Source organism: Flavobacterium sp. 21.1 (genome assembly GCF_057801535.1).
In genome coordinates this window covers 519,043-576,713 of record NZ_JBYNXA010000004.1, presented here as the reverse complement: position 1 = coordinate 576,713, position 57,671 = coordinate 519,043, and the positions used below count along the sequence as shown (strand labels likewise).

Below are 57,671 nucleotides of genomic sequence, written 5' to 3'. Positions count from 1 at the left end.
TTTGTAAAAGAGAGTCAAGGCGGTTTTGAGAACGCTCTAGGCATTTTCTCGACCGGACAATGGTTGAGTATACCTTTTATCATCGTTGGCTTCTATTTGATCTACAGAGCAAAGCAACAACATCAGAATTAAACCCTAATCATAACAAAAAAATCCCAAAGACAACTTCGGGATTTTTTTTGTTTTAAAAAAAAGCAATCCATTTCCACCAGGCGGAGGTTGTCGTTCTCAACTATTATACCAGGCTATAAGAAGCCTTTAAAATAGCTTTAAACGTAATAAAATACGTTACCCTACGTATTAATTGAGGTTAGGAATTCATCTTTTGATATCAGACGTAATTAATTAGAACTCAGGACCTATTTTATCAGTCTTTAAAGGGTTTTAAAACGTATTTAGGATCCGAAAGCTTATGTTCCCCTATAAACCAAAAGACGCGAAAGAAACACGTTTCTTACAGGGATAACTTCACCCCGCCCCAACATCTTAAATCGCTCAAAGACCCTAATATAGTCAAATCAGGTTATAAAAAAAGCCCCACATGGTGTGAGGCTTTTTATAATGTGTCAGCACTAGATTATGCTTCTACTTTAACATCTGCATTTGCTTCAGCGTGAAGTCTTTCAACTTCTTTTTTATCAGCTTTCGGCATAGTATCAACTAATACCGGAGTCGCGATAAATAATGAAGAGTAAGTTCCCACTACGATACCAACCAACATTGCGAAAATAAATCCACGGATAGACTCCCCTCCGAATACAAACATGATACCTAATACGATGATCATCGTTAACGAAGTATTGATCGTTCTTGACAATGTTGTATTAATCGAATCGTTTACGATCTGGTTGAAATCACCTTTTCTGTTACCTAAGATAAACTCACGGATACGGTCAAATACGATTACCGTATCATTCATCGAGTATCCGATAACTGTAAGGATTGCCGCGATGAAATGCTGATCCATTTCCATGTGGAATGGCATGAATTTATATAACAATGAATATAATCCCAATACGAAGATAACGTCGTGAGCAACTGCTGCAAGAGCTCCTAATGAATATTGGTATTTACGGAAAGATACTACTAAGTATAATGCAACAACTAACATTGCTCCTAATACTGCCCAGTAAGAGTTTGTTTTGATATCATCAGAAACAGAAGCACTTACTTTTGTCGCCTGAACAACTCCTAATGTTTTACCTTCAGCAGTATTGATGAACTGATCGTAAGAGATGTTGTTTGAATAATATGGTTTTAAGCCATTGTATAACTTCTCGTTTACTTCTTTATCAACGCCAACACCTTCTTCCTGAACTTTATACTTAGTGATAATTCTCATTTGGCTAGAATTACCAAATTCTTTTACCTCTACGTTCACTCCAAATTCTTTTCCAAGTTTCTCAGAAACTTCAGTTGGGTTCACCGGTTTTTCAAATTTCACCTGGAACGTTCTACCTCCTACGAAATCAACACCCTGGTCTAATCCGTTAATATAGAATGACACACAGCTTATGATTACTACTGTTGTAGAAATCATGTATGACCATTTTTTTGCTCCGATGAAGTCAAAATGGAAGTTAGTGAACCAGTTTTTAGATAATGATGTTGTAAAGTTTAATTTTCTTCCGGCAGCGATATCTTTATCGATAAACATTCTTGCAATGAAGATCGCCGTGAACAATGATGTAAAGATACCAATCAACAACGTAGTCGCAAAACCTTTGATAGGTCCTGTACCGAAGATGAAAAGGATCAAACCTGTTAAGATGTGAGTAACGTTCGCATCGATGATTGAACGCATAGCACCATGCCAGCTGTATGATTCGATTACCGACTCACCTAATGATTTTCCAGAACGTAATTCTTCTTTTGCTCTTTCGTAGATAATGATGTTCGCATCTACTGCAGTACCCATTGTTAACACGATACCCGCAATACCAGGCAATGTCAAGACAGCACCTAAACTAGCTAGGATACCAAATAAGAATAATAAGTTTACTAATAATGCAACGTTAGCATACCAACCTGCTTTACCATAGTAAACAACCATCCATAAACATACTAACAACAATCCTACGATTGAAGATGTGATACCGTTATCGATAGCTTGCTGACCTAATGACGGACCAACAACCTCAGACTGAACGATCTCAGCAGAAGCCGGTAATTTACCTGCTCTTAAGATGTTTGCTAAGTCTTTTGTCTCAGTTACATCAAATACACCTGAAATCTCAGAACGTCCTCCTGCAATCGGACCTGAAGAAACTCCAGGAGCAGAATAAACGATATTATCCAATACAATTGCAATATTGCTTTGTTGTGTAAATGCTTTTCCTGTTAACTCTTCCCAAGCTTTTGCTCCAGAAGCGTTCATCTGCATAGTTACAGACGGTCTTCCCATTTGGTCAAAAGACTCAGAAGCATCTGTAATTACTCCACCACTTAGAGGCGGTACACCATCTCTGTTAGTTTTAAGAGCATATAATTCAACTACATCCGGAGTTTTAGTATTTACTTTACCCCAAGCGAAACGTGCGAAACGTTGTTCTGCCGGTAATAAAGCACGGATGTCAGCTCTTTTTAAATAGCTGTTAACTTTTGCAGTATCTTTTGGATTGAAATAAGCTAAAACCGGGCTTCCTTGTTGTCCGCCGCCTTTAACTAAATCCAATAATGGGTTCTCACCTTTTTTAGCTCCAAGTGAATCTGCAGCTTTGTTTTTAAGCAAAGATTCAACATCAGTACCTTTCTTAGCAGTTGTATCTACAACAGCAACATTTTTCTCAGTTTTCTTTAAAGCTTCGTTTGCAGCCATTAAGAAATTAGAGATCTCATCTGTTTTATAAGTTTCCCAGAACTCTAACTGAGCTGTACTCTGTAATAACTTTTGGATACGGTCGATATCTTTAGCACCCGGAAGTTCTACCAAGATTCTTCCTGACTCTCCTAATTTCTGAATGTTAGGCTGAGTTACACCAAATTTGTCGATACGTTCTCTCAATACTCGGAATGCACTTTCTACAGACTCAGATACTTTTTTTCTGATGATGGTTTTAACCTGCGCATCTGACATTGTAAAATTAATATCACTTAAATTTCTGTTAGCGAAAATTTCAGGTGATGATAATTTTGTTGTTCCGTTTGAAACCTGCTCAAAAGCAATAAAGAAAGCGTCAAGATAATCCTGATTTCCTTCTCTGTTTTTTGTTGCTTCTGCAAGCGCCTTGTTAAACACCGGATTTTTTGAATTGTTTGCCAATCCTTTCAATACGTCTTTAACCGAAATCTGAAGGATTACGTTGATTCCACCCTCAAGGTCAAGACCTTTATTGATTTGTTTTGCTCTTACATCATTGAAAGTATGACCTAAAAACACTTTTTCTTTACCAATAGAGTCTAAGTAAAACAACTCTCTCTTAGAATCGCCATTCGCAAATGCCTTTGCTTTACTCTCAATATTATTGGTAACAACGGTGAAGGAAAGCTGGTAAATACTTACCAATGCAAATAAAATTGCAAAAAATTTAATGAGTCCTTTATTCTGCATTACTACTAAAAATTAATTATTCTTTTTTCAAAAACGAGCAAATATATACTTTACGAAAATATTAACCAATTTATTTCTTAATTATATCCAAAAAAAAAGACTGCCGTAAGCAGTCTTCATTTTTTTCTTTCAAAATATTAAGCCAAAACCGATTTCAAATCCGCATTCATAGCGCGAACTGCATCGGCACTTTTGGCAAATAATGCTTTTTCTGCATCGTTCAGTTTAATGTCGATGATGGATTCTATTCCGTTTTTACCAATAATACAAGGAACACCCATACAAATATCTTCCTGACCGTACTCTCCTTCAAGGAAAACAGAACAAGGAATCATTTTTCGCTGATCGTTTAAGATACTGTCAACCAGATAAGCAACGGAAGCTCCCGGCGCATACCATGCCGAAGTCCCTAACAAACCTGTTAATGTCGCTCCTCCAACCATCGTATCAGCAGCTACTTTATCCATTTCTTCCTGAGACATGAATGTAGAAATCGGAACTCCGCAATAAGAAGCTAAACGCGTTAAAGGAATCATCGTTGTATCTCCATGACCACCAATAACCATTCCGTCAATATCATTAGCTGGTTTGTTCAACGCTTTTGATAAATAATATTTAAATCTGGAACTGTCTAAAGCACCTCCCATTCCGATAATTCTGTTTTTTGGTAATCCTGTTGCTTTCAAGGTAAGATATGTCATTGTATCCATAGGATTTGAAACCACAACAATGATAGCATTTGGAGAAAATTTCAGCACATTATCCGCTACACCTTTCACGATCCCGGCATTAATACCGATAAGTTCTTCACGTGTCATTCCAGGTTTTCTGGGAATACCTGAAGTAATTACCACCACATCACTTCCTGCAGTTTTAGAATAATCATTAGTGCTTCCTGAAACACGTGTATTAAAACCGGTTGTTGGTGCGCATTGAGAGATATCCATTGCTTTACCTTCAGCAAAACCTTCTTTGATATCTAACAAAACTACTTCACTGGCTATTCCTCTGTAAGAAATCACATCTGCACAAGTGGCACCTACATTTCCGGCACCGACTATTGTTACTTTCATAATTTTAATATGTTTTTTGGGTTGTTTAATTTATAATAGATGCTAAATATATTAAATTAACCAATAACAAAAACATTAAAATTCATATTGAACCGAAAAATTTGTGTTAATAAACTTTCCAAAACCGATTACGGGCTGCAAAAACACTTTATTAATTCGGTAGCGACCTGAAACCTCCCCCATCACATTGGTTTTGGTTTTAGCCAATTGCTCCAGTTTCTTATTCAAAATATCCTGAAGCGGGATTATCTGCTCAATTTCTCCTTTTTCACCACCAACAACATATTCAAATTTACTGCTATTGACAATCACCCCCCCCATCAATTCGAAATTCCCAAACTCTTTCGAACCGTTTAACTGGAACTGCCACGTATCCACCAATCCGTTAAGTCGGTTAATCCCCAAACTCCCATATTGTGTCGGAATTGAAACAAAGTCGAAACTAATATCTTCTTTGGAATAAGCCGCTAAAGCAGAAAAATGAATTTTTTGAGCTTCCAGATTTTTGAAATACTGACTCAGATTATGCTTTAACCCAAAGCCATACACCTGATAATCCCCTTTTTTAAGCTTGGTTTTAGGGGAATATTTCACCACCACTTCCGTCCCGTACCATAAGCCGACAGATCCCTGCAGATAAGGATAAAATATCGTTTCCTGATTAACCCCTTCCGGTGTTTTCAGTCGGATCTGTTCACCATCGAGATCGCCAACCAAATACACCTGAGAACTACTACCTAATGCGGTTGGCACAGTAGCCGAAGAAGCCCCTTCAATCTGAAAAAAGGAAAAATCACTGTTTTTTATCTCAAAACTTCTGTCGCGTTTAGGCACAAAAAAAATATTGGAATGCAACCCCAGGGTCACATCCCACAATTTTCTTTTCTTAGGAGAAGTAATCCAACCCGATGCGGCCTGATAAACGGCCGCATCCGTAGCTGGAGTTATATATTGATCGGAATAAAACAACGCGTCATTAAGCAGGTTTTCAACATCCTGAAACGTTTCTGAAGTTTGCGCTTTTACTTTAAGAGCAAAACACAAACAAACCAAAAAATACCCTGCAGCAACGATTGATTTACGCATCGATCTTTGCGTAAGCTGCATTTTTTTCGATGAACTCTCTACGTGGCGGAACTTCATCCCCCATCAGCATCGAGAACACACGGTCAGCCTCAGCCAAACTGTCAATTCCTACCTGACGTAAAGTCCTGAATTCCGGATTCATGGTAGTTTCCCACAATTGTTCCGCGTTCATCTCTCCAAGACCTTTATAACGCTGAATACCGGTTCCTCCACCCATTCTCTCGGAAATCTCATCACGTTGCGCATCCGTCCATGCGTATTCTTTTTTATTACCTTTCTTCACCATATATAAAGGCGGAGTGGCAATATAAACGTAGCCATTCTCAATCAGCTCCTTCATATAACGGAAGAAGAACGTTAAAATCAGCGTAGAAATGTGACTACCGTCCACGTCGGCATCACACATGATCACTACTTTATGGTAACGTAATTTCTCAAGATTTAATGCTTTACTGTCTTCTTCAGTACCGATGGTCACCCCTAAAGCAGTAAAAATATTGCGGATCTCTTCATTCTCAAACACTTTGTGGTGCATCGCTTTTTCCACATTCAGGATCTTACCCCTTAATGGCATAATAGCTTGAAACGCACGGTCACGACCTTGTTTGGCCGTTCCACCCGCCGAGTCCCCCTCAACAAGGAACACCTCACATTTTGCCGGATCCTGCTCTGAACAATCGGATAGTTTACCCGGCAATCCACCGCCACCCATTACGGTTTTGCGCTGTACCATTTCACGGGCTTTTTTCGCCGCATGACGTGCCTGAGCCGCCAAAATTACTTTCTGAACAATGATTTTAGCATCATTTGGATTCTCTTCCAAATAATTCTCCAACATTTCAGCAACCGCCTGAGACACAGGAGAAACAACCTCCCTGTTACCCAATTTGGTTTTAGTCTGTCCTTCAAACTGAGGCTCAGACACTTTTACCGAAATAATAGCTGTCAAACCTTCACGGAAATCATCTCCTGAAATTTCGAATTTCAATTTATCCAACAACCCGGAAGCATCAGCATATTTCTTCAATGTACGGGTCAATCCCATACGGAAACCTTGCAAATGCGTACCTCCTTCGTGTGTATTGATGTTATTTACGTAAGAGAAAATGTTTTCGGAGTAACTGTCATTGTAAATCAAAGCCACTTCCACCGGAACTTCCCCTTTATCATTTTCCATGCTGATCACGTGACCAATAATTGGCACACGGTTACCATCAAGGAACTTAACGAATTCTTTCAAACCTTCTTTTGAGTGGAACGTTTCCCCTACAAAATTTCCATCTTTATCCGTATCTCTTTTATCCGTCAACGTAATCGTGATTCCCTTGTTAAGGTACGCCAACTCACGCATACGCGCCGCTAACGTATCATAAGAAAACTCTAAGGTTTGCTGAAAAATAGTCCCGTCAGGCTTGAACCAAACCGTTGTTCCGCGCTTGTCGGTTTCACCAACCTGCTTAACCGGGTACATCGCCTTACCTCTCTCGTATTCCTGCTCGTACACTTTTCCTTCTCTGAAAACCGTAGCTTTCAAATGATCAGACAACGCATTAACACACGACACACCAACCCCGTGTAAACCTCCGGAAACCTTATAAGAATCTTTATCGAATTTACCTCCAGCCCCAATTTTGGTCATTACAACCTCAAGAGCAGAAACACCTTCTTTTTTATGAATATCTACCGGAATTCCTCGACCATTATCTTCAACAGAAATCGAGTTATCCTCGTTAATTGCTACATGAATAGTATCGCAATGTCCGGCTAACGCTTCGTCAATCGAGTTATCCACTACCTCATAAACCAAGTGGTGAAGTCCTCGAACCCCTGTGTCACCAATGTACATCGAAGGACGCATCCTTACGTGTTCCATTCCCTCAAGCGCCTGAATACTGTCTGCCGAATAATTGTTTTTCTTTACTTCTTCGCTCATAATCTATATTGTGAATGTCTATTTTTTTGTATAACGAGCAAATATATGAAATTGAAGATTATTTTACGTTAAAAATAACCCAACCAAATGCTAAGTTATTAACAAAAAAGGCTGTTTTATCGACAATACTCCGAACAGTATTTAAACCGCAAATCCATATCGTTTTGACTCTTCAATTCCTATTAAGGCCAATCCAATTATCACACCTCAAATTGGCCCTTTTTCAATCGTTCACCGATTTCAAATTTTCGATACAACGCGGAAAAACCACCTTCAAACCCCAATTAGAATTAATTCGTTTAAAAAAATACTTTTATCTTTACATGTAACATTTTAACAAAAAAAATATGAAAAATTTAATAGTATTATTGGTTTTTGCATTATTCTTTAGTTGTGCAAATGTTTTTGGACAAGCCAGAAGCGAATTGAACTTTGGTCTTGTAGGTGCTAATATTGAAATCCCTGTACATAAGGACATTACAATTGCTCCCGGAATCGGAACCAATCTGGAACTTGATTGGTTAAATATAGGCGTAAAAGGGAACTATTATTTTGATCATGTCTTTGGTCTTTCCGATCCTGCGTGGGATGTCTATGGCGGAGCCAATTTAGGATATGCCGTCCCGTTGGAAGACAATGATGATGATGGTGACCTTGATCTGGGTCTTCAGGTCGGCGGACGCTGGTTCTGGAATGAAAAATGGGGCTTATATCTGGAATTGGCAGGAGGAAACACTTCAGGTTTTTCCCCCTTCATTGGATTAACCGTGAAATTGTAACGGAACAATTCTGCGCAGCACAAGTCCTGAGAGAAATCTCAGGGCTTTTTTATAGCTAATGCGGCAATATCCTCAATGGTTTAGCAAAATAAAAAACGCCGGTTAAAATCCGACGTCTTTCAAATAAACAAACCAAATTTAAATTATACTGCTATTACTTTTAAATCACTTTTAACGTGCGCCGCATTTGCCCTGCCGCTCGGATCCTGGTTCGTCTGCCATTTCGGGATCCATTTTCGAACCGTTTTAGCCGCGTCTTCCTGAGGGAAATGCTTATGAAATATAGTTCTGTAAAAAAAGGCTTCTTTTGTTGCAGGTGTGTTGTGAGGAAACAATTCGGCGGCCTTAGCAAATTCAACATCCGAGACCTGAGCCGAACAATGCTCAATTAATGTATCGATCCAACTATATCCTACTCCATCCGAAAACTGCTCTTTCTGGCGCCATAAAACACTTTCCGGCAAATAAGGCAGCTCGGGTGTATCAAAGGCTTCACGAAGGATGTATTTCTCGATCCCATCATACGTTGACGGCATTTTTTCTTCGGGTTGGATTTTGATGGCCAATTCCAAAAATGCTTTATCCAAAAACGGTACCCTTGCTTCCAAGCCGTGCGCCATAGTTGATTTATCGGCGCGAAGCAAATCTGCAGTCGACAAAAGCTGTACACGCTCTATGGTTTCCTTTTGAAAATCCGCAACAGTCGGGGCATTTCTGAAATACAGATACCCTCCAAAAATCTCATCGGAACCTTCTCCGGAAAGCACAACCTTGATCCCTCTATCCGTAATCGCCTTTGACAGAAAATACATTGGCGTACTGGCGCGAATCGAAGTCACATCATAAGTTTCCAAATGCCAGATTAGTTTATCTAAAATCGCTATTCCTTCTTCAACCGTAAAATGGATCTCATGGTGTTCCGTCTCCAAAAAACGGGCTACATCTCTTGCCGCAACAGCATCCGGAGCAGTCGCATCTAAACCTACCGAAAACGAATGCAGTTTTTCACCATTTTGTGCTTTCAGCAAACGTGACGCGATGGAAGATATCAAAGAAGAATCCAATCCGCCTGAAAGCAGCACCCCAATAGGTACATCGCTCATCAAACGCTTTCTCACGGATTCAGTTAAAGTATCTCGGATTGCTTTTAAATCCAATTTTTCATCGGCAAGCCATTCGTCTTCCCATTTTGGCTGATAATATTTTACCAAACCTGTTTTAGGTGTATAATAATGCCCGGGCGGAAAGGCCTCAAAAGCTTCACACTGATCCGCAATCGCTTTCATTTCAGAAGCAAAATACATGCGGCCTTCACTGTCTTTTCCATAATACAATGGTTTTACGCCCAGCGGATCACGACCTGCAATGAAATCGTCGCCGTCTATAACCACAAAGGCAAAAATCCCATCGAGTTTATCGCAAAAATCGTATCCGAATTCTTCATAAAGGTGAACAATTACTTCCGAATCAGAAGTGGTTCTGAAGGTATGGTGGCTCAATACGGTTTCTCGCAGCTTCTGATGATTGTAGATCTCACCGTTGTGCACCATCCAGGCTGAAAAGGTTCCCTGAATCGGTTGTTTTCCCGTATGCAAGTCTACAATCGACAAACGTTCATGACTTAAAAAATGTCCATTTTCAGTGATGTGTAAATCGCTTTCGTCCGGTCCGCGATGTGACATTCTTTTTGACAATTCCTTCACTAAAACTTCGTCTGTCTGTTTTCCGATAACTGCTAATATTCCGCACATAATAATTTCGTTTTATGTTTTATTATGAAACAAAATTGCGTTTTAAAGTTTTAATTATAAACTATAAATACATATTTAATTACAATTTTAAATTTTAAAACATAATTTACAACTAAAATGCAGTTTGGATTACAAAAAACAGCCGTTCTGACTTACAGATTGTAATTTTTGGATTTTTAACCGCAATGTGCGCAAGGCTTTACTCAGGGGATGCAAGCTGCGTAGACCAGCCCGTCCCTATAGCTATGGGCAGATTCGCTAAAAAAAAATCCCTACTTACGCCGGGACTTTAAATTATTTAACCTGTTTTCCTTTGATGAAAGTATGTGCGGCTTTAATATTCGGAACATTATCGATGGGAACTGTCATGAAATCAGCGTCAAAAACAGTAAAATCTGCCCATTTTCCGGCTTCAAGACTACCTTTTTCGTTTTCTTCAAAATCGGAGTAGGCTGCCCAGATTGTCATTCCTTTTAAGGTTTCTTCACGGGTTAAAGCATTTTCAGGCAAGAAACCGCCTTTCGGGAAATTTTTCAGATCCTTACGGGCAACCGCCGCGTAAAACGTATACATCGGATTTACCTCTTCGATTGGGAAATCGGTTCCCAGTGCAATTATACCTGCTTTTTCAAGCAATTTTTTATACGCGTAAGCATTTATAATTCGCTTCGGCCCTAATCGATCGGTTGACCAATACATATCAGAGGTAGCATGTGTGGGCTGTACAGAAGGAATTATCCCCAGTTTGAAATAATCGAAATCCTTTTCGCGCATCACCTGAGCGTGTTCTATTTTCCAGCGTCTGTCTTTTTTTCCTGTCAGTACTTCTTTGTAAATCTTCAACAGAACCGTGTTTGTGGAATCTCCGATCGCATGGGTATTCATCTGAAAATCGGAAGCCGCAATTTTTTTCGCTGTTCTGCGTATTTCTTCTATTGGTGACAACAATGCACCAAATTGCTTTGGTTTATCGGAATAAGGCTTGTGCAAACACGCGCCGCGAGACCCCAAGGCTCCGTCTCCTATGAATTTAAAAGAACGGACATTCAGTTTGTCAGTTTTATAAATACCTTTCTTGATGTATGCATCCACATTTTCTTTGGTCGCTTTAACCATTGCATAAATATTGATATCCAAACGGTTTTCCCTTTGTAAACTATCAATCAGATTGATGGTTTCCGGCTCCAATCCCGCTTCGTTTATCGTCGTCAAACCATAATCAAACATTACCTTTTGCGCCGCCATAAGTGCGTGAATCTGCTCTGCTCTTGATGGTTTGGGCAAACTATTATAAACCAACTCCATTGGATTGTCAATCAAGATTCCGGTCAGCGCCCCGTTTTTGATCTCGATCTGACCTCCTTCAACTTTTGTTTTTGGGGTAATTTTGGCCAATTCCAGTGCTTTTGAATTTGCAATCAAAGCATGACCGTCTATACGAGTAAGAACCACAGGAATATCCGGAAAGATCATATCGAGCACCTGATTGTTAGGAAACTCTCTATCAGCCCAGTCATTCTGATCCCAGCCCCTTCCTTGTATATAAGCTATTTTTTTTTTGCCGCGGAAAAGACTAACTCTTTGTATTACCTCATCAAAACTTTTTGTTCCGCGAAGATCTACCGTCTGCAGATTCAGCCCGTAATTGTAAAAATGGGCATGTGCATCATAAAACCCCGGATAAATGAATTTATTTTTCGCATCTAAAACATTATCAGAAGAAAATCGTTCATTAATCTCTGCTGCCGTCCCGATAGCCAAAATTTTCCCTTGGGAAACCGCAAAAGCTTCCGCCTTGTCAAAGTTTTTATTTACAGTGTAGATTGTTGCATTGGTCACGATTAAATCTACGGATTGTTTTTGGGCACTTGCCAAACAAGTAACTAGGATGGAAAGTAGTGTCAGTTTGAGCTTCATTTTCAAGTGTTTTTTAGAACCGCTGCAATTTTTTGAGCGGGAATATCTGTTTTCCAAAAGTAATCAATTAAAAATTAAGTAAAAAACTACTTATTCAGGTTGAAATAAGCTTTTCAAAATTGCTGATGCTGTAGTTTATATCCGATCGAGTTCTCTTTTGATAAAAGCTTCATTTTCGTCATCAAAACATACAAAAATCACTTTTTCAATTTCGTTGTGTTTTGCCAGAAATTCAGAAACAGTCGCCACTGCGATTTGGGCGGCCGCTTCTTTCGGAAATCGGTAAACTCCAGTGCTGATACTAGGAAATGCAACCGTTTTGCAATTATTTTCGACAGCAATGCGCAGGGAGTTTTTATAACAATCTGCCAGCTTTTCAGCTTCATCTTTATTCCCTCCGTTCCAGATCGGACCAACGGTATGTATCACAAATTTAGAAGGAAGATTTCCTGCCGTGGTAATTACTGCCTGACCTGTTTTACAGTTTCCTTGTCTGGCGACTATTTTTCGGCAATCTTCCAATATGGCGCTTCCTCCGGCTCTGTGAATCGCGCCGTCAACGCCGCCACCGCCCATAAGCGAGGAATTGGCCGCATTAACTATTGCATCAACCGTGATTTTCGTAATATCACCTTTAACAACTTCAATCATACTGTTCGTTTTTGAATTGTGTTACAGTCAATCACTAAATTTAAGGAATTAAGTAACGTCCTCAATTAGAAATTTAGAAGTGTTTACCTCAACCACATCCCCTATTTGTTTTCCCATAAGCTGCGATCCCAAAGGAGATTGAGGTGAAAGGGCCAAAACGGTGATTCCATCAATTGCTATTTTGGGTAAGGCTGCGCTGATAAACAGCTGAAGTCCGTTGGCTTTTACCAAACTTCCGATACTGATGGTTTTATTGGTGGATGAAGCATCAATTTTCCCCAAAATACTTTTAAAACTTATCGCCTCCTGAAGTTTAGCGCTGAGTTTTTCCTGCTCGAGATGCATCATCGACAATGCCGTTTCGTGCTTGTCCCCTGCCGAACTTTTCGCATCGTTTTGCGCATCATCGGCCAAACCGGAAATCATATCGCGATAAACATCGATCTTGTCCTGAAGCAAGGTCAAATGATGATTGAGTATTTTTTGCTTGAAAGTCATATTGAAAGGCGCTAAGGTTCTAAGGTACTTAGGCACTAAGGTCATCAGTTCCGTTTAAAACCTTAGTTACTTAGCACCTTTACTTCTTTTGCCACTTTTTAAAAGTCAAATTTGTAGTTGGCTCCCAATAAAAACTGGAACCCCTGAACCGGATAATTCATCCAGCGTTGGTACTGTTGGTTTGCTATATTATTAAGTTTTAGAAAACCTGTTAAACGCTCGCTATGCTTGTAACCTAAATGTGCATTCAGATCGAAATAGCTGTCTAAGGTAACTACTTTGGAAACAGGGACATCTGCCGGATCAAAACTGTTAAACTGAGTCATAAGATCCTTACGCTCGCTCACAAAGAAAACGGTTGCTCCTGCATACCATTTTTTGGTAATATCTACATCCAAATCCGCACCAATCTTCAAGTCCGGTAAGTTCCATGCTTCTTCCTGATCTGTTGAATAGCTGTTAAAGGTTCCGTTGATTCCGAAAGCCAGATTCTTGGAGAAATCCATTTTCAATTCCCCGAAGAAACTCACTGTTTTCATCTTATCATACACCACCCCGAAAGAGTTGCCATAAGCATATCCTTCTGTATTGGAATTGGATATATCGTAAGGATTGGCCACAAAGAATGCTTTATCCTCTTCTGCCATATATGAACCTCTCACATTGAACGCTACCGTATTGGCTAATTTTCCTTTCAGCCCAACATAAATATCGTATTGTTGATTGGTCGGTGCAACGGCAAGAGTTGGCGAAACAAATTTATTTTCTTCAACAAAGTCGGCAAAAGAATTTTGTTTCAGATTTCCTTCCGCGCCTGCATAAGCGATCATAATATCACCTACTAGCTTATAAGATGCTTTTATCTGAGGAAAAATGTAAAATTTACCATCCGATTCATCATTCACAATTCCTCTGCTGTAGAAAAAACCGGCTCCCGCCTGAACAGACAAATCATCTTGTTGGAATAAAATCGACGGAATTGCCCCAAAATTCAGAAAACTGTAACTTTTATCAGGAGTTCCGAAATAATCTTTTTCGAAACTTCCGCCTACATAATCCGCAACGATATCAGCTTTGAATTTATAATTTTCCACTTCAAAATCGAATCCGGGTTTGATGAAAAATCTGTTTTCTTCTGAACCATGCGAATCCCAAAAACGTTTGAATAGCATCGGACTTTGGTTCAGCAATCCTTCTTTCACATCAACTGCCGCGCCTAGAGTCAGCGTATGATAAGTTTGTTGTTCTTCAATCGAATTAATTAGATCATCGGTAAACGTCGTAAATTCCGTTGGAAGTCCGTACCAATTGTACATTTGGTGTTTGTAACCTAAATCGGCATTCCAGTCGACATCTCTGGTTCTGCTGCCATAGGTGATATCTAAAGCTGTATTGTAATAATAATCATCCAGTTTCACGTCATCGATTCCGCCCTGAGACGATAAGTGACGCAACATTCCGCCCACGTAATCATTGTTGCTTAGTTCTTCGGTTACAAATAATTCGGCATTTACCGTACCGTAGTTTCCAACGCCCAATGTTGCGTAGTTTTTAAACAGACGTTCTTTAGCTTCTTTGTCCACATCCGCTGCTCTTCCCTTTGCCGGAGTAAATGTTGACGCTACCGGAAAGGAGAAGATATTGTATTTTATTTCTTCTTTCTGCGTATTGGTTTCGTCCTCTATAACCGGAGTTTCTTTTACTTTGAACGCATCAGAAATGGTTGGCGTATAAGGTTTAACCACATTAACTACTTCCGTTCCTATGTTCTCGTCTTTCTTTTGTGCGAATGTCTGCAATCCCGTAAAAAGAAAACCGATGGCTGTTATATATTTGAATGTCTTATTCATATTTATTATTTTAAGACTAAAGAGAATAGAACAAAGATGAAAGAGGAAAGACAAAAACAGTTTAAAAACCCTAGTCTGTCATTCGTTTTTATCTAAATCTAAATACTACATTTCATTTCTATATCCTTCTCTCTATGCTCTATTTTCTATGTTCTTTACTCTTTTTTATAATTTCTGACTTCTTACTTCGTTATGGATGAATTGCGTTTAGCTTCTTCCTCTTTAATCAAATCGAGTTCGGTTTGAGCTTCTGTAACCACTTCCTCAAATGAAGCAAAGTTTTTGATCACGTTCTCTAAAATGTAGGTTGCCTGGAAGCTGTCTTTCAGTCCGTAGAAGTTCTTCGCCATAACGATCAGTCCTTTGGCTCCGAAATATTTGTACCCGGAATAGTCTTTCGCTAATTTCTGCACCACCTCATTGGATTTTTCGAACTTGCCTTCCTTATTTTTGAAATAAGCATCGTAGTACAAAGCCTCAGCGGCCAATTCTCCTTTTGCTATTTTCTGCAGTTTAGCGTAAGCCTCTTTTGCTTTTACCTCATCCTGGGTTTTGATAGCCGAACGGGCTACGATAATCTGCGCATCACTTTTCACCTTATCATCCGTTTTCGGATTGGCCAGTACTTTTTCAGCATACACTACCGCATTGGCAAATTCTTTCTGCTCATAATAACATTTCATCAGATTGGACTGTGCAAAAGTTACATTTTGCGGGAAATCGGCTTCTGTTTCCAAACGCTGTAAAACAGGAACAGCTTTATCATAGGTTTTGTTCTTCAGATAAATTTCGCATAAACGTGCCAGGGACTGTTCTGTGAATTCGTTTCTGGATTTACCGATGACGTATTCATAATTCGGAATTGCCGTAGTTCCTAATCCGTCAGCAAAGTATAACTGCGCTAAATAAAAATTAGCTTTCAGCGCATGCAGACCTTCCGGGAAATTAGCCAAATAACCGGTGAAACCTGAAATTGCCTGTTTTGAATTGTTCTGCAAATATTGTTTTTCGGCCGAATTGTAGGTATCGTTATCTAAATCGGCATTAGAAACCTCAACAAAGTCTAAGGTTTTCACCCAAGCCGCGTATTCATTTACTTTGTTGTTATCCATATAAATCAGACGCGCAGTCGAAACTGCTTCGTTGGCTTCTTCCGTACGTGGGAATTTGGCAACCACTTCTTTGAATTTCGTCAACGCCTGCTGGTCTTTATCATTATTGTAATACACCAATCCCTGACGAAGAATCGACTTGGAAACATAAGAACTTTCCCTGTATTCGTTAATTAAACGATCGTAAGCTTCAACAGCTTTGGTCACGTTATTTTGCGTAACATAAGTGTTTCCTAATTCATATAAGGCATCATCGGCATATTTGGAATCCGGATGTTTTTTCATAAAAGAACTCAGGTTTTCGATTTTCAGATCATTTTTACCTACGAATCCGTATGAAATGGCCTTTTGGAAATGTGCATAATCGTCATCAACACCTTTCATTTCCATAACTTTATTGTATGCATCCATGGCCGGCCAGTACTTTGAGGTTACGAAATAACTGTCTCCCATTCGCAGATAAGCATCATTCAATCGAACTTTGTCGCTCTTTTCTGTGTTGATATACTCCTGAAAATGAGTTGCCGCATTTTCGTATTCTTTCAACTTGAAATACGTATACGCTAAATTATAGCTCGCATTCTTTGCTTCAGGAACGTTTTTCGCTTCCGCAGATCCCGCGAATTGCTTGAAACTGATCAACGCATCGCTGAACTGATCCAGATTGTATTCGGTCTCCCCTTTCCAAAAAGTCGCACGCGAAGTAAATTTAGCATCACGAGGTTCGGCTATCGACTTTTTGAACAGATTAAGTGCTTCTTTGTAATTTCCATCAGTGTATAATTCCAAACCACGGTAGAACGTAACTTTCTGATAGGCCGGGCGGTTTTGCGGATTTTTATTTTTTTCCAGCAAAGACAATGCTTCTTTGTAATTTTTAGAAGTGATGTATGAATTGATCAACAGGTTTTCAATTTCCTGTTTGTATGAAGTTTGCGGATATTTTGCCAAATAGGCCTGTAAAACTTCCGGTACACTTTGGTATGGGTTTCCGATTTCGTAACTGATTTTGGCATAGTTCAGAAACGCATCTTCCTGGATTTTAAGATCGAATTCCATTTCAGAAGCCGTCTTAAACGCGTTTAAAGCTTCCTGTTTTTTGCCTACTTTCAGGTAACTTTCTCCTAAGTGATAATAAGCGTTCTGAGCCACACTGTCTTGTCCTTCAATAATTTTGTTGAACTGAGCGATAGCATTTTCATAATCGCCGGCTTTGTAGTAAGCATATCCCAACTGATAGAAATCGGTGTTATTCCATTTTCCTTTTTTTCCTTTGTAGTTGAGAAGATACGGAAGCGCTTTATCATACTGTTTCAGATTGAAATAACTTTCTCCGATGATTTTGGATAGTTCCGATTTCTCTTCGGCATTGGATTTTGACAATTGCGGAACACCCAAATCAATCGCTTTTTGGAAATTCCCCAGTTTAAAATTCATATCAGCCTGAAAATAGGACATTTTTTCCTTGTATTTGTCCTGATCCTGAACCTGATCGAAGTATTTATTGGCGTCTTTAAAATTATCCGTTTCATAGGCCATATACCCTAAATAGTACTTTGCCTGAGAACCGAATTCTTTCGAATTGACAACTTTATTGAAGTATTTGTCTGCTTCTTTTTTATTCTTTTCTGAAAAATAGCAATACCCTTTCTGGAAGTTGAATCGCTCTCGTTCCTCAGCAGACATTGTACTTTCATCAACTTTATCAAAATATTTTAAAGCCTGCGGATAATTGCCCTGAGCAAAATAATAATGGGCTACTTCTATGAAAGCCTGATTTTGTTTGGAAGAGGTCGGATAGTTCTCCACAAAATTTTCAATCATCTTATCTGCTCCGGCCTGTTCCAAACGAATGGCACAGTTGGCAGCATAATAAGCACAATCGGATTTTACTTCATAACTCACATTTGAATTTTTCACCCTGTTGAACAGGATCTGAGCTGCATCATACTGATGGTCTTTGTAAAGCGCGACGGCCTTATCAAAATCGGTTAATTCGTAAGTGTAGATATTGGATTGCTGCGCAGAAAGATTTACAGCACTCAAAATCAAGGAAGTATATAGAAACTTATTCAGTTTTCGCATAGTACGGGCTTTTTAAAAATCAAATATATCAAATTCCTGCCGTTATTAACGCGCAATTCCTTTGCTTTATTATAAGGGTTTTCAACAAAGTTCCAGTCAATTTTAAATGGATATAGAATATGGAAAAAAGAATAAAGACAAAAATTCTGTCATCTATTCTCTTTAAATAATTTTATTTGATTAAGTTCGTTGTACTTCTTACTTTTACAAAAATTAAATCATACACTATGTCACAAACGATACTTTCCCTTAAAAACGTAACCATTTATCAGGAGCAAAACGCGATTTTAAACAATGTAAACCTTGATGTTAAGCACGGTGAGTTTCTTTATGTAATTGGAAAAACCGGTTCGGGAAAGAGTAGTTTCATGAAAACATTGTATGCCGATTTACCGCTTACAGAAGGTAACGGAACCATTGTTGACTATGATTTAAATTCCTTAAAAGAAGATGATATCCCATACTTAAGACGTAAACTGGGAATTGTTTTTCAGGATTTCAAATTGTTACCGGACCGTAATGTACATGACAACCTTGAATTTGTTTTAAGAGCTACGGGCTGGAATGAAAAAGAAGAAATTCAGGTTAAAATTGAAGAAGTATTGGACAAAGTAGGCATGAAATCCATGACTGCAAAAATGCCACACCAGCTTTCAGGCGGAGAGCAGCAACGCGTTGCCATTGCCCGCGCCTTATTAAATGACCCTGAATTAATCTTAGCCGATGAGCCTACAGGAAACTTAGATCCGCAAACAAGCGTGGAAGTAATGGAAGTACTGAAAAAAATCAACCAGAACGGAAAAACCATCATCATGGCAACACACGATTATGCTTTGATCATGAAATACCCGTCCAAAACATTGAAATGCGAGGATAAAACTTTGTTTGAGGTGGTTCAGAGAACGATCTAATGTTATCAATCCTTATTCCGACATATAATTATAATATTTTTCCGCTTGTCGCCGAGATTAAAAAACAATGTGACAATTGCAAAATCGAATACGAAATTATTTGTTTGGATGATTCTTCAAAATTATTTCACAAAGAAAACAATGCTATAAACGAATTTTCCTTTTGTTCTTATACAATTTTGCCCAAGAACACCGGAAGAAGCAGCATAAGAAATTTATTAGCCAAAAAAGCTATACATCCCTGGCTACTCTTTTTGGATGCTGATGTTTTCCCTAAAAGTCCGACTTTTATCCAAGACTACCTTGTACACATTAACAATGACGAAAAGGCTGTTTATGGCGGAATTGAATATCCCAAAAAAGCTCCCGAAAAAGCAAAACTTCTCCGATGGGTGTATGGCACAAAAAGGGAAGCACTGTCTGAAGACGTTAGAAAAAAAAATCCTTACTTAACTTTCTTAACTTTAAATTTTCTAATCAGAAAATCAATTTTTGAAAAAGTCCGTTTTAACGAGTCTATCCCAAATCTCAGACACGAAGACACTTTATTTTCATACGATTTAAAGAACAACAACATCACGGTAGAACACATTCAAAATCCTGTTTATCACTTTGGTTTAGATACTTTTGACATTGCTTTACGAAAAGAAAACGAATCCATAATGGCATTAAAATATTTAATGGATCATCATTTAATTCCGTATGATTATACAAAAATGTCAAAAGTTTTCCATGGCTTGAAAAAATTCAGATTATGTTTTCTTTTTAAAATATTTTTTTTCACCACAAAGTCACTTTTCATCAAGAATCTGTCCAGTAGCAAACCTTCACTTTTCATCTTTGATTTGTATCGATTGGGGTATATTTGTACATTAAAAAACTAAACATGCCATTTTTTTCCGTAATCATACCGCTTTACAATAAAGAAAATTATATTGAAGACACATTAAAAAGTGTTCTCAATCAGACGTTAGATGACTACGAGATTATAATTGTAAATGACGGATCCACTGATAATGGACCAGAAATCGTAAAAAACATCCGTGATTCGAGAATCCGGATTATTGACCAGCCAAATCAGGGCGTTTCTGCGGCAAGAAACAAAGGAATTGAGCACTCAAACGGAACACTAATTGCTTTTTTAGATGCCGATGACTATTGGTTTCCAAACCATTTGAAAGCTTTGTCTGAATTGCACATTAACTTTCCAGGTTGTGGCATGTATTGCTCCCGCTATAAAATTAAAACAACTTCCAGACATTTTTCAACTCCGCATCACAAAGGCATTCCTGAGCATTTTTCGGGTATCGTAGCCAATTATTTCTACTCGAACCGACCTTTCAGAATAACCTGGACCTCAAGCCTTGCCATTCCGAAAGAAATTTTAATCAAATACGGTGGTTTTACTGTTGGCGTAACCAATGGTCAGGATTTCGAATTATGGACAAAAATAGGGATTCATGAAAAAGTTGCCATCGGAAATGAATATACAAGTTTGTATAACTACCACATTCCCCAAAGTTTAGCCAAAACCAATATCGGCAAAATGAAGTTGACGGATTTTAACCAGTTCAAAAATGCTGAACTTAAAAACAAGGATCTGAAATCATTTCTGGATCTGCATCGTTTTTTCTATGCCATGTTATACAAATCAAATCGGAATTATAAGGAAGCGAAATTTTACTATAACGATATTGACAAAAAAAATATTGGATTGTTAAACCAGATTCTTTTCAACCTACCCTCTTCGCTTCTGCAAATGCTATATCTGATTAAAAAAAGTCTAAAAAAAATAGGGGTGGAATTTTCAACCTACAATTAGGATTTCCTTTTTTGATAGACCCCAAAAATTGCATCATTTTCCTTATTTCCGGTAACAAAATCCGCTTCTTTTTCAAGAATCTCCCTTAAAAGGTTTTTGGTTTCCCTGTCGTCGTTAAGGAAATTATGTGCGATGTCTTTCAGCAAAAGATGGGTGATATTCCAACCCAATTCGGTTTCTTCCAACACATCAAAATTACCGACTAACCCTTTGCGTAAATTTTCAGAATCAGGGGCTTCAGACGGATCGACCATCAGCATCCGTAATACTCCCGGTCTGTACACTTTTTTCTTGGTACTTTTTCCGTCAATACGTATTTTGTAACGTGTCGGAAGGCTTTTTAAAATGCGATTAGACTCCCTCAATTGCGATCTTCTCCATTGCAAACGGTTTGGCCCACAGTATTCAAAAACGACAACCTTTCCGTTTTCACTTAAAAGAGGATTGATGTAATCATTTAAAAAGGAAGGTATATTTTCAAAATGATGCAGACTGGAATCAAACAGGACGATATCAAATTTCTGATCATCAAATGTTATTTTTCTGAAATCTCCCGAAAAGTAATCGATCTTCAGATGGGCATCAACGGCATTCTTTTTGGCTTTTTCGATGCTCTCCGGAGATATGTCCACTCCTACAATCGTATCGAACTGCCCCGACTTTCCGAAATTCCTTTCGTGAAGACCTTCACCACAACCTACTGAAAGCAACCGTAAACCATTGGTATTCTTAAAATATTTTTCCGTGACATAGTCCTCGTAAATCCTGTTTTCATTGCCCGAAATTTTATGATTCCAGGATTTTACAATTTCCGGGATAATCCAGAAATCACTCACCGATTCGAAAGCATCCCACTTTGAGGAAACCCTTTCGTTGAATGAAAACTTAAAAAGTTTGGAAAATACAAATGCAGCCCCCTTATTTTTCAGTTTGTGGTAAAAGTCGAGAAAATCACCGAAGCTTAGTAGTGTCATACGGATTTACAACTGATTTTTATAGGTTAAAAACGCGTCAAAATCTCTTATATAATCTTCTTCCTCATACACTCCGGATGAAATCACCAGGCAAACCGCTCCCGAAGAAAAATTGTCCAGTTCGCGCCACACGTTCGATTTGATAAGCAATCCCTTATCAGGTTTATTTAATGCAATCGTTTTTTCTTCATTACCGTCTTTCAGCTGTACCTCAAAACTTCCGGAAAGCGGAATCAACAATTCGAACTGCTCTTTATGGGCATGTCCTCCCCTTTTTGCTGTACTCGGAACATCAAAAAGATAATACACTCTTTTGATTTCAAAAGGAATTACGTCTTTTTCAATTACAGCTATATTTCCTCTGTAATCTTCTATTTTGGGAAGGGAAATCAGTTCTATGTTCATATTACGAAAGTACTTCAATTTTCATCAAATCCAACCATTGCTGTCCGATTTTGTCGGTCGAAAACTGTTCCGCAGAAGGTAATGCTTGTACCTTACAGTTTCGGTATAAATCGGCATCATTCACTAAACGGTTCATCGTATTTTTCAGAACTTCAAAATTCTGGTTTTCCACCAACAATCCGTTTTGTTCGTTCACAATCACTTCATTTGGCCCTGAAATACCCTCGAAAGCCACAACCGGGGTACCGCAAGCCATTGCCTCGATCACCGACATCGGGAAACCTTCATATTTACTGCACACAATTAAAAACAAAGCGTTTTTTAAATACGGGTACGGATTCTGTTTGAAGCCCAAGAAATGAATTTCAGGATGGTTTTCGGCTAATGCTTCAACTTCTTTTTTTCGTTCCCCGTCGCCTAACAATACCAAATGAATATTTTTTTGCGGTAAATCCGATTCCAGATAGGTCATTACCAGCCGATCAAACTGCTTTACGTTTTTACGATCAAACCTTCCCATGCCCATCACGTACTGAAATTCAAAAGGAATTGCTTCGTTAGCTTTTTGTCGAATTTCAGACAGGCAAATCGGGTTGTAAATCCGGTGCAGATTCTGAAAACCATACGTTTTTTCAACGCTGTTTTTTATGGCATCGGACACACAAACCACCGCATACTTATTTTTAAAAATGAGATTCGCCAGGAATTTATTTTCCGGAATATAAGTGGTCGTATTTCCGCTGTGAACGGTATAAATGGTTTTAGTTTTGTAAACCCAATTGGCCATCAGCACTTCCTGAAAAGGTTTGATCCGGTATCTGAAATCAATAATAAAATCGAAATTTCCCTGCTGAAGGTAATTTTTCAAAAAACGCAGCAATTGCAGTTTTCCGAAAAGCCCTTTGTGTTGTTCCTTCATTTTTCCGATGTTAACCAAAGTTCCGGAATACGGATAGCTCACATCGTCCACCAATACAATATTATGAACTTCAATCCCCTGAGCACCAAAGTAAACCGACAGTGAAGACATCACCCGCTCCAATCCGCCGCTGTTTAAACTGTAGCCGATCAGGGCTATTTTATGGTTCCTTTTTGGAATATTCATTCACTAATGTGTATTTTAGCAACTAATATAAAGTTTTATTCAGTACATGCAAAATTCTCCGCTGGTAAGTATCCTTTGTTTAAGTTACAATCACGCCCAATTTGTGGAGGAAGCGCTTACTTCGGTGCTGTCCCAAACCTATAAAAATATTGAACTTTTAATTGCCGACGACTGTAGTCCGGACGATTCAAAATCCGTTATAGAAAACTGGCTGAAAAAACATCCCGAAGTAATTTTTGTTCCGAATCCGACGAATATCGGAAATACAAAAACCTTTAATAAACTATTGGCTTTGTCCAAAGGCGAATACATTATTGATTTGGCTGCCGATGATGTTTTGCTTCCTGATTGCGTTGAAAAACAACTGAATGCTTTTAGAAATACGATGTTAGAAAATGTGGGGATTGTTTACGGGAATGCCGAAATAATTTCGGAAACCAATACGCATTTGGACAATTATTATGAAATTAATGGTGACGGAAAAATCATAAATCAGCCTCCGAGCGGGAATATTTATCTGTCGGTTTTAGGACAATACAACAAGATCTGTTCGGTTTCTTCGATGGTGAAACGCGAAGTCTATGATAAACTGGGCGGTTATGACGAGCAGCTTGCTTATGAGGATTTGGACCTGTGGATAAGAGCCTCCCGTATTTATAATTTTGAATTCATTCCCGACGTACTTATTCAGAAACGAGAACTTGCCAGTTCGTTGGGATCCCAGTTTTTTGTAAAGAACAATGCCCGAACCCGAAAACTCAACCACTCTACTTATATCATCATACAAAAGGCGTTACGGCAAAACACCTCAAATGAAGAAAACCGTGCGTTACTGAAACGAATCCATTATGAAATGTCCAAGGTTTTTAAAGCGCGGGACTTTTCACTTCTTGCAAAATATATCGCAACCGAATTAAGAGCACGTTTCTTCTGATTTCGAATCGAAAAACAACTTTCTGAACATAAGAAGCATCAGCACTAACGATATTATATTGGCAAAAAAATACGCCTTTACCGCACCGAGTACGTTTTCATTCTGAATAAGTAAATAAGCCAGCCCGAAATAAGCCAGATTGAAGATGATTTCTACCGCAAAGTATTTTTTCATCATGGTTTTTACCAGAATCTGATAACCGAAAGCCAAACTCATCACTTTAAGCAAATCACCCGACAGTTGCCACACGAGGATTTCCTTTACCTCCGAAAATTCTTTGGTCAAGGTAAGATCGATAATGAAATCCTTAAAAACAAAAACACCGGTTAACAGCAGTAAGAACAAGGGAACCAAGGTTTTAAAATAATGTTTCAATTCGTTCAGAAACTCGGAATTCGTTTTTAATCCTGCCAGTTTCGGCATGTAATACATGGAAAGTCCAGAACTTAAAAACAGCATGTAAAACCCTGAAATCCTGTTCACCGCATCCCAAATCCCAGCTCTTTCAACAGAATAGGAATTTATCAACAGATTTCGGATGGCTATCAGCGTAACCGGAACAATTACGGCACTTAAAAGTGACATCACCGAGAATTTCCCGATAACCGACAGGTATTTTTTACTGATCACTTTTTGAAAATCAAAACTGAAAAACTGTCTGTTATCCAAAACAAACAAAAGCGTTACCAACAACAAAACAACATCCGAAATTGCTGTAGCGATTAACGCTCCATCCAGTTTTTTGAGGTAAATCAGACTTATGGTAAGTATAAATGTAAAAACAGAGGAAAGAATCTGAATAAAAACGATTTTCCGGAATTGCTGCAATCCGTTGTAAACCGCGATCCAAAACGTATTCAATACAAAAAAAGGAAGCAGTAAACCAAACAACCGAATGGCAAAATCATAATCGGATGTTGCAAACAGAAAGGCACTTAAAAATCCTGAAAACAGCACAATAAACACCCCCAGGCCTACCGAAATCATTGTAAAAATCCAGAAGAAGGTCGAATAAATTATGGAGAGCTCGTCCTTATCGTCTTTATTTTCAACGAATAACCGAACCAATGAGGCGTTAACCCCTAGAGTCGACAACGATTTGAATAAGGCTGTAAAATTTTTAAAACTGCCAATCAGTGCCATTCCGGAAGGCCCCAGAAACTGCGCCACAATACGAACGGAAATAAGCCCCAAAATAAAGTTGACACCAATGGATAAGGAATTCATTGATACCACTTTAATCAGCTTATTTTCTCTGAAAAAACTCAATTTACAATTCTCGGATTATTCGGGCCGGATTACCTGCCACCACTACATTTTCGGGGACACTTTTGGTCACTACGGAATTGCTTCCGATAACCGAATTATCACCAATGGTTACCCCTTTCAAAATGGTTACATCAGTACCTATAAAAACATTATTCCCAATTTTAACTTCTTCGGAAGGCGGATTAGCACGAAATCGCTCCGAAGGATTCAAATGATGAAAATCACTGTCGGAAACAGATAAATTCAGACCAACAAGTACGTTGTCGCCAATAGTTATTTTTTGTAGTGCCACTATTGAAAAACCGTTATTCAATCGGACATTATTGCCTATTTTGATAACACTCTCCGGATTTCTGGCTTCGATGTATCCGTAACCCGAATAAAAGCCGGGTGACAACTCCACGCCTACTTTTACTTTATCTCCAAAAACTATTTTTCCCTGTCCTTTCAACAGTAACGGGTAAGCAATTTCAGGTTTACCGGAAACCGATTGGCAATCCGACAACAACTTAAACTTCCGGACGCGAAGACTAACGAAAAACAGTGTCTTTATTTTTTTGAAAATCCCCATTAATAAGCGTTTATGGTTTTTATGATATGCGTAATTTCAGCTTCCGTCAAAACCGGACTCATCGGCAAACTCAGCACCTCATCGTGTATTTTTTCAGTAATCGGGAAAGATAAATGGTGAAAATCTTCCATGGCGTTCTGTTTATGCGGAGCTACGGGATAATGAATCAGGGTCTGAATGCCCTTTTCTGATAAATACTGCTGCAACTCCTCTCTTTTCGGAGTTCTTACAACAAACAAATGAAATACGTGGTTATCCGAACCGTCATAAGAGGGCAAAACTATTTTATCATTTTTTATTTCCGACAAATATCGTTTGGCTACTGCCCTTCTTTTTTGGTTTTCGTTAGTTAAATGAGGTAATTTCAAGCGTAAAAAACCCGCCTGAAGCTCATCTAATCGGGAATTAAATCCAAGGTAATCATTATAATATTTTGTTTCGGAACCGTAATTGGAAAGTGATTTAAGGGTTTTAGCCAGTTTTTCATCGTTAGTAACCACAGCGCCCGCATCGCCCAACGCACCCAGATTTTTACCCGGATAAAAACTAAATGCTCTGGTGTGGCTGCCTTTAAACGGCAGTCCGTGTCCCTGTGCGGCATCTTCCACTATCAGTAAATCATACTTGTATCCGATTTTCATGATTTCATCCATTGGCGAAAGTTGGCCGTACAAATGAACGATCAACATTCCTTTCGTTCTTTTGGAGATTTTAGCTTCAATCTGCTTCGGATCGATATTATATGTTTTTTCGTCCGGTTCCACCAAAACAGGCACTAATCCGGCATGAATGATTCCTAAAATTGACGCTATATAGGTATTTGCAGGCACAATGATCTCATCACCTTTCTGAAGATTACCCATTTCGATATAGGCTTTGAACACTAAAATAATCGCATCCAATCCATTACCAACGCCAATACAATATTTTGAGCCGCAATAAGCCGCAAATTCTTCCTCAAAAGCTTTTACCTCTTCGCCCAAAATGTACCAGCCTCTTTCCAAAAAGCGCTTCAGTTTTTCCTGAAAAGCAGTTTCAAAAGGTTCGTTTATCGCCTTTATGTCGAGAAATTTTACCATACTAAATCGTTAGTCCCGAATAATTTTTAGTTTTAATTCTAACGAAATTCTGAACCGATGCCCGGGCGCCGAAACTTTCCTTCCAATAGGCCAGACCTTCGTTTAATGTCCGCCCGTTATCTTCCGAAGAACTTCCGAAACTAACGTATTTTTTATCAGCATATTGTCGGATGATAACATCAAACAAAATATCCAAAGCCGCAGTATCCGTTCTGTCTTCCGCTCCGGAACTATATTGAAAATGTGCCACTGTTTTGGTTAAAAACATAACTACACCCGCTTTCAGTTCATTATCCTGATAAGCGCTATAAAGTTTTATATTATCAGGAAACAACAGTGCTAATTGCTCTATTTCTCCTAACGAATGTACCGGATTTACCCCAAAACGGTTTTGGAGATTAGGAGTCAGTATTGTATTCCAGAAATCCCGATAGTTTTTGTCTTCTCTAACTTCAATTTTGAGATTTTCCGCTAATGTCAAAGCTCTTTTTCTGTTGCGGTTGGGTTTGTATTTTTCGCTATTATCCACAACCATATACACGTCCGAACGATACGTTTGTGCATCGCTTAAAAACGAAACATAATCCATTTCATCCGCAATGATTTGGTTATATATTTTGGGAAGGTCTTTAAAGTTTATGGCAATGATTTCATTTTGGTGCAGAAATTGTAAAACCGACTGAAAAACAAGCACATATTCTTTTATCCGAATTGATTTCTTAACTACAAGACCTCCATAACTGAGCCCTTGATGTGAATGGATTTCATTTGTCGTTTTATTGGCAGGAAGCGCCGCGACCAACTTTTCACCATCAAAAACCATCAGAGAAAAATCCTCAAAACGGTCCGCATGGTATTCCATAAAATCCCGGTGAAAAAGAAATGTTGCATTTTTGGCCTGACTTATAAAATCATTCCAAAGCGCATAATCTGATTTTTGATATTTCCGAACGGTATACTTTTCCACCAAACCTTGATAAACTCCCGAAAAGTAGTAATTTTTCTTCAGATTAAACGAATCTTTTTACCAAGCCAATTGCATTCGATGAAAAATAATTGCTAATTTTAACAAAAAACAATTTACGGTGAAGACCAGAATGCTACTTTTTTATAGTGTCCTTTTTATTTTGTTTTCCGAAAGTTTGTTCGGCCAGAACATTGGGCTCTATGAGCAATTTTTCGGGAGATACGACTTTACTTTTTTCGGCAACACCTTGAATCCGGACGAAAACACCTACATGTATCCGGATTATATCCTTACCACTTCATCGGCCGACTTAAACCTTGCGTCAGGCGATGTAATTGAGAAAGCCTATCTTTATTGGGCCGGATCAGGCACAGGTGACTTCGACGTAAAATTAAACGGCATTGATTTGACAGCGCAACGCACCTTTTCCACGGTTCAGATTAGTTCAGGCTATCCTTTTTTCAGCGCTTTTTATGACGTAACCTCCATAGTTACTTCGGCAGGAAACGGCACATATACACTTTCAGACTTGGATTTAAATGCTTTGGTACCCACCTATTACCTTAATGCGACGAATTTTGCAGGTTGGGCTATAATCGTAGTTTACAAAAACAATTCACTTCCTTTAAATGTTTTAAATATTTATGACGGATTGGAAAATTTATCACCGCCTGTAGCCGGAACAATAGATTATCTGAACATTACTTTATCCAACCTGAATGTTATTGATAATCAGGATGCTAAAATCGGTTTTTTGGCATGGGAAGGTGACAGGAATATTGCGGTTTCAGAATCATTAAGCATCAATGGGAATGTTTTGGGAAATCCTCCCTTAAACCCGTCGAACAACGCCTTTAACGGAACCAGCACGATCACAGGAAGCAGTACGCTTTACAATATGGACCTGGACATTTACAACATTCAAAACAATATTCAGATTGGTGATACCTCTGCAGAAATCCAGCTGACTTCGGGTCAGGATTTTGTGATGATAAACTCCATCGTGACCAAACTCAACAGCCAATTACCCGATGCCACCGTTACTATCGAACAGGCTGAAGTGGAATGCAATTCCCGAAATGTTGCTGTCAATTACACGGTTGCCAACTTCAACGCTACCGATTTTTTACCTGCCGGCACTCCAATTTCTATTTATGCTAATGGCGTCCTTGTGGGGACAAATCAGACACAAAATGACCTTCAGATTGGAGACAGCGTTCTTATGTATCAGGTCGTTACTATTCCAACCGGAATTCCGCTTAATTTCTCTATCGAAATCATTGTGGACCAGCCGGGTGTTGTTACGGAACTGATTGAAACCAACAATAATGATACTATGGACGTAATCCTGGCTGCCGGACCAACGCCGAATCCGCTGGATGATTTAGTTTCCTGCAATCGAGGTTATACGGAAGGATTATTCGACTTTTCAGATTACGAAAACACGGTAACATCCGATCCGAACAGTACGGTAACTTTCCACGAATCCCAAGCGGAAGCCAATGCCGGTGTAAACCCGATTGCTGATCCGTCAAATTATATAGCAACTTCAACACCGAAGACCATCTATGTTCGGATTGACGGTCCGGAATGTTTTACCACCACTTCGTTCCTACTTACCGTAAAACCTTGTCCGCCTATCGTTTACAATGCGGTTTCGGTTAACGGTGACGGAATGAACGACACCTTCCATATTGAAGGATTACGGGACGTGTTTGTGAATTATGAACTTTACGTGTACAATCGTTGGGGAAGAGAAGTATGGAAAGGAACTAATTACACGCCGGAATGGGACGGTTATATTAAAGACGGTGTTGGCAGCAGTCACGCACCGGAAGGGACTTATTTTTATATTTTATATCTGAATGATCCGAACTATCCTAAACCTTTAAATGGCTATCTGTACCTCAACCGTTAATCTTTTTCTACTGTTGGCAAATACCAGTGAAAGATAACAGCCATTAATCGGATAGCAATTATAAGCGCCGAAGTCATTAAGTAAATGATATCTTCCGGCACTTCAATACTTTTGAGAAAAAAGAAGAACACGCCGCCAATGATGCATACAGTGGCATAAATTTCTTTGCGGAAGATAACGGGAATCTCATTACATAAAATATCGCGGATCACGCCTCCGAAACAAGCCGTCATGGTTCCTAAAGCTATGCAGATAACCGGATGAAGATTCACTGCAAGTCCCTTTTCCAGACCGATCAGCGTAAAGACGCCCAATCCGATGGTATCAAACAAAAACATGGATTTTCGGAACCGGTCCAATTTTTTTCTGAAAACCAAAGCCAGAGCAAATCCTAAAAAAATAGTATAAAGATAATTTAAGTCTTTCATCCATCCGACCGGCGTCGTACCGATAAGAACATCCCGCAGTGTTCCTCCTCCGACAGCAGTCACAATGGCAATAATCAGAACCCCGAAAGGATCCATCTTCTTGTTCATCGCCGATAAAGCTCCGGAAACAGCAAAAGCCATCGTTCCTAAAATATCCAATATCTCAAACATTCTTACATATTTCGGGTAAAGTAATTGTAATCCTTCAAAACCGTTCTGATAAAATCGGAATCATTGCCCGACTGACTTTTAATCCCGGCAACGGTTTCTATTTTCTCTCTGAGTTTATAAATCAATCGGAAATCTTTTACCTTTAGTGCAGATTCAAACGTTTCCTTAATGATTCGGGCATCATTATCCGACAGTTTAATCACGGACGGGTACGTTGGCACATAATCATCATCTATTTCCTCAAGAATGGTATGATTGATATTAATGTTGTTCTTTAATAAGATAACTGCTGTCCCGGCCGCCATATCTCCTAATCGTTGGTTTTTTCGACTCAAAACAATCGCTACCAAGCCAATAATCCCAATTGCGATTGCGATTTCAACCAACATAAAAAGCCAACGTATAAGATAATCACCAAAACCGGCCTGATAGCCATCGATCTTAATCACTTTGATTTTCATTATCTTTTTTCCGAAAGTCTGCCCTTCCATTAGGCTTTCCAGCACCAAAGAATACAAAACTACCGGTAACCCGAAGAGCAACTGTATAGCATTTCTGGAAGAGGAATCAAGATCGTAAAGTAAATTATTCAACCCCATCCACTCGAAAAACACATAGTAAACAACGATCCAATACGCTGTTTGTATAAGTGTATCAAGCAACTGCGCAAAAATTCGGTCGCCCACTGAGGCTGCCTGAAAATTTATATTCACATTTTGCGTCGTGGTTATTGATAATTCTGACATATTTTATATTTTAGCTTTTTTATGAGAGAGGTAGCGTTTATAAAACAAAATAAAGAAAAATGGCTTGAATTTGAACAGGCTATTTTTGGCAAAGCTAAAAAAAATCCGGATGAATTGGCTAGTCTTTACATTCATTTGGTAAACGATTTGTCGTATGCACAAACGTATTATCCTAAAAGTAAAACCACGGTTTACCTGAATTACCTCGCATCAAAGATTTATCAGAAGATCTACAAAACAAAACGCGAGGAAACCAATCGGATTGTGCACTTCTTTAAAACCGAAGTCCCACTACTGGTCTATGAATACAGAAGGTATCTTTTATATGCCTTTCTTCTTTGTTTTGTTTGCACCGGTATCGGAGTACTCTCTGCGCACAATGATGCGGCTTTCGTCCGAATGATCATGGGTGATGATTATGTCAACATGACTTTGGAGAACATCGAAAAAGGAAATCCGGTCGCGGTATACGCACGCGGAAGTAATTGGGGAAGTTTTATAGAAATTACATTAAATAATCTTCGGGTAGGCGCTTCCTGTTACATCTATGGAATTTTTGCCGGTATAGGAACTTTTATCTACATGAGTTTTAATTTCATCATGTTGGGTTCTTTTCAGTATTTCTTCTATAAGGAACATGTCTTCTGGGAAAGTGTTCGCGCCATCTGGATTCACGGTGCCATGGAAATTTTCGGTATTGTGATCGAATCCATGGCTGGCTTTGTTTTAGGCGCAAGCATTTTGTTCCCAAGAACTTATTCGCGATTGCATTCTTTTAAAATCGGATTTAAAAACAGTCTGAAAATATTTCTGAGCACTATGCCATTTACGATCGCGGCCGGTCTTCTGGAGGGTTTTGTAACGCGTTACTCCGTAGACATGCCTCGACCTCTGAACATTTTTATCATTTTGGGTACACTATCCTTAATTTCCTATTATTATATAGTATATCCATTTATTGTGAACCGAAAAACATCTAAAAATCATGTTCCAACTCTTTAAAAAAAGAAGTTTCAGCGAATTAATCGGAGACACTTTTACATTTTTTAAAATGCACGGTAAGCATTACTACCGAAATTATTTTATTGTAAACGGAGGATTTTTACTGGTACTGTTGGTGCTTGTTTATTTTCTCATGAAGGTATTTTTCGAAGGTTTGTACTCTAATATTGCGGGAATAAATTCCGGGAACAACAATTTTGATGTATATATTAATGACAACCTGACGCTGATCGTCTCATTGGGGATTTTTTCTGCCATTGCCATTATTTTCCTGAGCCTTTTAAGTTATGCATTCCCGGTGGTCTATCTTAAATTGTTAGAAAAAAAACCGGATTTTGAGACCAGTGAAATCATAGATCTGCTTAAAAACAATGCAGGTAAGATCATAATCTTTTTCATTGCCTCGATTTTTATTTTCATCCCTATCATGTTGATTGTCTTTGCGATTAGTTTTGCCTTGATTTTTCTGCTGATTGGTATTCCGCTTATAATGATTGTGATCCCGGCTATGATGAGTTGGTATTCCCTAAGCTTTTACGATTATCTAAGCAACGACAAAGGTTATTTTGAATCGATAGGCACAGGATTTAATCTACTCAGACAAAAATTCTGGCCTACAGTGGGTTCAACAGCCATTATGTATATAATCATGCAGATCGCGATTAGTTTTATTGCGGCGATTCCCTATATGATTGGTATATTTTCATTTGTTACGGCGATGGATACTCAAAATCAGCCAACAGGTCCCCGCGCAGAACAGATTTCATTCCTTATGATAATGATGGGAATTGCCATGGTTCTGTCCATCTTGGCCAATTTCTTTTTTCAGAATTTTATTTTGGTAAATCAGGGTATTATTTATTACAGCAGTCGTGAAGAAAACGAAAACAATACGCATAAAAGTGAAATAGATCTGATTGGAACTCAAAGTGAATAAACTACTTTTTTACATATTATTTCTTTTATCGGGAACTGTTTTTTCGCAAACGGAAACCGATACATTAAGCTATGCGGATGATCTGAAAAATTCGGAAATCACACCAGTTCATTTTAGGGAGAATTTTCAGCGCGATTATTCCTCAGAGGAATTTCAATATCAGCCGCTCGTAAAAAGCACTTCCCGCTGGGATAATTTCAAAGCCTGGCTGCAATATTGGTTAGACCGCATATTTGGCGGTGAGAAAAATGGGGATTCCACTATTTTGGTCATTGTACTTAAAATACTGGCCTTTCTGGTCGTTCTATTTGTCGTTTATCTTATTGTAAGAGCCATAATCAACAAAGATGGGGTTTGGATTTTAGGAAAATCGTCCAAAAAGAAAATCAGTACCTCAGAATACTACGAAGAAGACATCCATAATATTGATTTCAAAAGCATCATCGAAAAAAGCAAAGCGGCCAACAACCACCGTCTTTCCATTCGCTATTATTATTTATGGCTGCTCAAAAAAATGTCGGATAACGGAATAATCGAATGGGACATTGAAAAGACAAACACCGATTATCTCTACGAAATCAAGCGCGATGCGTTAAAAGAAGATTTTCAATACCTGTCCTATATTTATGACCATAGCTGGTATGGCGAATTCGGCATTGATGACATGTTGTTCGAAAAAGCCGAAAAAGCTTTCGTTAAAACTATTAATTCCATCTAAATGAACAAAACAATCAAAATATATATTGGGTTCTTTGTTCTGATCGTGATCGGAATTATCTTTATTGACGCTAACCGTTCAAAACCCATTGACTGGTCGCCTACGTATGCCAGAAAAGACAAGATTCCGTTCGGACTTTATGTTCTGGATAAAGAAATAGACCGTTTATTGCCTAAACATAAAGTACAGCGATTTCAAAATACAGCGTATGAGTTTTTAGACCCAAAGTACAATTATAAAGACTCTACCTATACCGTTCAAGGAACCCTCCTATTCGTTTCTCAAAGCGACGAATTCGATGAATCCTCGCTGGACGAGCTCATTTGGTTTGTAGAACATGGAAATTCCGCTTTTTTAAGCATGACTGATTTTCCTCAAAAACTGATGGATACCCTAAAAACAGAGTACACGAACGAATATTCATTGACAGACAGTATCTATTGCAATCTTAGCAATGAGGTTTTCGGCCATCAGAAATATAAATTAAAAAAAGGAGCCAGCTTTTCCTATTTCAATAAAACGGATTCGCTTAACACCACTGTTTTGGGACGTCAGGAAATCGACACGGCCAATAATGTTAATTTTATAAAAGTCCCGTTCGGAAAAGGAAATTTTTATCTGCACACCCAACCGGCCGCTTTTTCAAATTATTATCTGCTGGACAAAAAAAACAGCGCTTATTGTGCAAATCTGTTATCCTATCTACCAAAAGGAACCGTTTTCTGGCATGCCAAAGGATATGATAGCGATGAAGTTTCCGGCTCTCCATTTCGCTATATCGCAAATCAGGCAGCTTTACGATGGGCATGGTATCTGCTTTTAATGGGAGTGGTGATTTTCATGATTTTCAATGCCAAACGAAGACAGCGCATAATCCCCGTAAAAGTACCCTTGTCGAATACCACAGTGGATTTTACAAAAACAATAGGAAATTTGTACCTTCAGGAAGGAAATCATTACGTTATTATTGATAAAAAAATCATTTATTTCCTGGAAAAAATACGTACCGATTACCTGATCGACACGTTCAATCTGGATGAGACATTCATTAACCGACTCCATCAGAAAACCGGAAAAGAAATATCAGATATTGAACATGTTGTACGACTGATAAAGAAACACCGTAACAACATGGAGAGTACTGAAAAAGACGTTATCGAAATAAGCAAAACAATAGAAAAAATAAAGTAATATGGATACTTTCGAAAATAATCACACACCGTTGACCGAAACTTCAAACAATGAATTTTCAGGTGAACCAAAACAAATGCCATCTTCGGATGAGAATGTAAACTTTCAGACCCGAATCAATCTGGCCCCCTTGTTACAAAGTGTTACCGACATAAAAGCCGAATTGAGTTCGGTTATTGTAGGGCAGCATAAAATGATCGATCAGTTACTGGTTGCCGTTTTGTCTAACGGACACGTACTTTTAGAAGGTGTTCCCGGCGTAGCAAAAACCATTACTGCCAAATTGCTTTCCAAAACACTGGCTCTGGATTTCAGTCGAATTCAGTTTACACCGGATTTAATGCCTTCTGACATCATTGGAACCTCTGTTTTTGATTTGTCGAAATCAGAATTCCGATTCAAAAAAGGACCCGTTTTTTCAAACTTTATCCTGATCGATGAGATCAACCGTGCGCCTGCCAAAACACAGGCCGCTCTTTTTGAAGTGATGGAAGAACGTCAGATCACGATTGATGGTACCGCTTACAAAATGGATACACCTTTTTTAGTTATCGCAACCCAAAACCCGATTGAACAGGAAGGAACATACCGTTTACCGGAAGCGCAATTAGACCGTTTCCTGTTTAAAATAAGCATCGACTATCCGAATCTTGAAGATGAAATCACCATCCTTCAAAAGGAAAATGCGCTGCAGGACAGAAACAAACTGGAGAATATCCGTCAAATTCTTTCTAAATCGGAAATCGGAAACTACCAAAGTCTGGTAAAACAGATCATGATCGAACACAATTTGGTGGAATATATCGCCAAAATAGTTATGAATACACGGGAAAACGCATTCCTTTATTTAGGGGCATCCCCTCGTGCTTCCATTGCAATTCTGAATGCAGCCAAAGGTTTTGCAGCACTTCGCGGACGTGATTTCGTAACTCCGGAAGACATCAAAGATGCGGCGGTCCCTGTACTGCAGCACCGCGTAATGGTAACTCCGGAACGCGAAATGGAAGGCATCACTTCAACAGAAATCATCAGACAGATTATTGATACCGTAGAAATTCCGCGCTAATGCAGTTTTTTAAGAAATTATACCTGAACAACCTGTTTTTCTATGTGCTTTTGGGCATCATAGTCAGTTTTGTTTTTGCTTATTTTTTCCCCAGCGTGTACAAAGTCTGCTGGCTCTTTTTGTTTGTGCTGATTGCGTTTACTATTTTAGACATACTATTGCTGTTTGCAAGCCGTCAACCTATTAAAGCCTCACGCAAAGCACCAGAAAAATTTTCAAATGGAGATCAGAATACAATTTCGGTCAAATTGCGAAATCACTATTCTTTCCTTGTATTTGCAAAGGTAATTGACGAAATTCCGTTTCAGTTCCAAATGCGTAATTTCGAAATAGAGCGAAAATTAGCAGCCGATGCAAAAGACCAGTTCGATTATCATTTACGTCCTACAGAAAGGGGCGAATATTTCTTCGGAAACCTGAACGTTTATATTTCCTCGCCACTTCGTTTGATTTCGAGACGATTCACTTTCGACAACAATCAAATGGTGCCGACTTACCCGTCCTACATTCAGTTACGAAAATACGATCTGATGGCTTTTTCCAACAATTTGTTGCAATACGGATTAAAAAGAATACGCCGAATCGGACATACAATGGAATTTGAACAGATCAAGGAATATGTTCAGGGCGATGACATCCGAACTTTAAACTGGAAGGCCACGGCGAAACGAAATCAGTTAATGGTTAACCAGTTTCAGGATGAAAAATCGCAAACGGTCTATATGGTTATTGATAAAGGCCGAGTGATGAAAATGCCTTTTAACGGATTGAGTCTGCTGGATTACGCTATCAATGCAAGTCTGGTTCTATCCAATGTAATTCTGAAAAAAGGCGATAAGGCAGGACTGTTTACATTTTCAAAAAAAATCGAAAACCGCGTTATAGCCGAGCGTCGTCAGTCGCAAATGAATCTGATCTTAGAAAACCTGTACAATATCAAAACCGATTTCTTTGAAAGCGATTACAGTCGTTTGTACGTTGATGTTAAGAAAAACATCAATCACCGCAGCCTGATTCTTTTGTACACGAATTTCGAAACTGTAGATGGTTTACACCGCCAGCTCCCCTATTTAAAAGGAATTGCGAAAAACCATTTGCTGGTGGTCGTTTTCTTCAATAATACCGAACTGAATGACTTAATTCATAAAAAAGCAACCACCATCCAGGATATTTACGATCAGACGATTGCTGAGAAATTTGCCTTCGAAAAACGACTGATCGTGAACGAACTTAAGAAATATGGTATTTATTCGGTTTTGACGCAGCCGGAAAACCTTACTTTGGATACCATCAATAAGTATCTTGAAATTAAAGCAAGGGGGATTTTGTAGAAAAACATGAAAACAAACGTCATCGATTCCATTACTATTGTTTTCATGTTAGCATCAATGGTCTTAGCATTTCTGATTCCTTTTGAATTGTTTTTATTTGTATATGCTTTTCTCGGTCCCCTTCATTACCTTACTGAAATCAATTGGTTGCAGCAAAAAAAATTTTATTTGCCAAAAAAAAATGATTACCAGATTCTTATCGGTTGCTTGTTTTGTATTACTACCTGTTGGTTACTGCAAATTAAAAGCGGAATCCCTTTTTTTATTTTCTTAGCCTTTTCAATACCAATTGCCCTGCATCTTTTTTGGGAGACTAAAAAGAGATTTCTCAGTATCCTTGTCTGTTGTATCGTCGGTGTATTTCTTCTGTATTTTGATTTTAGCCGATTCTCACTGGTCTTTTCCACATTTTTACCCACATTGATTCATGTATTTTTGTTTACGGGAGCATTTATTTTGCTGGGTTCGTTAAAATCAAAAAACAAAATGGGTTTTCTTTCCATTCTGGTATTTATTGGCTGTACTCTACTCTTTTTCAGCATTCCTGCATCTGTCAATTTTTCGCTGATAAATAAGTACATAACCGACAATTACAGTTCATTTTCCAATGTGAACCTACAACTCATAGAAATACTGCACAATTCCAAAATAAAGAGAACTGATGCCGTTTTCCACACGGAGATCGGAATAAAAGTAATGCGCTTCATTGCGTTTGCTTATACCTATCACTATATCAACTGGTTTTCTAAAACATCTGTCATTCAGTGGCATAAAACATCAAAAGTAAAACTGATTACAATTGGCGCTATTTGGTTACTTTCCATAGCCTTATTTGTCGCGGATTATAAATTGGGAATGAGCTGGCTCTACATTTTAAGCATTTCACATGTCGTACTTGAATTCCCTTTAAATCATATCAGTTTTCTTGAAATCAAAAATCATCTCTTGTTGCTTCGCAGAAATTAGTAAAAACTTACTTAGATTTACAGCCTCGTAATTTTCAATCCCTTGAGGAATTAAATTAGGTGATTCAAAACTAAAATCCAAAAATCATTATATGAAAAAAATTCTACTTACTTTATTGGCGTTCATAGCAATTACGCCTAAAATTATGGCTCAGGATGCCGATTCTCTAAAAATTGCAATGGAGAAAATTGAAAAATCAATGAAATACCAAACCGGAAAAATTAAACTTCAGGAAGGTGACGGTACATTGAATGTTCCTAAAGGATTTAAATTTTTAGATGCAAAACAAACGCAATATGTGCTGAAAGATTTATGGGGAAATCCTGAAGACACCACTGTTCTGGGATCGATATTACCTGAAAGCAAAGGGGTTTTAGATGACAAAAGCTGGCTTTTTATAATTAATTATCAAAATATTGGTTATGTGGAAGATGCTGATGCAGAAGACATTAATTATGATGACCTGTTAAAAGAAATGCAGACTGACATGGAAACCGAAAATGCAGAAAGAATAAGATCAGGATTTGAAACCGCCTCTCTTATAGGTTGGGCATCAGCACCTTATTATGATAAAGACCTAAAAGTATTGCACTGGGCCAAAGAGCTTAAATTCGGAAAAGCTGAAACCAATACGTTAAACTACGATTTGCGAGTTTTAGGACGTAAAGGGATCTATACGCTTTCTGCAGTTGCCAACATGTCTGAATTAGCGGAAGTGAAGGCGAGCATTCCAAGCATTTTAAACAGTGTGCATTATGCAGAAGGATCACAATACTCTGATTTTGATTCCAATACCGATGAAGTTGCCGCATGGACCATTGGAGGTTTGGTTGCCGGAAAAGTATTAGCGAAAGTTGGTTTCTTCGCCATATTGGCAAAATTCGGAAAATTTATTGTTATTGGTCTTGTGGCTGCTTTTGCCGGAGTTAAGAAATTCTTTTTCGGCAATAAAGAACAGAAAACAACACGTCCGCAGGAAAGCGAAGTTGCTGAAGAAGAACTAAGCCCTGCTGAAAAAGAGGAATAAAACAAAAGAGTGCTTCATTTTTTGAAGCACTTTTTTTTATCGGTTGATGTGAAAAAATATAATTAATTTTACCCAACTTAAATTTTTCTAAACTTGAAGCAGATCACCAGCATTCAGAATCCTTACATAAAATCCTTAGTCCAACTGCAGGAAAAAGCGAAAAGCCGCAAACAAACGGGAACATTTCTGATTGAAGGTCAACGCGAAATCATGTTGGCTCAAAAAGGAGGTTATGAACTGGAAACGATACTTTTTCTGCCCGACTTAATTTCAGAAAACGAAATCAGGCAACTGACCGGACAAAAAGTCGAACTGATTGAAATCTCAAAAGAAGTCTATAAAAAGTTGGCTTACAGAGATACCACAGAAGGAATTCTTGCCATCGCTAAAACGAAATCACTACAGTTATCGGATTTACAATTATCCAAAAACCCGCTGATATTAGTTGCCGAAGCCACCGAAAAACCAGGAAACATTGGAGCTCTTTTACGTACCGCCGATGCTGCTAATCTTGATGCAGTCATTATCGCCAACCCGAAGAGTGACATGTATAATCCGAATGTAGTCCGTTCCAGCGTGGGTTGTTTATTCACAAGACAGATTGCCGTTGGTTCGACCGAAGACGTAATCGCTTATCTGAAAGAAAAAAACATTGCAATTTACTGTGCGACTTTACAGGATTCGACCTTTTACCATACGCAGAATTACACTACTCCTTCAGCATTGGTTGTAGGAACCGAAGCTACCGGACTTACCGAAGCCTGGAGAAACGCCAGTACCAAAAACATAATTATTCCGATGCAAGGAGAAATCGATTCGATGAATGTTTCGGTAGCTGCTGCTATTCTGATCTTTGAGGCTAAGAGACAGAGAGGGTTTTAAAGAGAAAAGAAGCAAGGGAGAAGAGAAAAGAGAATAGAAACAAACGACAGTTGGCAGACGGCAGAATTTAAAATACAGAAATTTAAAAAAATCAGGATATGAAATATAAAGTATCATTAGTAGCGCTTTTCATTGGTTTTAGCATGTCGGCGCAAATGGCTGCACCGCAAGTGGATGAACTGGTGGAAAAAGCCATGAAAACCTTCAATGTTCCGGGAATTGCCATTGCCATCGTTAAAGACGGAAAAGTGGTTCATTCCAAAGGATACGGAGTGCGTTCCATCATCACCAAACAAAAAGTGGATGAAAATACCCTTTTCGGAATCGCGTCAAACAGTAAAGCCTTCACTGCGGCGGCATTAGCCATTTTAGTAGATGAAAAAAAACTTAATTGGGACGATAAGGTAATTAAGTACATTCCCGATTTCAAAATGTACAATGACTATGTGACCAACGAATTCACCATTCGCGATTTGCTGACACACCGAAGCGGACTAGGCATGGGCGCCGGTGATCTAATGCTTTGGCCGGAAGGAAGTGATTTCACGACAAATGACATCATCCACAATTTACGCTATCTGAAACCGGTATCCGGCTTTAGAACCAAATTCGATTATGATAATTTACTGTATATAGTGGCCGGAGAAGTCATTCACAAAGCGTCGGGTAAATCCTGGGTTGAATTTGTGGAAAGCCGTATTATGCTTCCACTTCAGATGGAAAAAAGTAAAGGAACCTGGTCAAGAATTCCGGACACTACCAATGTTGTTACGCCTCACGTACCTTTAAAAGGAAAATTGGGAATTACAAAACAAAGCAAAAACAGCATTATGGATCCTGCCGGAGGAATATTCTCTTCTGTTTCCGAGATGAGCAAATGGGTATTAATGCAGTTAAACAAAGGGAAATACGGACCTGACAATAAAATCTTGTTCAGTGAAGCGCAACAGAATGAAATGTGGGCACCACAGACGATAATTCCAACAAATACAAATCCGCCTTACAATACGCATTTCAGTGCTTACGGATTAGGCTGGTTTCTGAGTGACGTAAAAGGTTATAAACAAATTTCCCATACCGGAGGTCTTGAAGGAATGGTTACGCAGGTAACTTTAGTCCCGGAGTTGAACTTAGGCATCATAGTACTTACCAATCAACAGGCGGGAGCCGCATTTTCTGCGATCACCAACACGATCAAAAATACTTATATGGGTATCCCTCCTATTGATTATGTGGAAATGTATGGCAAGCGAAATACTGAAATGACGGGCAAAGCAGATAAATCTGTAGAGGAAGTCTGGACAACTGTCACAAACAATAAAAACAGTCAAAAAACTAAGCTCGAAAAAATCGTTGGAACTTATGCAGATAATTGGTTAGGAGAAATCAGCATCCACGAGAAAAAAGGAAAATACTATTTCATTTCAAAACGTTCCCCGAATTTATCCGGAGAGGTTTTCTTTTACAAAGACAATACATTTGCGGTAAAATGGTTCAACCGCAATATGGAAGCCGATGCGTTTATAACGATCACATCAGATACAACCGGAAAAGCTGTTAATCTGAAAATGAAACCTATTTCGGAAATGACGGATTTTAGTTATGATTTTCAGGATTTGGATATAAATAGAGTTAAATAACACAAAGCGCTCCCAAAAAGAGCGCTTTTTTTTGTTTAAAACCTTAATCTGTTTGCAAACTTCATTTCTTTAGCTTATTTTTAGGTACTTAATGAATAACCATGACAGAGATCGATTTAGAAGCTGAAAACAAAGCCATTGCGAAAGAATATAAAGAACTGCTCCGCATAAGTTACCAAACCCTTTCCGAAGAAGATAAAAAACTGATTCGAAAAGCTTTTGATGTGGCTGTCGACGCACATAAAGACCAACGCCGAAAATCGGGTGAGGCTTATATTTTTCACCCTATCGCCGTTGCTAAAATCGTTGCCAATGAAATCGGTTTGGGCGCTACGGCTATTGCGGCCGCACTGATGCATGATGTGGTGGAAGATACCGACATTACGGTGGAAGACATAGAACGCATGTTTAATCCGAAAATCGCGCGTATTGTTGATGGCCTTACCAAAATGGCGAAGGTAAAAACCGATCAGGAAATCTCTGTACAGGCGGAAAACTTCCGTAAAATGCTGTTGACGCTTAATGACGATGTCCGCGTAATTCTAATCAAAATCGCGGATCGTCTGCACAACATGCAAACCATGGAAAGCATGGTGGATTACAAGCAGGCGAAAATCGCATCTGAAACCTTATACATTTATGCTCCTCTTGCCCACCGTTTGGGGCTTTATAACATCAAAACACAGCTTGAAGATTTAGGTTTAAAATACACAGAACCGGTTGTTTACAATGACATTGTAAGCAAAATGAAGGAAAGTAAAGAAGAACAACAGGCTTATATCAAATCGATTGCCGATGTTCTTAAAAGCTCTTTGGATGAAGAAGGTATCGAATATACCATGAAAGGCCGTCCGAAATCGGTCTATTCCATCCGACGCAAAATGGTGGCGCAAAATGTTACGTTTGATGAAGTGTATGATAAATTCGCTTTGCGCATCATCTACAAGTCAAATCCACACGACGAAAAATTCCTTGCGTGGAAGATCTATTCGATTGTGACCGATCATTACCGTCCGAGTCCGAGCCGTTTGCGCGACTGGATCTCTTCACCGAAATCAACAGGATATGAAGCTTTGCACATTACTGTAATGGGTCCGAAAGGCCGTTGGGTTGAAATTCAGGTGCGAAGTGAGCGTATGGATGAAATCGCTGAAAAAGGATACGCTGCGCATTACAAATACAAGCAAGGAGCGACGGAAGAAAACAGTCTCGATGTCTGGTTGAACCAGCTAAAAGAAGCGCTGGAAAATTCAGAAAGCAATGCTGTCGACTTTGTGGAAGATTTCAAATTGAATCTGTACGCCAAGGAAATTTATGTCTTTACGCCAAAAGGTGAGATCAAATCATTGCCTAAAGGAGCCACATCTTTGGATTTTGCGTTCAGCATCCACTCTGAAATAGGTGTAAAAACAAGAGGAACAAGGGTTAACGGAAAACTGGTTCCGCTTAATCATGTTTTGAACAGCGGTGACCAGGTCGAAATCATCACATCACCGAACCAGAAACCAACAGCGAACTGGCTGGATTATGTAACTACGTCCCGCGCGAAAAACAAAATCAGAAACGTACTTAACGAGAGTACCAAGAAAATAGCTGAAGACGGAAAAGAAATCCTTACCCGAAAATTACGCCATCTTAAAGTTACCCTTAACGAGCAAACCGTTAACGAATTGGTAAACTTTTTCAAACTGCAAACCAGTCTGGATCTGTTCTATCGTGCTGGGCTTGGCACCATCGACAACCAACAGTTAAAAGATTATGCCGCGCAGAAAAGCAATACTTTGGTCAATTTCTTCAAGAAAACCATCAAACGCTCTCCTTCTGCACATCCGGAGCACATCCATAAAGAAGAAATCAGCAAACACTATGATTTGTTGGTTTTTGGCGCAGAACAGGACAAACTCGACTATAAACTATCCACTTGCTGCAATCCGATTCCGGGGGATGATGTGTTCGGATTTGTAACCATTAGTGAGGGGATTAAAGTACACCGCAAGAACTGCCCGAACGCCATCAGCATGCAGTCTAATTTTGCGTATCGCATCATTCAGGCCAAATGGATCGATTCGTCTCAGGAAGAATTCAAGGCATCACTGAAAATCACCGGAATGGATACGCTTGGATTAACCAATGAACTTACCAAAGTAATCTCGAATCAGATGAACGTAAACATCCAGAGCATTTCTTTGAGTGGGGAAGCCGGACTTTTCAATGGGCAGGTAACAGTTATCGTACAGAACAATGTCATCCTGAAAAAACTTATTGAGAATATCAAGAAAATTGACGGGGTTGATAAAGTGATCCGAGTGAACAATATATAATTCATGAGTAAGAAAAGTATTTCACTGTTGATTCTGTTGCTTATTGGTACAATTGCATGGGCACAAAGTCGGAAGGCTAATTATCATTTAGACCCTTTTGGAAAAAAACTAGATTTGTATTTTGTAAATTTATCCGAGAAATATCCGGACAATTCCATGGCTTTCAGAATAACTCCCGACAGTGGAAGGGTTTACCAATTCAATGCCCCGCGATACAGCACTTACAAAATCACTTATTCCGATTTTAAAACAAAAGCAGAAGAGCTGACTGGAAAGACATTCTCAGACTCAACAATTTTTATTATTCAGTACAACTACAAAGACGATGCTTGTTCAGATTGGTTCTCAAATAAAATGAGCAGCGGGTTCGTAAACAAACGAAAAGAGTATTACGATACTCAGAAAAGTTTTATCGAAAAAAACTATAAGAATTCGGTCTTATTAATCTTATTTGAAAAAGACATAACGCTTTCAAACAAACCAAGCTCAAACAAAGAATATTTTTATTCGGACAAGAATAATTTTTTCAGAAAAACCATTTTTAAAGATCCGACGGTATGTGGGTCACACGGCATAATAAAACCAGACGGATTTGTATTAATTCATAACGGTGAGTATCGAGCCGATTGGATGGCGGCACATGTCAAACCTGAAATTTGGAATTCATTTTTTGATTCCGAACAAATTAATCTTTCACCTCCCAAAAAATAACCGTATCTTTGCCGGTCTTTCATAGAAAACCTAATGGAAAATAATAAGAATCAGGAAATTGTAAAAACCGTATTCACGAAATACCTTGAAGAAAAAGGGCACCGCAAAACGCCGGAACGCTATGCTATCCTTCAGGAAATTTACGAAAATCAGGATCATTTTGACATCGAATCTTTGTATATCAAAATGAAAAACAAGAACTATCGTGTAAGTCGTGCCACACTTTACAATACAATCGAATTGTTATTGGAATGCGGTTTGGTAAGACGTCATCAGTTTGGTCAGAATCAGGCGCATTATGAAAAATCCTACTTCGACAAACAGCATGACCACATTATTATGAGCGACACGGGAGAAGTAATCGAATTTTGTGACCCGCGAATCCAAACGATAAAACAAACCATCGAGGAAATTTTCGGCATTAGCATACACAATCATTCGCTTTATTTTTACGCGACAAAAAAACAGGAATAGTAACGACAACACCGGTTGTCTGACAAAATAAACAACAACTAAAACAATAAACAATACAATGACAGTAGATTTACTGCTAGGCTTACAGTGGGGCGACGAAGGTAAAGGAAAAATCGTAGATGTACTTACTTCAAAGTACGATATCATTGCTCGTTTTCAGGGTGGACCTAACGCCGGACACACTTTAGAATTTGACGGAATCAAACACGTTTTAAGAACTATTCCTTCCGGGATTTTTCACAAAACGGCAGTTAACATCATCGGTAACGGTGTGGTTATTGATCCGGTGGTTTTCCAGAAAGAATTGGAAGGTCTTGAAAAATTCAATATGGATGTCAAATCAAAATTATTGATTTCAAGAAAAGCGCATTTGATTTTACCAACACACCGTTTACTGGACGCTGCTTCGGAAGCTTCTAAAGGTAAAGCAAAAATCGGTTCTACATTAAAAGGAATTGGCCCAACATACATGGACAAAACCGGTAGAAACGGTCTGCGTGTGGGAGATATCGAATTAGCGGATTTCAAAGACCGTTACCGTGCTTTAGCCGACAAACATGAAGCGATGATCTCGTTTTATGATGTTGACATGCAGTACAACTTACAGGAAATGGAAACAGAATTCTTTGAAGCTGTGGAAGTTTTAAAAACATTGCAATTCATCGATAGTGAAGAATATTTAAACAAAGCCATGAAGGATGGAAAATCGATCCTTGCTGAAGGAGCTCAGGGTTCATTGTTAGATATCGATTTCGGAACATATCCGTTCGTAACTTCTTCAAACACTACTGCTGCAGGAGCCTGTACAGGTTTAGGAATTGCTCCTAACAAAGTGAAAGAAGTATTCGGAATTTTCAAAGCCTATACAACCCGTGTTGGTAGCGGACCTTTCCCAACAGAATTATTCGACGAAGACGGACAGACCATGGCCAAAGTTGGTAACGAATTTGGAGCCGTAACAGGTCGTCCAAGACGTTGCGGATGGTTGGATTTGGTAGCTTTGAAATATGCAGTTCAGGTAAACGGAGTTACTCAGTTGTTCATGATGAAAGGTGATGTACTATCAGGCTTCGACACCTTGAGAGTATGTACAGGTTACAAATACAAAGGAGAAGTTATCAGTCACTTACCTTACAACATTGAAGAAGAAAATGTTACGCCGATTTTTGTAGAGAAAAAAGGATGGCAGGCTGATTTAACTGGTATGACAAAATATGACGAATTACCGGTGGAATTAAAAGAATACATCGAATTCATCGAAAAAGAAGTGGAAGTGCCGATCAAAGTGGTTTCTGTCGGACCAGACAGAACACAGACAATTCTAAAATAATATGACAGACGCCTTCTTCGGAAGGCGTTTTTTTTTTTACAGGAACAGTTTAAAGCACCACAAGTTTCCTCCTTATTATGCTTCCGCAACATCTTGACTCTTACTTCTTATCTCTTTCCATCCTCTTCAAACACAAATAATTCTTAATACAAATTAGCTTTAACAGATTTTACTTAAATTTGGGCAAAATTCCGGAAATTGAAAAAACATATTCTATTCATATTAAGCACCCTTTTTATTGGACTTACTTCAGTAGCACAGGATAAAAAAATAATCAAAATCGTGCATTCTGATTTCATCGACATGGATCAGACCGAAATCCCCGGCGCCATTCTGTTTACAGGAAACGTTCAGGTGGAGCATGACGGCGTGATCATCAACTGCAATAAAGCATATCACTTTAAAGACGAAAACTACGTAAAAGCCTTTGGAAATGTACGTTTGAATCAGGGTGATACGATTTCCATGACCAGTAAATATGCTGAGTACAACGGTAACCAGAAGTTTGCTTTTGCGACCGGTGATGTGGTGTTACGTTCTCCGGAATCTACATTAACAACAGATACCATTAACTTCGACAGAACTATACAACAGGCCTATTACAACACGTACGGAACAATCATCAACAAGGACAACACTTTACGAAGTAAATCAGGACGATACTTCCTTAACGAGAAAAAATATCAGTTCAAAACAGCGGTAACGGTTACCAATCCGGAATGTGTGATCAAAACGAACCATCTGGATTTTTATGATAATTCGGGACACGCTTATGTTTTCGGTCCGTCAACAATTACCAGTAAAGAGAATGTAATCTATACGGAAAATGGGTTTTATGACACCAAAAACCACACCTCCAATCTTTCAAAAAATTCAACAATCACCTATAAGAACCGGAAAATAAAAGGGGACAAAATCTATTACGATCGAAAGCGGGAATTCTCGACGGCGACCAACAACGTAAAGATCACAGACAGTATCAACAGAATGATCGTCAAGGGGCATTACGCCGAAATGTACAAAAACAAAGATTCCATGTTTATTACCAAAAAAGCGCTGGTATCTTCTTTTGTAGAGAACGATTCTGTGTACATCCATGCTAAACGAATATTGGTTACCGGGAAGCCGGGAGAACGCATCGTCCGTGGATTTAACAACGCCCGTATTTACAAATCCGATATGAGCGGAAAATGTGATTCAATTCACTCCGATCAGCAAAAAGGATTGACACAGCTAATCGGCAGACCCATTTTATGGAGCCAGAAAAGCCAATTGACGGGTGACATAATGCATTTTATCGGAAACAACAAAACCGAGAAACTGGATTCCCTAAAAGTAATGAATAACGCATTTATCATTCAGAAAGATACTATTGGCGGCGGTTACAACCAGGTAAAAGGAATGAACCTTTACGGCAAATTCCGTAACAACAAGCTGTATGAAGTGGACATGGTAAAGAATGCCGAGATGATTTACTATATGTACAATGACAAAAATGAATTGGTCGGTATTGACAAAGCCGTATGCAGTAGCATTCATTTGGAACTCGAAGATAACAGGATTCAGACCGTAACCAAATTCGTAAATCCCGAGGGTCAAATCCATCCTGAAAAAGACTTACCGGAAAACGCCCGAAAACTGAGAGGATTTGTTTGGCGCGGTGATGAGGAAATAAAAAAACTGGAGGACATCTTCCCTCAAGAGGAAAAAGACTTAGGTGAAAAAATAGCCGTAGAAAGCAAGAAAGAACTATTAAAAGCAGAGGAACCCATGGAGGTCAAGAAGGAAACTTTAGAATATGGAAAACCACCAAAAAAGGTAGCTCCTTCAGCCAAAAAGAAGAAAAAGAAATAGTTTTCAGTTTTCCGAATTATCAATTACCAAATCTGCGAATACTTTAATAATGTTAAAAGATTTCTACAAATACCAGGCACAGACTTCCCCCTATCCGTTGGGAATGGAAGTTTCACACGCCAAAGGATCCTATATATACGACACTAACGGAAAAGCTTATTTGGACTTCGTTGCCGGTGTTTCAGCCTGCACGCTAGGACACCAGCATCCCAGAGTTCGTGAAGCAATTGTCGACCAACTCGACAAATATGCCCACGTGATGGTGTATGGAGAATACGCACAAGATCCGTCAGTGGAATTATGCAGATTATTAGCTGAAAACACGCCGGATCCATTAGATAAAGTATACCTGGTAAATTCAGGAACAGAAGCAACGGAAGGCGCCTTAAAACTTGCCCGTCGTGTTACCGGGAGAAGTCAGTTGATTTCCTGTTTTAATGCATATCACGGAAACACCATGGGTTCGATGAGTGTCATGGGATTCGAAGAACGCAAGCAGATCTTTCGACCGTTGATACCGGATGTGGATTTCATCACCTTCAACAATGAAGAAGATTTACTAAAAATCACGGAAAAAACAGCAGGAATCATTCTGGAAACCATTCAAGGCGGTGCAGGATTTATTCAGCCACAAAATGATTTTCTTAAAAAAGTCCGCCAGCGCTGCAACGAAGTGGGCGCATTAATGATCCTGGACGAGATTCAGCCCGGATTTGGCCGTACCGGAAAACTGTTCGGTTTTGAAAATTACGGTATCGTTCCGGATGTTGTTGTTATGGGTAAAGGAATGGGCGGTGGCATGCCGGTCGGTGCTTTTATGGCCAAATCGGAGTACATGGACTTGCTGAGCCATGATCCGAAATTGGGCCATATAACCACTTTTGGAGGCCATCCCGTAATCGCCGCCGCATGTCTGGCAACATTAAAAGAGCTTCTTGAAACGGATTTAATGCCTCAAACCTTGGAAAAAGAGCAAATAATTCGTAAATTACTGGTACATCCGCTGATTAAGGAAGTTCGTGGTGAGGGATTGATGCTGGCAGCAATGACAGAAAGTCCTGAAATCACCAACAAAGTAATCTTCAAATGTCAGGATAAAGGACTGATTTTATTCTGGTTACTGTTTGAAGGGTGCGCTATCCGTATAACTCCACCCCTAACCCTATCCAATGAAGAGATAGAAGAAGGTTGTGGCATCATTCTTGAAGCTATGAATGAAGTGATGGCCGAATTATAAATGAAGGAGACAATAACTAAAGACGGAGAGCCATAATCAATTGTTAATAATATTGTTTACAACATAAAGACGTTCATCCCTAAAAGGCTTAAAACCTTTAGTAATTTTAATAAGGATAATTTTAAACAAGTGGAGTATGTATTTGAGTAACGAGGAAGAGGACAATAGTTTATCCTTATCAAAGTTTGAATCAATGTTGAAAACCAACAAGGTATTCTTCTTTGACTCTGAAGAGTTTGAAGACATAATTCTTCACTATCTCGACACGGGCAGGATAAACTTAGCCAAAAAGGCTTTAAAATTAGGCTTAGAACAACACCCCAAATCAAGCGGTTTGAAGTTGGTTCAAGTAGAACTATTAATATTTGAGGACAAGCTCGACATAGCTGAAAAAATGCTGAACGAGTTGTATGCTCTCGAACCTACCAACGAAGAAATCTATATTCAGAAGGCGAATATTCATTCCAAAAGAGATGAACACGAGAAAGCCGTTGAATTACTGAAATATGCCCTGAAATATACCGACGATTATGCTGATGTATATAACTTAATCGGGATGGAGTATTTATTCATGGACGAATTGGAATTGGCAAAAGAAAACTTCATCAAATGTCTGGAAGAAGATCTTGAAGATCACTCTGCTTTATACAATGTTGTATATTGCTTCGACTTCCTGGACCAACACAATGAAGCCATCTTGTTCTTAAACAGTTTCATCGACAGAAACCCTTACAGCGAAGTAGCCTGGCATCAGCTTGGACGCCAGTATTACACCATAAAAGATTATGATCAGTCGATTCGTGCTTTTGATTATGCAACGCTGATTGACGAGAACTTCTTAGGCGCTTACCTTGAAAAAGCAAAAGCCTTTGAAAAACTGAAAAAATATCAGGAAGCCATTGATTGTTATACGGTCACGATGGAATTGGATGATGCGACATCATTCGCGTTATTGCGTGTAGGAAAATGCCATGAAAAATTAGGCAATACCGAACTGGCACTGCAATTCTATCAGAAAACCGTGCATGAAGACCCGTTGTTGGACAAGGCATGGATTGCGATAACCGACTTTTACCTTCGTCAGAAAAACAATCAGAAAGCCTTATATTATGTAAACAAAGCTTTAGGAATCGACAACGAGAACAAATTATACTGGAAACGTTACGCGATCATCAACAAAGCACTCCATTTCTTTGAAGAAGCTGAATACGGTTTCCGAAAAGCAGTGGAATACGGTGATTATGAATTGGACACATGGTTGTTCTGGGCAGACATTTTACAATTCCTGGGCGAATTTGACAGCGCGGTACAAACCTTACTGAAAGCTTCTGAATTCTTCCCTGAAGATTACGAAATCGAATACCGTTTAGCCGGTTTGTATTTCATGATTCATGATGATACCAAAGGAAAATTCCACCTTGCCAACGGATTACGACTGAATTTTGAAAACAGAACCGTATTAGAAGATTTATTCCCGGTAATCTGGAACCGAAGAATTGTACAGAATGCCGTTGACAAACATAAAAAAGCAGACGAATAGTAAACCAAATACCACATTTTACTATTAACTTTACGGTCAGTTAGCTATAAACTAACTGACCGTTTTTTTTAATAGAAACCGAGATGGAATCAAAAAAAGAAAAAAAACCGAAAAAGAAGCAATTTGGATTGATTGGAAAGAACATCAGTTATTCGTTTTCCAAAAAATACTTCACGGAGAAATTTGAAAAAATCAATTTCAAGCATTATTCGTATACCAATTTTGATATTGCTTCCATTGACGAATTCCCACGACTCATAGAAGAAACTAAAAATCTGAAAGGACTGAATGTTACCATTCCGTATAAAGAAGTGGTGATTCCGTTTTTAACCTCGTTATCTAAAAATGCAGAAATAATTGGAGCTGTCAACGTAATTAAAATTTCAAAGAACGGAAATTTAAAAGGACATAACTCTGATTTCTACGGATTCAAAAAAGCACTGAAACCACTTCTCAAAAAAAGACACAAAAGAGCGCTGATCCTAGGAACTGGCGGAGCAAGCAAAGCCATAGCCTATGCTTTGAGAAAGCTACATATCGATTACGATTTTGTATCCAGAACTCCGACAGAATATGAGTTTTCCTATGCAGAACTGACCAAGGAACTTTTCAGTGAATATCAGATCATCATCAATACAACTCCGGTAGGTACTTTTCCGAGTATCGATGATTGTCCGCCTCTTGATTATTCTTTATTTACCAAAGACCACATCGCTTTCGATTTGATTTACAATCCGGAAGAAACCAAATTTTTACGCCTGGCAAAAGAAAATGGCGCAGTAACCAAAAACGGTTATGACATGCTGGTTTTTCAGGCAGAAAAAGCATGGGAGATCTGGAACCGGTAAACCAAAAAACCAAAGTGTACTGATAATCATACCCAAATCTTAATAGCCCCGATTGAGCCGGTATCCTTTTATGAAACGGATTACCGATCCTCCTTTTATAAAAAGATTTAGGTGAAAGCGGTAAAATGGATTCCGATAGTTATCGGGACAAAAAATACTAACACATTCGCTCCCATTTCTAACATTTACATTTAAACAGAAAAATCTGTTTATTTAACCGGTTTTCCTTTGAATTATCGGCCTGCTTTAGTATCTTTCGGCTCAATTATGTTAAACTTAAGCATTAGTTACAATGTTAGAAGAAAAGAATGATAACCTGCCAGAGGCAGAAGGACAGGAGCAAATTACACAAGAGGAAACAGCTCAACCGACAAATCAATCAGCCATAGAAGCTATTGAGAGTTCAAATGCGGAAGAAAGCGAAGACGAAAGTATCAGCGAAGGGCATGATATCCCGATGCTGAACTACGAAGCCATGTCGATGGAAGAGCTTACCTCAGAACTACAGAAACTGGTTACCAACGAGAAATTACTTTCGATCCGCAATCACGTGGAAGAAATCAAAAAGGAATTCCAGGTAAAATACCATCATTTCATTGATGAGAAACGCGACGAGTACAGCCATGAAAACAATGGTGACACCAGCGGATTCGAATACCATTTCCCACTGAAGCATAAATTCGATTCAATATACAATCAGTACAGAGATCAGAAAAACCAGCACTTCAAGCAGATTCAAAACAGTCTGAAACACAATTTAGACATTCGTGTAGCGATTATTGAAGAGCTGAAAAACGTGATCGACAATTCCGGCGAAAACATGCAGGACATGTTGAAAACCGTAAATGAATTACGTGACCGATGGAAAAATGCCGGACCGATTCCGCGTGACAAATACAACCACGTTTGGAACAATTTCCATTTCCATATTGAGCGTTTTTACGATCATCTGCACTTAGACCGCGAAGCACGTGATTTGGATTTCAAACACAACTACGATTTGAAATCAAAGATCATTACACGTGTGGAAGAATTGGTTAATGAGGAAGATGTACCAAAAGCTTTCCGCGAATTGCAATCATTACACAAGATTTGGAAAGAAGAGATCGGACCTGTATCACGCGAACACCGTGAAGAATTATGGAATCGTTTCAGCGAACTGACCAAACAGCTTCATGACAAACGCGAGGCAATTTTTGCAAAAGCCCGTGAAATCGAAGTTGAAAATCTGGCTAAGAAAAAAGAAATCATTGCCCAGATTGAAGAAATCGCCAACGAGAAAATAACTGCTCACAGTGCTTGGCAAGGCCAAATCGAAAAAATTGAAGCATTACGTGCTGCGTTTATGAAAGCCGGAAAAGTGCCTTTGGAAGTAAATGAGGAAACTTGGGCAAGCTTTAAAGAGGCGGTTCGCAATTTCAATGCACAAAAAAACACCTTCTACAAAGACATTAAAAAAGACCAACAGGACAACCTGAATAAAAAAATGGCTTTGGTGGAAAAAGCAAAATCATTACAGGAAAGTGAGGATTTCAGCGCTACAACACCAATCATGAAACAAATTCAGGAAGAATGGAAGAAAATCGGTCACGTACCGAAAAAATACTCCGACAGTGTCTGGAAAGATTTCAAAGATGCCTGTAATCATTACTTTGACAGAATGCACGAAAAGCGCAACGAAGCAAGTAATGAAGAAGTGGAAGCGTTCGATAAGAAAAAAAATTATTTGGAAAGTTTGAAAGATTTCCAATTGATCGGCGAACACAAAACCGATCTGGATGCGATTAAAAAACACATCGAAACCTGGAAATCATTTGGCAAAGTTCCGCATGCGAGACGTCATATCGAAGGGAAATTCAATAAGATATTAGACGCATTGTTCGACAAATTGAGCTTATCCAAGAAAGATGCTGAAATGGCTAAATTCAGCAACCGTTTAGAGCAACTTTCCGGCAATGAAGACACAAGACAGCTTCAAAACGAACAGATCTTCATTATGCGTAAGATTGACGAAATGCAGAGCGAAATCATCCAGTTGGAAAACAACATTCAGTTTATCTCCAGCGGTAAAAATTCGAAAGCCGAGAATCCTTTTGTGAAAGAAGTGCAGAAAAGCATTGACCGTCACAAAGAGGAATTAAAAACCTGGAAAGAGAAACTAAAACAGATCCGAAGTCTGAAACAAGAATAGTTACCACCAAAAACCGCAATTTGAACAATCAGATTGCGGTTTTTTTGTACCCTTAAAGAACAATTCTGAAAATTCGATGTGTATGACCAGAGACGAACTTAAACAGCTTCAAAATCCGCTAAAAGAAAAATACGTCAGCGATGCTTCTTCTGCTTTAATTACCTTAAAAGCAGAGGGAAATCTTGGTGAAAATGTTTCGTGCAAAATCGAAACCGGAAAAAGAATATCGGAAGCAGGTCTCCATCCCGCAACAGGCGGAACCGGATTACAATTGTGCTCCGGCGACATGCTATTGGAAGCTCTTGTGGCCTGCGCAGGTGTTACCCTCAGCGCGGTTGCAACCTCCCTGGAAATCAATCTTACGGAAGGCGTTGTAAAGGCTGAAGGAGACTTGGATTTCAGAGGAACGCTCGGTGTTTCAAAAGAGGCCCCTGTCGGTTTCAAACAAATCCGTCTGATTTTCGAAATCAAAACAAATGAAAGTGACGAAAAAATACAGGCATTATTAAAATTGACCGAACGTTATTGTGTGGTTTATCAAACCTTGATCAACAGCATTAAGGTGGATTCCACAATCATCAATCTGTAAATTTCTATTTGCGCACGTAATCCCAAGTGGCCATAAATTTACGGGTTACGATGGTCGGCTCCGAAACTATTTTTTTGCCATATTTTGGTGTGATCTGCAAATCAGTATACGTTTCTTCTTTAAACTTCTTATGTTCGATTATTGCAGAAACCTTCACATTTACATCGATTGGCTGAACGTAATTATCGTTTTTCATCATTACGAAATAACGCCCCTGAAGCATATTGTTTTCCGTGAATTTTTTGAATGTTGCTACTCCTTTTCCGAAATCGAATGACTTAATTGGTTTCTCCTCTAAGAACAGTTTTTTATTTTCTTCGTTCACCAACGCATATTCCACATCCTCGCCATTGGAAGGCAAAGCCAGATTAGTAATCGCACCGGCCGCAATTCCGCCCAACGGAGTTGAAAAATAAGTCGCCACACCCTGTACAGCACCGACAATCATTTTTCTGTTTTGCTGCCAATAGTCATTACTTTCCTTACCTACTCCAATCCAATATGCCCACGCGATCACTTTTTTGGTTTCGTTTTCGGAAACCGCATTTTTTGGTAAAGAGAAGTACACCGATGAAGTATTTGAACCCAAAGTAGTTTTTGCATCGATACGTTGCGTCTTATCCAAAACCAGTTCTTCGTATTTTTTTTCGTAAGTCACCGCTGTCCGTGTCTTCTGAACCTGTAAAGTATCATAGCCCTGAATAACATCTTTAGTCAATGAATTCCAAATCGTATCCTGTTCGGTAACCCATTTCACAGCAGTATTGAAATTAGAAGCCGCATCGCCCGGAGGAATGCGCTGAATCAACACTTCAACAGTTACAGCCTCCGCGTTGTCGTTCTTAAATTTGAATTGGTAAGGCGATTTGTGGATCACCACAATTTCTTCTTTCTTGACTTTTTTGGTATCCAATATTTTAAATTTCGTATTGTCCGGATATTCCGCTACCGAAACCTCGCTTAATCTGTTTCCGTCTTCTGTTGAAAATGTAAAAACAATTCTGTCGCCTTCGGTAAAACCAAAAAATAATTCTTCGGTGGAATTCGGTTTAACTTTCAGCGTCTGTTCGGTTACTTTAACTGCTTTTTGAGCTACTACCGCATTGGTTACCAACAGTATTAAAAGGGCAATATTTTTCATTCTTTATATATTATTTTGTAAAATCATAATCGCGTTCTACTCTGGCGATGCGCACTTTAAAGGTCTTATACCAATCTGTTCTGCCTTTTTCACGTGCCATAGCGTGTTCGGTATTCATTTTCCAGTTTTTGATAGATTCCAGATCGCTCCAATAAGAAACCGTAATTCCGATTTCGTTTCTGGCGGATTCGATTCCCAAAAAACCGGGCTGTTCACTGGCCAATTCCACCATTCGGTCTGCCGTTTCATTATAGCCGCTTTCCGTTTCCGATCGTTCGGAAGTAAAAATCACTGCATAATATGGTGCTTCCGGAGTATTTGCTATCATCTTTGATTATTGTCTATAAACTTAATTATTCTAAAAAATTCTGAAACAAGTTCAGAATGGCGAATGATCCGACCCTGTTTTTTCCCTTTCCCCTCCTGCTTCCTGATTTCTGCATCTGCTTTCTGCCATCTGTTTTCTGCCATCTGCCTTCTGCTTACTGAACACTGCCCACTGAACGCTAAATCCTTTTCGCTTCTTCCCAGAACACATCCATTTCGGCCAAAGTCATATCTGACAGTGGTTTACCTATTTCATTCGCTTTGCTTTCCAGATATTGAAAACGTTTGATAAACTTCTTATTTGTGCGCTCCAAGGCATCCTCGGGGTTTACATTCAAAAATCGTGCATAATTTATCATCGAGAACAAAACATCACCAAATTCCGATTCTATTTTATCCTGATTGGCACTTTCCACCTCATGCTGCAGCTCACCCAGTTCCTCCTGTACTTTTTCCCACACCTGATGCGGTTCTTCCCAATCGAAACCAACGCCTTTCACTTTATCCTGAATACGGCTTGCCTTTACTAAGGCAGGTAAACTTTTGGGCACACCTTCCAAAACCGATTTCTTTCCTTCTTTCAGTTTCAGTTTTTCCCAATTTTGCTTTACCTGCTCTTCGTTTTCAACCACAACATCACCGTAAATATGCGGATGGCGGTCAATCAGTTTATCACAAATGGAATTCGCCACATCGGCTATATCAAAAGCTTGCTTTTCACTTCCGATTTTCGAATAAAAAACAATATGCAGCAACACATCCC

The 57,671-nt window shown here is 38.9% G+C and carries 49 protein-coding genes (2 of these 49 only partly in view); 27 read left to right on the top strand and 22 right to left on the bottom strand.

The features are described from left to right. On the top strand, positions 1-132 hold the 3' portion of the coding sequence (lgt, locus tag AC3E9U_RS12000) for a prolipoprotein diacylglyceryl transferase (RefSeq protein WP_488747143.1). The gene continues 795 nt to the left of window position 1, outside the view; 132 of the gene's 927 nt are visible here — the last part of the coding sequence; the start codon falls outside the window, past its left edge; its stop codon occupies positions 130-132. A gap of 445 nt (positions 133-577) precedes the next feature. Here the strand turns inward: lgt and secDF are convergent, their stop codons facing one another. The 4 genes from secDF to gyrB form a co-directional block, all read right to left on the bottom strand. Continuing rightward, a complete protein-coding gene (gene secDF / locus AC3E9U_RS11995) occupies positions 578-3,550 on the bottom strand; it encodes a protein translocase subunit SecDF (RefSeq protein WP_488747142.1) in 2,973 nt (990 codons plus the stop codon). Positions 3,551-3,687: 137 nt separating this feature from the next. Continuing rightward, the gene (mdh, locus tag AC3E9U_RS11990; RefSeq protein ID WP_488747141.1) at positions 3,688-4,623 is read right to left on the bottom strand and encodes a malate dehydrogenase; all 936 of its coding nucleotides are present in this window, start codon (positions 4,621-4,623) and stop codon (positions 3,688-3,690) included. Between the two features lie 75 nt (positions 4,624-4,698). Then, a complete protein-coding gene (locus AC3E9U_RS11985) occupies positions 4,699-5,730 on the bottom strand; it encodes a DUF6588 family protein (RefSeq protein ID WP_488747140.1) in 1,032 nt (343 codons plus the stop codon). Further along, positions 5,702-7,642 (bottom strand): DNA topoisomerase (ATP-hydrolyzing) subunit B, encoded by a 1,941-nt coding sequence (gene gyrB, locus AC3E9U_RS11980; RefSeq protein WP_488747139.1) that lies wholly within the window; start codon positions 7,640-7,642, stop codon positions 5,702-5,704. Before gyrB ends, AC3E9U_RS11985 begins: the two co-directional genes overlap by 29 nt. Before the next feature lie 347 nt (positions 7,643-7,989). Here gyrB and AC3E9U_RS11975 point away from each other — a divergent pair, with 347 nt between their 5' ends. Beyond that, the gene (locus tag AC3E9U_RS11975; protein WP_488747138.1) at positions 7,990-8,421 is read left to right on the top strand and encodes a hypothetical protein; all 432 of its coding nucleotides are present in this window, start codon (positions 7,990-7,992) and stop codon (positions 8,419-8,421) included. Between the two features lie 143 nt (positions 8,422-8,564). Here AC3E9U_RS11975 and asnB read toward each other — a convergent pair whose 3' ends face one another. The 6 genes from asnB to AC3E9U_RS11945 all read right to left on the bottom strand — a co-directional run bounded on the left by asnB (position 8,565) and on the right by AC3E9U_RS11945 (position 18,285). Then, entirely contained in the window at positions 8,565-10,172 is a 1,608-nt protein-coding gene (asnB, locus tag AC3E9U_RS11970) for an asparagine synthase B (protein ID WP_488747137.1), read from the bottom strand. Positions 10,173-10,466: 294 nt separating this feature from the next. Further along, positions 10,467-12,089, bottom strand: coding sequence for an amidohydrolase (locus AC3E9U_RS11965; RefSeq protein ID WP_488747136.1), 1,623 nt, complete (start codon positions 12,087-12,089; stop codon positions 10,467-10,469). 135 nt (positions 12,090-12,224) lie between these two features. After that, positions 12,225-12,740 (bottom strand): O-acetyl-ADP-ribose deacetylase, encoded by a 516-nt coding sequence (locus tag AC3E9U_RS11960; protein WP_488747135.1) that lies wholly within the window; start codon positions 12,738-12,740, stop codon positions 12,225-12,227. Between the two features lie 48 nt (positions 12,741-12,788). Beyond that, positions 12,789-13,238 (bottom strand): hypothetical protein, encoded by a 450-nt coding sequence (locus AC3E9U_RS11955; protein ID WP_488747163.1) that lies wholly within the window; start codon positions 13,236-13,238, stop codon positions 12,789-12,791. A gap of 98 nt (positions 13,239-13,336) precedes the next feature. Continuing rightward, on the bottom strand, positions 13,337-15,088 hold the full coding sequence (locus tag AC3E9U_RS11950; protein ID WP_488747134.1) for a TonB-dependent receptor: 1,752 nt from the start codon (positions 15,086-15,088) through the stop codon (positions 13,337-13,339). A 182-nt stretch (positions 15,089-15,270) separates the two neighbouring features. Then, on the bottom strand, positions 15,271-18,285 hold the full coding sequence (locus AC3E9U_RS11945; protein ID WP_488747133.1) for a tetratricopeptide repeat protein: 3,015 nt from the start codon (positions 18,283-18,285) through the stop codon (positions 15,271-15,273). 227 nt (positions 18,286-18,512) lie between these two features. Here AC3E9U_RS11945 and AC3E9U_RS11940 point away from each other — a divergent pair, with 227 nt between their 5' ends. The 3 genes from AC3E9U_RS11940 to AC3E9U_RS11930 are packed head-to-tail and all read left to right on the top strand — an operon-like array spanning position 18,513 to position 21,018. Further along, positions 18,513-19,196 carry a cell division ATP-binding protein FtsE gene (locus AC3E9U_RS11940; RefSeq protein WP_488747132.1) on the top strand — a complete coding sequence of 228 codons (684 nt, stop codon included), beginning with the start codon at positions 18,513-18,515 and terminating at the stop codon, positions 19,194-19,196. Then, positions 19,196-20,080 (top strand): glycosyltransferase family 2 protein, encoded by an 885-nt coding sequence (locus AC3E9U_RS11935; RefSeq protein WP_488747131.1) that lies wholly within the window; start codon positions 19,196-19,198, stop codon positions 20,078-20,080. Before AC3E9U_RS11940 ends, AC3E9U_RS11935 begins: the two co-directional genes overlap by 1 nt. 2 nt (positions 20,081-20,082) lie before the next feature. After that, positions 20,083-21,018: a glycosyltransferase family 2 protein gene (locus AC3E9U_RS11930; protein WP_488747130.1), complete on the top strand. Its 936-nt coding sequence runs from the start codon at positions 20,083-20,085 to the stop codon at positions 21,016-21,018. Here the strand turns inward: AC3E9U_RS11930 and AC3E9U_RS11925 are convergent. From AC3E9U_RS11925 to AC3E9U_RS11915, 3 genes are read right to left on the bottom strand one after another with little or no spacing between them, the layout of a single operon-like run. Continuing rightward, a complete protein-coding gene (locus AC3E9U_RS11925; protein ID WP_488747129.1) occupies positions 21,015-21,992 on the bottom strand; it encodes a methyltransferase domain-containing protein in 978 nt (325 codons plus the stop codon). The genes AC3E9U_RS11930 and AC3E9U_RS11925 overlap by 4 nt on opposite strands. A 6-nt stretch (positions 21,993-21,998) precedes the next feature. Next, the gene (locus tag AC3E9U_RS11920) at positions 21,999-22,397 is read right to left on the bottom strand and encodes a sugar 3,4-ketoisomerase (protein WP_488747128.1); all 399 of its coding nucleotides are present in this window, start codon (positions 22,395-22,397) and stop codon (positions 21,999-22,001) included. Position 22,398: 1 nt separating this feature from the next. Further along, complete coding sequence (locus tag AC3E9U_RS11915; RefSeq protein ID WP_488747127.1) at positions 22,399-23,502, bottom strand: glycosyltransferase; 1,104 nt, start codon at positions 23,500-23,502, stop codon at positions 22,399-22,401. A gap of 46 nt (positions 23,503-23,548) precedes the next feature. Here AC3E9U_RS11915 and AC3E9U_RS11910 point away from each other — a divergent pair, with 46 nt between their 5' ends. Then, entirely contained in the window at positions 23,549-24,436 is an 888-nt protein-coding gene (locus AC3E9U_RS11910; protein WP_488747126.1) for a glycosyltransferase family 2 protein, read from the top strand. Here AC3E9U_RS11910 and AC3E9U_RS11905 read toward each other — a convergent pair. From AC3E9U_RS11905 to AC3E9U_RS11890, 4 genes are read right to left on the bottom strand one after another with little or no spacing between them, the layout of a single operon-like run. Then, entirely contained in the window at positions 24,416-25,663 is a 1,248-nt protein-coding gene (locus AC3E9U_RS11905; protein ID WP_488747125.1) for an O-antigen translocase, read from the bottom strand. The genes AC3E9U_RS11910 and AC3E9U_RS11905 overlap by 21 nt on opposite strands. Positions 25,664-25,706: 43 nt before the next feature. Beyond that, positions 25,707-26,276, bottom strand: coding sequence for an acyltransferase (locus tag AC3E9U_RS11900; protein ID WP_488747124.1), 570 nt, complete (start codon positions 26,274-26,276; stop codon positions 25,707-25,709). Then, entirely contained in the window at positions 26,276-27,355 is a 1,080-nt protein-coding gene (locus AC3E9U_RS11895) for a DegT/DnrJ/EryC1/StrS family aminotransferase (protein WP_488747123.1), read from the bottom strand. The genes AC3E9U_RS11900 and AC3E9U_RS11895 overlap by 1 nt, the downstream gene beginning before the upstream one ends. Before the next feature lies 1 nt (position 27,356). Beyond that, the gene (locus tag AC3E9U_RS11890; protein ID WP_488747122.1) at positions 27,357-28,322 is read right to left on the bottom strand and encodes a GNAT family N-acetyltransferase; all 966 of its coding nucleotides are present in this window, start codon (positions 28,320-28,322) and stop codon (positions 27,357-27,359) included. 118 nt (positions 28,323-28,440) lie between these two features. Here AC3E9U_RS11890 and AC3E9U_RS11885 point away from each other — a divergent pair, with 118 nt between their 5' ends. Next, positions 28,441-30,240 (top strand): T9SS type B sorting domain-containing protein, encoded by a 1,800-nt coding sequence (locus AC3E9U_RS11885; protein ID WP_488747121.1) that lies wholly within the window; start codon positions 28,441-28,443, stop codon positions 30,238-30,240. Here the strand turns inward: AC3E9U_RS11885 and AC3E9U_RS11880 are convergent. After that, a complete protein-coding gene (locus tag AC3E9U_RS11880) occupies positions 30,237-30,839 on the bottom strand; it encodes a trimeric intracellular cation channel family protein (RefSeq protein WP_488747120.1) in 603 nt (200 codons plus the stop codon). The genes AC3E9U_RS11885 and AC3E9U_RS11880 overlap by 4 nt on opposite strands. Before the next feature lie 2 nt (positions 30,840-30,841). After that, positions 30,842-31,585, bottom strand: coding sequence for an RDD family protein (locus AC3E9U_RS11875; protein ID WP_488747119.1), 744 nt, complete (start codon positions 31,583-31,585; stop codon positions 30,842-30,844). Positions 31,586-31,606: 21 nt separating this feature from the next. Here AC3E9U_RS11875 and AC3E9U_RS11870 point away from each other — a divergent pair, with 21 nt between their 5' ends. The 20 genes from AC3E9U_RS11870 (at position 31,607) to AC3E9U_RS11775 (ending at position 55,440) form a co-directional block, all read left to right on the top strand. Continuing rightward, a complete protein-coding gene (locus AC3E9U_RS11870) occupies positions 31,607-32,587 on the top strand; it encodes a stage II sporulation protein M (protein WP_488747118.1) in 981 nt (326 codons plus the stop codon). Continuing rightward, positions 32,571-33,524, top strand: a complete 954-nt coding sequence (locus tag AC3E9U_RS11865) for a hypothetical protein (RefSeq protein WP_488747117.1) — start codon at positions 32,571-32,573, stop codon at positions 33,522-33,524. Before AC3E9U_RS11870 ends, AC3E9U_RS11865 begins: the two co-directional genes overlap by 17 nt. Continuing rightward, positions 33,517-34,242: a DUF4129 domain-containing protein gene (locus AC3E9U_RS11860; RefSeq protein WP_488747116.1), complete on the top strand. Its 726-nt coding sequence runs from the start codon at positions 33,517-33,519 to the stop codon at positions 34,240-34,242. The genes AC3E9U_RS11865 and AC3E9U_RS11860 overlap by 8 nt, the downstream gene beginning before the upstream one ends. Next, entirely contained in the window at positions 34,243-35,433 is a 1,191-nt protein-coding gene (locus AC3E9U_RS11855; RefSeq protein ID WP_488747115.1) for a DUF4350 domain-containing protein, read from the top strand. A gap of 76 nt (positions 35,434-35,509) precedes the next feature. Next, positions 35,510-36,499 (top strand): AAA family ATPase, encoded by a 990-nt coding sequence (locus tag AC3E9U_RS11850; RefSeq protein ID WP_488747162.1) that lies wholly within the window; start codon positions 35,510-35,512, stop codon positions 36,497-36,499. Continuing rightward, positions 36,499-37,830, top strand: a complete 1,332-nt coding sequence (locus tag AC3E9U_RS11845; protein WP_488747114.1) for a DUF58 domain-containing protein — start codon at positions 36,499-36,501, stop codon at positions 37,828-37,830. Before AC3E9U_RS11850 ends, AC3E9U_RS11845 begins: the two co-directional genes overlap by 1 nt. A 6-nt stretch (positions 37,831-37,836) precedes the next feature. Beyond that, a complete protein-coding gene (locus AC3E9U_RS11840; protein ID WP_488747113.1) occupies positions 37,837-38,796 on the top strand; it encodes a hypothetical protein in 960 nt (319 codons plus the stop codon). 91 nt (positions 38,797-38,887) lie between these two features. Continuing rightward, the gene (locus AC3E9U_RS11835; protein ID WP_488747112.1) at positions 38,888-39,823 is read left to right on the top strand and encodes a DUF2167 domain-containing protein; all 936 of its coding nucleotides are present in this window, start codon (positions 38,888-38,890) and stop codon (positions 39,821-39,823) included. A 93-nt stretch (positions 39,824-39,916) separates the two neighbouring features. Continuing rightward, the gene (locus tag AC3E9U_RS11830; protein ID WP_488747111.1) at positions 39,917-40,705 is read left to right on the top strand and encodes a TrmH family RNA methyltransferase; all 789 of its coding nucleotides are present in this window, start codon (positions 39,917-39,919) and stop codon (positions 40,703-40,705) included. A gap of 98 nt (positions 40,706-40,803) precedes the next feature. Continuing rightward, positions 40,804-42,345 carry a serine hydrolase gene (locus tag AC3E9U_RS11825; RefSeq protein WP_488747110.1) on the top strand — a complete coding sequence of 514 codons (1,542 nt, stop codon included), beginning with the start codon at positions 40,804-40,806 and terminating at the stop codon, positions 42,343-42,345. A gap of 101 nt (positions 42,346-42,446) precedes the next feature. Then, the gene (locus tag AC3E9U_RS11820; protein ID WP_488747109.1) at positions 42,447-44,666 is read left to right on the top strand and encodes a RelA/SpoT family protein; all 2,220 of its coding nucleotides are present in this window, start codon (positions 42,447-42,449) and stop codon (positions 44,664-44,666) included. A gap of 3 nt (positions 44,667-44,669) precedes the next feature. After that, positions 44,670-45,377 (top strand): hypothetical protein, encoded by a 708-nt coding sequence (locus tag AC3E9U_RS11815; protein WP_488747108.1) that lies wholly within the window; start codon positions 44,670-44,672, stop codon positions 45,375-45,377. Between the two features lie 33 nt (positions 45,378-45,410). After that, on the top strand, positions 45,411-45,851 hold the full coding sequence (locus AC3E9U_RS11810; RefSeq protein ID WP_488747107.1) for a Fur family transcriptional regulator: 441 nt from the start codon (positions 45,411-45,413) through the stop codon (positions 45,849-45,851). A 58-nt stretch (positions 45,852-45,909) separates the two neighbouring features. Then, positions 45,910-47,181 carry an adenylosuccinate synthase gene (locus AC3E9U_RS11805; protein WP_488747106.1) on the top strand — a complete coding sequence of 424 codons (1,272 nt, stop codon included), beginning with the start codon at positions 45,910-45,912 and terminating at the stop codon, positions 47,179-47,181. Between the two features lie 198 nt (positions 47,182-47,379). After that, complete coding sequence (locus AC3E9U_RS11800; RefSeq protein ID WP_488747105.1) at positions 47,380-49,035, top strand: OstA-like protein; 1,656 nt, start codon at positions 47,380-47,382, stop codon at positions 49,033-49,035. A 49-nt stretch (positions 49,036-49,084) separates the two neighbouring features. Continuing rightward, positions 49,085-50,272: an aspartate aminotransferase family protein gene (locus tag AC3E9U_RS11795; RefSeq protein ID WP_488747104.1), complete on the top strand. Its 1,188-nt coding sequence runs from the start codon at positions 49,085-49,087 to the stop codon at positions 50,270-50,272. A 136-nt stretch (positions 50,273-50,408) separates the two neighbouring features. Then, the gene (locus AC3E9U_RS11790) at positions 50,409-51,812 is read left to right on the top strand and encodes a tetratricopeptide repeat protein (protein WP_488747103.1); all 1,404 of its coding nucleotides are present in this window, start codon (positions 50,409-50,411) and stop codon (positions 51,810-51,812) included. Positions 51,813-51,895: 83 nt separating this feature from the next. Then, positions 51,896-52,660 carry a shikimate dehydrogenase family protein gene (locus tag AC3E9U_RS11785; RefSeq protein WP_488747102.1) on the top strand — a complete coding sequence of 255 codons (765 nt, stop codon included), beginning with the start codon at positions 51,896-51,898 and terminating at the stop codon, positions 52,658-52,660. Positions 52,661-52,952: 292 nt separating this feature from the next. Next, positions 52,953-54,851, top strand: a complete 1,899-nt coding sequence (locus AC3E9U_RS11780) for a DUF349 domain-containing protein (protein WP_488747101.1) — start codon at positions 52,953-52,955, stop codon at positions 54,849-54,851. A gap of 82 nt (positions 54,852-54,933) precedes the next feature. Continuing rightward, positions 54,934-55,440: an OsmC family protein gene (locus AC3E9U_RS11775; protein ID WP_488747100.1), complete on the top strand. Its 507-nt coding sequence runs from the start codon at positions 54,934-54,936 to the stop codon at positions 55,438-55,440. A gap of 4 nt (positions 55,441-55,444) precedes the next feature. On the opposite strand, the gene AC3E9U_RS11770 is transcribed toward AC3E9U_RS11775, so the two are convergent. From AC3E9U_RS11770 to mazG, 3 genes are all read right to left on the bottom strand, one after another. Continuing rightward, on the bottom strand, positions 55,445-56,581 hold the full coding sequence (locus tag AC3E9U_RS11770) for a hypothetical protein (protein ID WP_488747099.1): 1,137 nt from the start codon (positions 56,579-56,581) through the stop codon (positions 55,445-55,447). 10 nt (positions 56,582-56,591) lie between these two features. Further along, positions 56,592-56,909: an antibiotic biosynthesis monooxygenase family protein gene (locus tag AC3E9U_RS11765; RefSeq protein WP_488747098.1), complete on the bottom strand. Its 318-nt coding sequence runs from the start codon at positions 56,907-56,909 to the stop codon at positions 56,592-56,594. 178 nt (positions 56,910-57,087) lie between these two features. Then, positions 57,088-57,671 carry the 3' portion of a nucleoside triphosphate pyrophosphohydrolase gene (gene mazG, locus AC3E9U_RS11760; RefSeq protein ID WP_488747097.1) on the bottom strand. 190 nt of this gene lie beyond the right edge of the window, so 584 of the gene's 774 nt are visible here — the last part of the coding sequence; its start codon lies beyond the right edge, outside the window; it ends in the stop codon at positions 57,088-57,090.

Bases quoted from the DNA above. Each gene is read 5' to 3' on its own strand.
- secDF (WP_488747142.1), bottom strand. From the start codon at position 3,550: ATGCAGAATAAAGGACTCATTAAATTTTTTGCAATTTTATTTGCATTG.
- mdh (WP_488747141.1), bottom strand. From the start codon at position 4,623: ATGAAAGTAACAATAGTCGGTGCCGGAAATGTAGGTGCCACTTGTGCA.
- AC3E9U_RS11985 (WP_488747140.1), bottom strand. From the start codon at position 5,730: ATGCAGCTTACGCAAAGATCGATGCGTAAATCAATCGTTGCTGCAGGG.
- gyrB (WP_488747139.1), bottom strand. From the start codon at position 7,642: ATGAGCGAAGAAGTAAAGAAAAACAATTATTCGGCAGACAGTATTCAG.
- AC3E9U_RS11975 (WP_488747138.1), top strand. From the start codon at position 7,990: ATGAAAAATTTAATAGTATTATTGGTTTTTGCATTATTCTTTAGTTGT.
- asnB (WP_488747137.1), bottom strand. From the start codon at position 10,172: ATGTGCGGAATATTAGCAGTTATCGGAAAACAGACAGACGAAGTTTTA.
- AC3E9U_RS11965 (WP_488747136.1), bottom strand. From the start codon at position 12,089: ATGAAGCTCAAACTGACACTACTTTCCATCCTAGTTACTTGTTTGGCA.
- AC3E9U_RS11960 (WP_488747135.1), bottom strand. From the start codon at position 12,740: ATGATTGAAGTTGTTAAAGGTGATATTACGAAAATCACGGTTGATGCA.
- AC3E9U_RS11955 (WP_488747163.1), bottom strand. From the start codon at position 13,238: ATGACTTTCAAGCAAAAAATACTCAATCATCATTTGACCTTGCTTCAG.
- AC3E9U_RS11950 (WP_488747134.1), bottom strand. From the start codon at position 15,088: ATGAATAAGACATTCAAATATATAACAGCCATCGGTTTTCTTTTTACG.
- AC3E9U_RS11945 (WP_488747133.1), bottom strand. From the start codon at position 18,285: ATGCGAAAACTGAATAAGTTTCTATATACTTCCTTGATTTTGAGTGCT.
- AC3E9U_RS11940 (WP_488747132.1), top strand. From the start codon at position 18,513: ATGTCACAAACGATACTTTCCCTTAAAAACGTAACCATTTATCAGGAG.
- AC3E9U_RS11935 (WP_488747131.1), top strand. From the start codon at position 19,196: ATGTTATCAATCCTTATTCCGACATATAATTATAATATTTTTCCGCTT.
- AC3E9U_RS11930 (WP_488747130.1), top strand. From the start codon at position 20,083: ATGCCATTTTTTTCCGTAATCATACCGCTTTACAATAAAGAAAATTAT.
- AC3E9U_RS11925 (WP_488747129.1), bottom strand. From the start codon at position 21,992: ATGACACTACTAAGCTTCGGTGATTTTCTCGACTTTTACCACAAACTG.
- AC3E9U_RS11920 (WP_488747128.1), bottom strand. From the start codon at position 22,397: ATGAACATAGAACTGATTTCCCTTCCCAAAATAGAAGATTACAGAGGA.
- AC3E9U_RS11915 (WP_488747127.1), bottom strand. From the start codon at position 23,502: ATGAATATTCCAAAAAGGAACCATAAAATAGCCCTGATCGGCTACAGT.
- AC3E9U_RS11910 (WP_488747126.1), top strand. From the start codon at position 23,549: ATGCAAAATTCTCCGCTGGTAAGTATCCTTTGTTTAAGTTACAATCAC.
- AC3E9U_RS11905 (WP_488747125.1), bottom strand. From the start codon at position 25,663: ATGAATTCCTTATCCATTGGTGTCAACTTTATTTTGGGGCTTATTTCC.
- AC3E9U_RS11900 (WP_488747124.1), bottom strand. From the start codon at position 26,276: ATGGGGATTTTCAAAAAAATAAAGACACTGTTTTTCGTTAGTCTTCGC.
- AC3E9U_RS11895 (WP_488747123.1), bottom strand. From the start codon at position 27,355: ATGGTAAAATTTCTCGACATAAAGGCGATAAACGAACCTTTTGAAACT.
- AC3E9U_RS11880 (WP_488747120.1), bottom strand. From the start codon at position 30,839: ATGTTTGAGATATTGGATATTTTAGGAACGATGGCTTTTGCTGTTTCC.
- AC3E9U_RS11875 (WP_488747119.1), bottom strand. From the start codon at position 31,585: ATGTCAGAATTATCAATAACCACGACGCAAAATGTGAATATAAATTTT.
- AC3E9U_RS11870 (WP_488747118.1), top strand. From the start codon at position 31,607: ATGAGAGAGGTAGCGTTTATAAAACAAAATAAAGAAAAATGGCTTGAA.
- AC3E9U_RS11865 (WP_488747117.1), top strand. From the start codon at position 32,571: ATGTTCCAACTCTTTAAAAAAAGAAGTTTCAGCGAATTAATCGGAGAC.
- AC3E9U_RS11855 (WP_488747115.1), top strand. From the start codon at position 34,243: ATGAACAAAACAATCAAAATATATATTGGGTTCTTTGTTCTGATCGTG.
- AC3E9U_RS11850 (WP_488747162.1), top strand. From the start codon at position 35,510: ATGCCATCTTCGGATGAGAATGTAAACTTTCAGACCCGAATCAATCTG.
- AC3E9U_RS11845 (WP_488747114.1), top strand. From the start codon at position 36,499: ATGCAGTTTTTTAAGAAATTATACCTGAACAACCTGTTTTTCTATGTG.
- AC3E9U_RS11840 (WP_488747113.1), top strand. From the start codon at position 37,837: ATGAAAACAAACGTCATCGATTCCATTACTATTGTTTTCATGTTAGCA.
- AC3E9U_RS11835 (WP_488747112.1), top strand. From the start codon at position 38,888: ATGAAAAAAATTCTACTTACTTTATTGGCGTTCATAGCAATTACGCCT.
- AC3E9U_RS11825 (WP_488747110.1), top strand. From the start codon at position 40,804: ATGAAATATAAAGTATCATTAGTAGCGCTTTTCATTGGTTTTAGCATG.
- AC3E9U_RS11820 (WP_488747109.1), top strand. From the start codon at position 42,447: ATGACAGAGATCGATTTAGAAGCTGAAAACAAAGCCATTGCGAAAGAA.
- AC3E9U_RS11815 (WP_488747108.1), top strand. From the start codon at position 44,670: ATGAGTAAGAAAAGTATTTCACTGTTGATTCTGTTGCTTATTGGTACA.
- AC3E9U_RS11810 (WP_488747107.1), top strand. From the start codon at position 45,411: ATGGAAAATAATAAGAATCAGGAAATTGTAAAAACCGTATTCACGAAA.
- AC3E9U_RS11805 (WP_488747106.1), top strand. From the start codon at position 45,910: ATGACAGTAGATTTACTGCTAGGCTTACAGTGGGGCGACGAAGGTAAA.
- AC3E9U_RS11795 (WP_488747104.1), top strand. From the start codon at position 49,085: ATGTTAAAAGATTTCTACAAATACCAGGCACAGACTTCCCCCTATCCG.
- AC3E9U_RS11790 (WP_488747103.1), top strand. From the start codon at position 50,409: ATGTATTTGAGTAACGAGGAAGAGGACAATAGTTTATCCTTATCAAAG.
- AC3E9U_RS11785 (WP_488747102.1), top strand. From the start codon at position 51,896: ATGGAATCAAAAAAAGAAAAAAAACCGAAAAAGAAGCAATTTGGATTG.
- AC3E9U_RS11780 (WP_488747101.1), top strand. From the start codon at position 52,953: ATGTTAGAAGAAAAGAATGATAACCTGCCAGAGGCAGAAGGACAGGAG.
- AC3E9U_RS11775 (WP_488747100.1), top strand. From the start codon at position 54,934: ATGACCAGAGACGAACTTAAACAGCTTCAAAATCCGCTAAAAGAAAAA.
- AC3E9U_RS11770 (WP_488747099.1), bottom strand. From the start codon at position 56,581: ATGAAAAATATTGCCCTTTTAATACTGTTGGTAACCAATGCGGTAGTA.
- AC3E9U_RS11765 (WP_488747098.1), bottom strand. From the start codon at position 56,909: ATGATAGCAAATACTCCGGAAGCACCATATTATGCAGTGATTTTTACT.